55 protein-coding genes and 2 tRNA genes (1 of these 57 running past the window's edge) are annotated in these 57671 nt (G+C 31.6%); 16 read left to right on the forward strand and 41 right to left on the reverse strand.

Features of this window, described 5'->3' with window-relative positions:
* Positions 1 to 31 precede the first annotated feature (31 nt).
* Positions 32 to 259 carry a YHS domain-containing protein gene (locus N5D90_RS11210; RefSeq protein WP_038334051.1) on the forward strand — a complete coding sequence of 76 codons (228 nt, stop codon included), beginning with the start codon at positions 32 to 34 and terminating at the stop codon, positions 257 to 259.
* A 71-nt stretch (positions 260 to 330) separates the two neighbouring features.
* Here N5D90_RS11210 and N5D90_RS11215 read toward each other — a convergent pair whose 3' ends face one another.
* The 7 genes from N5D90_RS11215 to N5D90_RS11245 all read right to left on the reverse strand — a co-directional run bounded on the left by N5D90_RS11215 (position 331) and on the right by N5D90_RS11245 (position 5154).
* On the reverse strand, positions 331 to 630 hold the full coding sequence (locus N5D90_RS11215) for a co-chaperone YbbN (RefSeq protein ID WP_280062496.1): 300 nt from the start codon (positions 628 to 630) through the stop codon (positions 331 to 333).
* A gap of 33 nt (positions 631 to 663) precedes the next feature.
* Positions 664 to 933: a rhodanese-like domain-containing protein gene (locus N5D90_RS11220; protein ID WP_280062497.1), complete on the reverse strand. Its 270-nt coding sequence runs from the start codon at positions 931 to 933 to the stop codon at positions 664 to 666.
* Between the two features lie 25 nt (positions 934 to 958).
* On the reverse strand, positions 959 to 2353 hold the full coding sequence (locus tag N5D90_RS11225; protein ID WP_280062498.1) for a rhodanese-like domain-containing protein: 1395 nt from the start codon (positions 2351 to 2353) through the stop codon (positions 959 to 961).
* Positions 2354 to 2467: 114 nt separating this feature from the next.
* Positions 2468 to 3385, reverse strand: coding sequence for a YeiH family protein (locus tag N5D90_RS11230; protein WP_280062499.1), 918 nt, complete (start codon positions 3383 to 3385; stop codon positions 2468 to 2470).
* Positions 3386 to 3555: 170 nt separating this feature from the next.
* Entirely contained in the window at positions 3556 to 4185 is a 630-nt protein-coding gene (locus N5D90_RS11235; protein ID WP_038334031.1) for a Crp/Fnr family transcriptional regulator, read from the reverse strand.
* Between the two features lie 2 nt (positions 4186 to 4187).
* Positions 4188 to 4601, reverse strand: a complete 414-nt coding sequence (locus N5D90_RS11240) for a YeeE/YedE family protein (protein ID WP_038334026.1) — start codon at positions 4599 to 4601, stop codon at positions 4188 to 4190.
* Between the two features lie 4 nt (positions 4602 to 4605).
* Entirely contained in the window at positions 4606 to 5154 is a 549-nt protein-coding gene (locus tag N5D90_RS11245) for a YeeE/YedE family protein (RefSeq protein WP_038334022.1), read from the reverse strand.
* A gap of 128 nt (positions 5155 to 5282) precedes the next feature.
* Between N5D90_RS11245 and N5D90_RS11250 the strand changes: the two genes are divergently transcribed.
* Both N5D90_RS11250 and lysA read left to right on the forward strand, forming a co-directional pair.
* Positions 5283 to 6416 carry an MBL fold metallo-hydrolase gene (locus N5D90_RS11250; protein WP_280062500.1) on the forward strand — a complete coding sequence of 378 codons (1134 nt, stop codon included), beginning with the start codon at positions 5283 to 5285 and terminating at the stop codon, positions 6414 to 6416.
* Positions 6417 to 6578: 162 nt separating this feature from the next.
* Complete coding sequence (lysA, locus tag N5D90_RS11255) at positions 6579 to 7790, forward strand: diaminopimelate decarboxylase (protein ID WP_125350173.1); 1212 nt, start codon at positions 6579 to 6581, stop codon at positions 7788 to 7790.
* Positions 7791 to 7828: 38 nt separating this feature from the next.
* Here lysA and N5D90_RS11260 read toward each other — a convergent pair whose 3' ends face one another.
* Positions 7829 to 8134, reverse strand: coding sequence for a hypothetical protein (locus tag N5D90_RS11260; protein ID WP_114999306.1), 306 nt, complete (start codon positions 8132 to 8134; stop codon positions 7829 to 7831).
* A gap of 253 nt (positions 8135 to 8387) precedes the next feature.
* Here N5D90_RS11260 and N5D90_RS11265 point away from each other — a divergent pair, with 253 nt between their 5' ends.
* Complete coding sequence (locus tag N5D90_RS11265) at positions 8388 to 8768, forward strand: hypothetical protein (RefSeq protein WP_114999305.1); 381 nt, start codon at positions 8388 to 8390, stop codon at positions 8766 to 8768.
* Here N5D90_RS11265 and N5D90_RS11270 read toward each other — a convergent pair.
* The 4 genes from N5D90_RS11270 to N5D90_RS11285 form a co-directional block, all read right to left on the reverse strand.
* A complete protein-coding gene (locus tag N5D90_RS11270; RefSeq protein WP_038334000.1) occupies positions 8755 to 9450 on the reverse strand; it encodes a TrkA family potassium uptake protein in 696 nt (231 codons plus the stop codon). The genes N5D90_RS11265 and N5D90_RS11270 overlap by 14 nt on opposite strands.
* A 9-nt stretch (positions 9451 to 9459) precedes the next feature.
* The gene (locus N5D90_RS11275; RefSeq protein ID WP_185096034.1) at positions 9460 to 11196 is read right to left on the reverse strand and encodes a TrkH family potassium uptake protein; all 1737 of its coding nucleotides are present in this window, start codon (positions 11194 to 11196) and stop codon (positions 9460 to 9462) included.
* 70 nt (positions 11197 to 11266) lie between these two features.
* Positions 11267 to 12436: an MFS transporter gene (locus tag N5D90_RS11280; RefSeq protein WP_280062501.1), complete on the reverse strand. Its 1170-nt coding sequence runs from the start codon at positions 12434 to 12436 to the stop codon at positions 11267 to 11269.
* Positions 12437 to 12477: 41 nt separating this feature from the next.
* Positions 12478 to 12900, reverse strand: a complete 423-nt coding sequence (locus N5D90_RS11285; protein WP_114999301.1) for a GNAT family N-acetyltransferase — start codon at positions 12898 to 12900, stop codon at positions 12478 to 12480.
* A 177-nt stretch (positions 12901 to 13077) separates the two neighbouring features.
* Between N5D90_RS11285 and N5D90_RS11290 the strand changes: the two genes are divergently transcribed.
* A tRNA-Ser gene (locus N5D90_RS11290) sits at positions 13078 to 13162 on the forward strand.
* Between the two features lie 48 nt (positions 13163 to 13210).
* Here the strand turns inward: N5D90_RS11290 and N5D90_RS11295 are convergent.
* Together N5D90_RS11295 and N5D90_RS11300 are read right to left on the reverse strand one after the other, a co-directional pair.
* A complete protein-coding gene (locus N5D90_RS11295) occupies positions 13211 to 13723 on the reverse strand; it encodes a hypothetical protein (protein WP_260392415.1) in 513 nt (170 codons plus the stop codon).
* Between the two features lie 9 nt (positions 13724 to 13732).
* A complete protein-coding gene (locus tag N5D90_RS11300; protein WP_280062502.1) occupies positions 13733 to 15148 on the reverse strand; it encodes a hypothetical protein in 1416 nt (471 codons plus the stop codon).
* Between the two features lie 200 nt (positions 15149 to 15348).
* Between N5D90_RS11300 and N5D90_RS11305 the strand changes: the two genes are divergently transcribed.
* Positions 15349 to 16617 carry a DUF3748 domain-containing protein gene (locus N5D90_RS11305; RefSeq protein WP_280062503.1) on the forward strand — a complete coding sequence of 423 codons (1269 nt, stop codon included), beginning with the start codon at positions 15349 to 15351 and terminating at the stop codon, positions 16615 to 16617.
* A 199-nt stretch (positions 16618 to 16816) separates the two neighbouring features.
* On the opposite strand, the gene N5D90_RS11310 is transcribed toward N5D90_RS11305, so the two are convergent.
* The gene (locus N5D90_RS11310) at positions 16817 to 18328 is read right to left on the reverse strand and encodes a bifunctional GNAT family N-acetyltransferase/carbon-nitrogen hydrolase family protein (protein WP_280062504.1); all 1512 of its coding nucleotides are present in this window, start codon (positions 18326 to 18328) and stop codon (positions 16817 to 16819) included.
* Positions 18329 to 18432: 104 nt separating this feature from the next.
* On the opposite strand from N5D90_RS11310, the gene N5D90_RS11315 reads away from it, so the two are divergent.
* A complete protein-coding gene (locus N5D90_RS11315) occupies positions 18433 to 19470 on the forward strand; it encodes a hypothetical protein (RefSeq protein WP_280062505.1) in 1038 nt (345 codons plus the stop codon).
* A 52-nt stretch (positions 19471 to 19522) separates the two neighbouring features.
* Here N5D90_RS11315 and N5D90_RS11320 read toward each other — a convergent pair whose 3' ends face one another.
* The 3 genes from N5D90_RS11320 to N5D90_RS11330 all read right to left on the reverse strand — a co-directional run bounded on the left by N5D90_RS11320 (position 19523) and on the right by N5D90_RS11330 (position 23635).
* Positions 19523 to 19771 (reverse strand): hypothetical protein, encoded by a 249-nt coding sequence (locus N5D90_RS11320; protein ID WP_280062506.1) that lies wholly within the window; start codon positions 19769 to 19771, stop codon positions 19523 to 19525.
* Between the two features lie 7 nt (positions 19772 to 19778).
* A complete protein-coding gene (locus tag N5D90_RS11325; protein ID WP_280062507.1) occupies positions 19779 to 22013 on the reverse strand; it encodes a hypothetical protein in 2235 nt (744 codons plus the stop codon).
* Positions 22014 to 22195: 182 nt separating this feature from the next.
* A complete protein-coding gene (locus tag N5D90_RS11330) occupies positions 22196 to 23635 on the reverse strand; it encodes a glyceraldehyde-3-phosphate dehydrogenase (protein ID WP_280062508.1) in 1440 nt (479 codons plus the stop codon).
* Positions 23636 to 23977: 342 nt separating this feature from the next.
* Between N5D90_RS11330 and N5D90_RS11335 the strand changes: the two genes are divergently transcribed.
* Positions 23978 to 24062, forward strand: a tRNA-Ser gene (locus N5D90_RS11335).
* A gap of 57 nt (positions 24063 to 24119) precedes the next feature.
* On the opposite strand, the gene N5D90_RS11340 is transcribed toward N5D90_RS11335, so the two are convergent.
* The 11 genes from N5D90_RS11340 to fabV all read right to left on the reverse strand — a co-directional run bounded on the left by N5D90_RS11340 (position 24120) and on the right by fabV (position 37511).
* Positions 24120 to 25844 (reverse strand): ATP-binding protein, encoded by a 1725-nt coding sequence (locus tag N5D90_RS11340; RefSeq protein WP_280062509.1) that lies wholly within the window; start codon positions 25842 to 25844, stop codon positions 24120 to 24122.
* The gene (locus tag N5D90_RS11345; RefSeq protein WP_280050094.1) at positions 25841 to 26971 is read right to left on the reverse strand and encodes a sensor protein KdpD; all 1131 of its coding nucleotides are present in this window, start codon (positions 26969 to 26971) and stop codon (positions 25841 to 25843) included. The genes N5D90_RS11340 and N5D90_RS11345 overlap by 4 nt, the downstream gene beginning before the upstream one ends.
* Positions 26972 to 28045 carry a porin gene (locus tag N5D90_RS11350; protein WP_280050093.1) on the reverse strand — a complete coding sequence of 358 codons (1074 nt, stop codon included), beginning with the start codon at positions 28043 to 28045 and terminating at the stop codon, positions 26972 to 26974.
* Positions 28045 to 28611 (reverse strand): potassium-transporting ATPase subunit C, encoded by a 567-nt coding sequence (locus N5D90_RS11355; RefSeq protein ID WP_280035958.1) that lies wholly within the window; start codon positions 28609 to 28611, stop codon positions 28045 to 28047. Before N5D90_RS11355 ends, N5D90_RS11350 begins: the two co-directional genes overlap by 1 nt.
* A 79-nt stretch (positions 28612 to 28690) precedes the next feature.
* Positions 28691 to 30706: a potassium-transporting ATPase subunit KdpB gene (kdpB, locus tag N5D90_RS11360; protein ID WP_280062510.1), complete on the reverse strand. Its 2016-nt coding sequence runs from the start codon at positions 30704 to 30706 to the stop codon at positions 28691 to 28693.
* A gap of 3 nt (positions 30707 to 30709) precedes the next feature.
* Positions 30710 to 32404: a potassium-transporting ATPase subunit KdpA gene (gene kdpA, locus N5D90_RS11365; protein WP_114999277.1), complete on the reverse strand. Its 1695-nt coding sequence runs from the start codon at positions 32402 to 32404 to the stop codon at positions 30710 to 30712.
* An 18-nt stretch (positions 32405 to 32422) separates the two neighbouring features.
* On the reverse strand, positions 32423 to 32500 hold the full coding sequence (gene kdpF / locus N5D90_RS17130) for a K(+)-transporting ATPase subunit F (RefSeq protein ID WP_369012327.1): 78 nt from the start codon (positions 32498 to 32500) through the stop codon (positions 32423 to 32425).
* 90 nt (positions 32501 to 32590) lie between these two features.
* Complete coding sequence (locus N5D90_RS11370) at positions 32591 to 32881, reverse strand: hypothetical protein (RefSeq protein ID WP_114999274.1); 291 nt, start codon at positions 32879 to 32881, stop codon at positions 32591 to 32593.
* 167 nt (positions 32882 to 33048) lie between these two features.
* Positions 33049 to 34383 (reverse strand): sigma-54 dependent transcriptional regulator, encoded by a 1335-nt coding sequence (locus N5D90_RS11375; RefSeq protein ID WP_114999272.1) that lies wholly within the window; start codon positions 34381 to 34383, stop codon positions 33049 to 33051.
* Positions 34384 to 34587: 204 nt separating this feature from the next.
* Positions 34588 to 35997 (reverse strand): amino acid permease, encoded by a 1410-nt coding sequence (locus tag N5D90_RS11380; protein ID WP_038333935.1) that lies wholly within the window; start codon positions 35995 to 35997, stop codon positions 34588 to 34590.
* 311 nt (positions 35998 to 36308) lie between these two features.
* Positions 36309 to 37511 carry an enoyl-ACP reductase FabV gene (fabV, locus tag N5D90_RS11385; RefSeq protein ID WP_280062511.1) on the reverse strand — a complete coding sequence of 401 codons (1203 nt, stop codon included), beginning with the start codon at positions 37509 to 37511 and terminating at the stop codon, positions 36309 to 36311.
* Positions 37512 to 37661: 150 nt separating this feature from the next.
* Here fabV and N5D90_RS11390 point away from each other — a divergent pair, with 150 nt between their 5' ends.
* Together N5D90_RS11390 and N5D90_RS11395 are read left to right on the forward strand one after the other, a co-directional pair.
* Complete coding sequence (locus N5D90_RS11390; protein WP_280062512.1) at positions 37662 to 38090, forward strand: transposase; 429 nt, start codon at positions 37662 to 37664, stop codon at positions 38088 to 38090.
* A 12-nt stretch (positions 38091 to 38102) separates the two neighbouring features.
* Positions 38103 to 38408, forward strand: a complete 306-nt coding sequence (locus N5D90_RS11395) for a hypothetical protein (RefSeq protein WP_038333921.1) — start codon at positions 38103 to 38105, stop codon at positions 38406 to 38408.
* Between the two features lie 34 nt (positions 38409 to 38442).
* On the opposite strand, the gene N5D90_RS11400 is transcribed toward N5D90_RS11395, so the two are convergent.
* Positions 38443 to 38754 (reverse strand): DUF3817 domain-containing protein, encoded by a 312-nt coding sequence (locus N5D90_RS11400; protein WP_038333915.1) that lies wholly within the window; start codon positions 38752 to 38754, stop codon positions 38443 to 38445.
* Positions 38755 to 38950: 196 nt separating this feature from the next.
* Between N5D90_RS11400 and N5D90_RS11405 the strand changes: the two genes are divergently transcribed.
* Positions 38951 to 40069: a calcium:proton antiporter gene (locus N5D90_RS11405; RefSeq protein WP_038333912.1), complete on the forward strand. Its 1119-nt coding sequence runs from the start codon at positions 38951 to 38953 to the stop codon at positions 40067 to 40069.
* A 60-nt stretch (positions 40070 to 40129) separates the two neighbouring features.
* Here the strand turns inward: N5D90_RS11405 and N5D90_RS11410 are convergent, their stop codons facing one another.
* The 4 genes from N5D90_RS11410 to truA form a co-directional block, all read right to left on the reverse strand.
* Entirely contained in the window at positions 40130 to 41080 is a 951-nt protein-coding gene (locus N5D90_RS11410; protein ID WP_038333906.1) for a LysR substrate-binding domain-containing protein, read from the reverse strand.
* Between the two features lie 135 nt (positions 41081 to 41215).
* On the reverse strand, positions 41216 to 41632 hold the full coding sequence (locus N5D90_RS11415; protein WP_280062513.1) for a hypothetical protein: 417 nt from the start codon (positions 41630 to 41632) through the stop codon (positions 41216 to 41218).
* A 77-nt stretch (positions 41633 to 41709) separates the two neighbouring features.
* Entirely contained in the window at positions 41710 to 43470 is a 1761-nt protein-coding gene (locus tag N5D90_RS11420) for an ABC transporter ATP-binding protein (RefSeq protein WP_260392414.1), read from the reverse strand.
* Positions 43457 to 44212: a tRNA pseudouridine(38-40) synthase TruA gene (gene truA, locus N5D90_RS11425; protein ID WP_115001980.1), complete on the reverse strand. Its 756-nt coding sequence runs from the start codon at positions 44210 to 44212 to the stop codon at positions 43457 to 43459. The genes N5D90_RS11420 and truA overlap by 14 nt, the downstream gene beginning before the upstream one ends.
* Before the next feature lie 34 nt (positions 44213 to 44246).
* Here truA and N5D90_RS11430 point away from each other — a divergent pair, with 34 nt between their 5' ends.
* Complete coding sequence (locus N5D90_RS11430; protein ID WP_115001978.1) at positions 44247 to 44738, forward strand: metallophosphoesterase; 492 nt, start codon at positions 44247 to 44249, stop codon at positions 44736 to 44738.
* 57 nt (positions 44739 to 44795) lie between these two features.
* On the opposite strand, the gene N5D90_RS11435 is transcribed toward N5D90_RS11430, so the two are convergent.
* Positions 44796 to 45830 carry an alpha/beta hydrolase gene (locus tag N5D90_RS11435; protein ID WP_114999264.1) on the reverse strand — a complete coding sequence of 345 codons (1035 nt, stop codon included), beginning with the start codon at positions 45828 to 45830 and terminating at the stop codon, positions 44796 to 44798.
* Positions 45831 to 45920: 90 nt separating this feature from the next.
* Between N5D90_RS11435 and N5D90_RS11440 the strand changes: the two genes are divergently transcribed.
* Positions 45921 to 46643: a YqjF family protein gene (locus N5D90_RS11440; RefSeq protein WP_114999263.1), complete on the forward strand. Its 723-nt coding sequence runs from the start codon at positions 45921 to 45923 to the stop codon at positions 46641 to 46643.
* Positions 46644 to 46646: 3 nt separating this feature from the next.
* Here the strand turns inward: N5D90_RS11440 and N5D90_RS11445 are convergent, their stop codons facing one another.
* A complete protein-coding gene (locus N5D90_RS11445; protein ID WP_114999261.1) occupies positions 46647 to 47126 on the reverse strand; it encodes a GNAT family N-acetyltransferase in 480 nt (159 codons plus the stop codon).
* A 163-nt stretch (positions 47127 to 47289) separates the two neighbouring features.
* Between N5D90_RS11445 and N5D90_RS11450 the strand changes: the two genes are divergently transcribed.
* Positions 47290 to 48060 carry a CDGSH iron-sulfur domain-containing protein gene (locus N5D90_RS11450; RefSeq protein ID WP_114999259.1) on the forward strand — a complete coding sequence of 257 codons (771 nt, stop codon included), beginning with the start codon at positions 47290 to 47292 and terminating at the stop codon, positions 48058 to 48060.
* Positions 48061 to 48130: 70 nt separating this feature from the next.
* On the opposite strand, the gene mnmA is transcribed toward N5D90_RS11450, so the two are convergent.
* From mnmA to N5D90_RS11465, 3 genes are all read right to left on the reverse strand, one after another.
* On the reverse strand, positions 48131 to 49324 hold the full coding sequence (gene mnmA, locus N5D90_RS11455; RefSeq protein WP_114999257.1) for a tRNA 2-thiouridine(34) synthase MnmA: 1194 nt from the start codon (positions 49322 to 49324) through the stop codon (positions 48131 to 48133).
* A 64-nt stretch (positions 49325 to 49388) separates the two neighbouring features.
* On the reverse strand, positions 49389 to 50705 hold the full coding sequence (locus tag N5D90_RS11460; protein ID WP_114999255.1) for a Na+/H+ antiporter NhaC family protein: 1317 nt from the start codon (positions 50703 to 50705) through the stop codon (positions 49389 to 49391).
* Between the two features lie 165 nt (positions 50706 to 50870).
* Entirely contained in the window at positions 50871 to 51737 is an 867-nt protein-coding gene (locus N5D90_RS11465) for a cupin-like domain-containing protein (protein ID WP_114999253.1), read from the reverse strand.
* A 289-nt stretch (positions 51738 to 52026) separates the two neighbouring features.
* On the opposite strand from N5D90_RS11465, the gene N5D90_RS11470 reads away from it, so the two are divergent.
* The gene (locus N5D90_RS11470; RefSeq protein WP_280062514.1) at positions 52027 to 54180 is read left to right on the forward strand and encodes an OmpA family protein; all 2154 of its coding nucleotides are present in this window, start codon (positions 52027 to 52029) and stop codon (positions 54178 to 54180) included.
* A 63-nt stretch (positions 54181 to 54243) separates the two neighbouring features.
* On the opposite strand, the gene N5D90_RS11475 is transcribed toward N5D90_RS11470, so the two are convergent.
* Both N5D90_RS11475 and N5D90_RS11480 read right to left on the reverse strand, forming a co-directional pair.
* Complete coding sequence (locus tag N5D90_RS11475) at positions 54244 to 55449, reverse strand: RsmB/NOP family class I SAM-dependent RNA methyltransferase (protein ID WP_280062515.1); 1206 nt, start codon at positions 55447 to 55449, stop codon at positions 54244 to 54246.
* A gap of 54 nt (positions 55450 to 55503) precedes the next feature.
* Positions 55504 to 55947, reverse strand: a complete 444-nt coding sequence (locus tag N5D90_RS11480) for a thioesterase family protein (protein ID WP_280062516.1) — start codon at positions 55945 to 55947, stop codon at positions 55504 to 55506.
* A 341-nt stretch (positions 55948 to 56288) separates the two neighbouring features.
* On the opposite strand from N5D90_RS11480, the gene N5D90_RS11485 reads away from it, so the two are divergent.
* Positions 56289 to 57671, forward strand: partial view of a Tex family protein gene (locus tag N5D90_RS11485; protein WP_280062517.1) — the 5' portion only. The gene runs 750 nt beyond the window's last position; only the first 1383 of its 2133 coding nucleotides appear in the window; the start codon lies at positions 56289 to 56291; its stop codon lies off the right edge, out of view.

Here is a 57671-nt window from a genome sequence, read left to right on the forward strand (position 1 = left end):
ACAATTTATTTCAATCTAAAAATCAATAACAATGAAAAAAATATTAACATTAACATTCTTCATCATCTCTTTTTCAATTTTTGCTCAACAAAAACTAAAAGTAAAAGTTGTAAACGAGAAAGATCCTATTTGTGGAATGAATACCGCACAATTCTTAACAGATACCGCAATTTATCAAAAGAAAATTTATGGTTTTTGTAGTAAAAGCTGTAAAGTTGAATTCAAGAAAAATCCAAAAAAATACGTGAAGAAAAAGTAAGAATAAGAAAATAATTTGACAGTAGTTGCACTTGATTCTAAGAAGAATCATTAAGCAGCTACTGTCTTTTTTTATATCAAAAATTGTTTTACAATTTCCTGTAAATCATCTTCAAACTTTACTCCATAATGTTTCCAAAGTAGCTTTCCTTGATGAAAAAGCATCAAAGTTGGTACACCATTTACTTGATACATTGCATCAAATTGAATAGTACTTACTTTCTCTTTATCTACATCTATTTTTATAATTTCTACATTATCAGAAAATTTTTCTTTCAAATTTTCTAAAAACTGAAGTTGTAACTGACATGGAGCACACCAATTTGCATAAAAATCAATCAAATAAAAATTATTTCCTTGTATTTTATCCAATAAATCCATTTTAAAATTTAGATATTATTACACTTATTTTATTGTTTGCCAAGGACCGCCGTTTATTGCTTCAAATCCATTTTTATTTAAAATTGTTGCTGCTTGCGCACTACGAGCTCCACTTCTACAAACTGTTACAATTTTTTTGCTTGGTAATTCCTTTAATCTTACTTCTAATTCTTGCAACGGAATATTCACCGCACCTGCATGATGTCCCGCCAAAAACTCCGCTTTTGTACGAACATCCAACAATAAAGCACCTTCTTGTAGATAGTTCTCTACATTCGAATTTGATGTCAACATTTTTAAAATCCTTTTGAAAAACATATTATTTAACTAATGGTTTTTGATTCAATTTCCAGTCAGCAATTCCTCCACTATAATTTTCAACTTCAAAACCTTTCGATTCCAAAAAACTTTGTGCAATCGTTGCTCGATCTCCAGCTTGACAATGCAAAGCAATTTTTTTAATTGGATCTAATTCATTGTATCTTTTTGGTAAATAACCAACAAAAATATGCTTCGCTCCTTCAATATGACCTTCTTTAAATTCTGCTTCTCCTCTAACATCTAAAATCTGAACCTCATCATTTCCAATGTAATTTTCCATTGTATCTGCATCGATTAAAATAGAAGATTGTAAAGAACTAAAATTACTCAATATATCAGTTGGAGTAATATAACCATAGACATTATCCAAACCAATTCGCATCAATTTCCGTGTCATTTCTTCTACTTCATCCTCTTCTACAATCAATACAATTGGCTCTTGATAATTTACCATCCAACCCATCCATGTATTGAATGTTTTATTGTTTTGAATATTTAATGTTCCTGGTAAATGGAATTGAGAAAAATCTGTTTTGATACGCGCATCAATCACTTTCATTCCAAAATCTTTCGCTTTTTCAAATTCGATGTATGTTAATTTAGCCCATTTCGGAACTTCAATCAATAAAGGACGTTTTGTTTTATTCAGCTTTTTCATCATTGCAAAATAAGCTGGCGCTTCGGGTTGATCTGCCAACAAATAATCAACAAATCCTTTTTCATTCGAATCAAATTGCAACGCCCAATTTCTGATTTTCTCATAACCAACCGTTGTACTAGCTACAGCTCCCAAAGCTTTTCCGCAAGCAGAACCTGCTCCATGTGCTGGCCAAACTTGTAAATAATCTGGTAATGCTTGAAATTTTTTCAACGATTCAAACATCTGCTTCGCTCCTACTTCTTTAGTACCAATTAATCCTGCTGCTTCTTCTAATAAATCTGGACGACCAATATCTCCTACAAAAACAAAATCTCCAGTAAAAATCATAACTGGTTCTTTCGTCGCAGGCGTATCTGTCAACAAAAAACTAATACTTTCTGGCGTGTGACCTGGAGTATGCATCACCTCAAAAATTAGATTTCCAACTTCTATTTTATCGCCATTTTTTAATCCGACATGTTCAAAATCGTATTGCCAATCCTCTCCGCCTTCATCAGACAAATACATCTTCGCTCCTGTTACATAAGCCAACTCTTGGCTACCAGAAAGATAATCAGCATGAATATGTGTTTCGGCAATATGCGTAATTTTCAGCTTATTTTCTTCTGCTATTTTTAAGTATGTATCAATATCTCTTTTTGGATCGATTACAATTGCTTCTCCTTTTGCTTGACAACCTACAAGGTAACTTGAATGTGCCAATGACTTTTCAAAAATGTGTTGAAAAAACATATGATAATATTTTTATGGTTTAACCTTTTTCTAATTTGTTAAGCAAAGTTAAGTTGCTAAAAAACAATCGACAGTAACCAATGTTACAGACTTAAAATAGAGAGAATAAAGATTTTAAAAATAATTTAAAACCAAAACCAAAGATAAAATGGAGATAAAAATCCAAAGTAAAATTCCGTATGATAAGGTTTTAAAACCTGCTTGTTTGATGGATTGTAAGTTAATCAACGAGCCAATCATAAATAAAGCAACAATCATTAATTGTTTCGAAATTCCTTGTAAAATATGATAAACTTTTTCGCCTTGAGGAAAATAAGTAGCGATAAGCATTGTTGCTATAAAACCAATTATAAAATAAGGAAATTTGTAAGAAGAGTTCTCTTTTTTGTTGAAATAACCAATTAATAAAGCCAATGGAAAAATCCATAATGTTCGGCTCAATTTTACAGTTGTTGCAACTTCCAAAGCTTGCTCACCGTATTGTTTAGCAGCACCGACAACAGAACTTGTATCGTGAATTGCAATTGCAGACCACAAACCAAATTGGTATTGCGATAACTTAAAATAATGTCCAATAAATGGAAAAATCATTAATGCAATCGCATTCAACACAAACACAACTGCCATGGCAATGGTAATTTGATTGGCTTTTGGTTGTAAAACCGAAGAAATTGTAGCAATAGCACTTCCTCCACAAATAGCAGTTCCCGAAGTAATCAGCAGCGATGTATTCTTGTTGATTTTTAATAATCGGTAGAATACAAATCCTAATGTAAAAACACTTAATACAGAAATAAAAGTGAGAAAAAATCCATCTTTACTTACCGAAATAGCCTCGTGAAGATTCAAACCTAATCCTAAACCAATGATTGCTATATTCAATAATTTCTTTGAATATCGCTTTGAAATTTCCCCAAATTCATTCTGAAAAATTAAACCATAACCAATCCCTAAAAGTAACGCCACAGACGACTCTACAAAAGGAAAAAAAGTAAATAGCAACAATCCAAAATAAACTATACGGGCAATCATTTGTTTTATGAAATACAAAAACAAAAGTAATTGACCGTATCAAAATAGATTGTAACATTTGTTACAAATGAGATTATTTTTAGAAAAATTTTCTACTATAAGTTGTTTCAAATAAAAAAAGGAAGCTCAAAAACTGAGCTTCCTTTGTATATATTTTTTTAAATAATTTCTTACTTAATCGTGATTTCGTTTCGGTTTAGTTGAAGAAAACCTTCTTTTTCTAACGCTTTCAACAAACGAGAAATAACAACACGAGAAGTATTGAGCTCGTAAGCGATTTCTTGATGCGTTTTTACCACAACTTTGCCTTTGTTGATACTTGCGACATCCAACAGATATTTTTTCAAACGTTCGTTCATATCATTGAAAGCTAAATTGTCAATTGCTACCAACATTTCCTCCATTCTATTATTGTAACTATCAAAAATGAAACGTCTCCACGATGGATATTTTGCCAACCATTCGTCCATTTTTACAATCGGAATCATCACCAATTCTCCATCAGTTTCAGCAACAGCGCGTATTTTACTTTGTTTATCACCCAAACAACACGCCATCGTCATCGCACATGTATCACCTTTTTCGAGAAAATACAACAATAGTTCTCCTTCATCAAAATCTTCGCGCATAATCTTGATTGCACCACTCAAAAGAATTGGCATTCCCTTGATAAATTGGTTCAAATCAATCATTACATCATTCGCTTTAAATTCTATCAAAGATCCTAATTCATCAATTTCATTCAATAATTCGTCTTCAAATTGATATGGATAAGTTGCTTCTATTTTCTCTTTTATCATGTTTAATGTGGGATTTTGTTTCTAATTTTTCCGTAAAGAAATGTACCGACTAATGCACCTACAATTGTAATTAAAATTGGATAAACTCCTGCGCCTAACAGCACAAATATTGGTCCAGGACAAGCGCCAACCAACGCCCAACCTAATCCGAAGAAAATTCCTCCGATCAAATAACGAGCAATTGATTTTGTTTTGGGTTGAATCACAATTTTTTCACCATCGATATCTTTTGCTTCTTTCTTTTTCATCCATTGTATTCCAATCAAACCAACAACCAAAGCCGAACCGATAAATCCGTACATGTGGAAAGATTGAAAATTGAACATTTCGAAAATACGAAACCAAGAGGCTGTTTCTGCCTTGTACATGGTTACACCAAAGATAACACCTAATATGATATAAACTAAACTTCTCATGAGATTAAAAAATTAAAGGAAACAAAACGTGAACCATCAAAAGTCCACCGATAAAAAAGCCGATAACAGCAATTAATGAAGGTAACTGCAAATCACTTAAACCCGAAATCGCATGCCCAGATGTACAACCTCCTGCGTAGCGCGTTCCAAAACCAATTAATAATCCGCCAACAAATAATAACGCAATATTTTTAACAGACATCGTTTCGAAAATTTCGGTTGGAGAATAGGCTTTTCCTGCACTTTCGAATCCCATTGTATTCAATTTTGCAATTGTAGCATCTGAAATTTCAGGAATTTGATTATCTGATAAGAAATGTACCGAAACAAAACCTCCGATTACTGCGCCAACTAAAAATAATAAATTCCATTTTTGAGCTTTCCAATCAAACGAGAAAAAATCACATGATTTTCCTCCTCCCAAAGCAGAACAAATCGTTCTGAAATTTGATGAAAATCCAAAACTTTTTCCGAAATAAATCAATAAAAGCATTACAATCGCAATTATTGGTCCGCCAATATACCATGGCCAAGGTTGTAAGATAAATTCCATTTTGTATTTTTTCTAAAACGTGTACAAAGTTGGTAAATCTAAATTAAAATGAAAGTTACAAATGTTACAGTTTACTTAAGATATATTATTTCAAAATCAATCCAATAATTTTATAATTTTGACCATCAATGAAAAAAATCAATAAACGAAAAATTTTTAAACGAATGCTTTACTTCCTATTAGGCTTGATTGTAATTCTTGTAATTGCAACTTTTGCTATTCTACAAATGGATACTTTTGGTGCTGATGCAACTGGAAAACGATTGGAACGAATGAAACAATCGAAGTTGTACAAAGACGGACAATTTCAAAATACACATCATACGCCAGCTATGGCAGAAGGTTATAGTATGCAAAAAGAAATGATTTCGTTTTTATTTGGTGCGAAAAATCCAAAACTTAATCCAAAAGATTCTATTCCTCATATTCAAACAGATATCAAATCAATCGACAAAACCGAAAATGTGTTTATTTGGTTGGGACATTCGTCTTATTATATTCAATTGGATGGTGTTAATTTCCTAATCGATCCTGTTTTTAGTGATTACGGTTCGCCTTTACCAATTTTCAATAAAGCGTTTAAAGGAGCAAATACGTATCATGCAAAAGATTTTCCAAAGATTGATTATTTGGTTATTTCACACGATCATTACGATCATTTGGATTATGAAACAGTGAAAGAATTACGTTCAAAAGTGGATAAAGTGATTCTTCCGCTTGGCGTTGGTGCGCATTTTGAGAAGTGGAATTATTCACCCGATCAATTAATCGAAGAAGAATGGAACACGAGTGTAGCTTTAAAAAATAACTTAAAAATAACTTTTACACCAGCTCGTCATTTTTCTGGTCGAAAATTTAAACGAAACACTACACTTTGGACTTCTTATGTATTGGAAACACCTACGCAAAAAATATTTTTGGGTGGTGACAGCGGTTATGATACGCATTTCAAAGAAATTGGAGAAAAATATGGTCCGTTTGATTTTGCGATTCTCGAAAATGGTCAATACAACGAAGCATGGAAATATATTCACGCTTTACCTACAGATTTGCCTGCAATTATCAATGATTTGAAAGCAAAACATATTATTCCTGTTCATGCTGCAAAATTTGCTTTGGCAAAACATGCTTGGGACGAACCTTTGGAGAAAATTATGACGAATGGTAAGCAAAATAAGCTCGATATTTTGACACCAATGATCGGTGAACCACTAAATTTGAACGATTCTGTCTTTCACTTCAAAGAATGGTGGAGGGATTAAAACATTTATTCCCGAATAATATTCGAAATATTTTTCAAACTTTTAAATAATATTCGAAATTATTGATTTATAATAAGTTTATTCTGAATTTTCTTCAGAAAACCATTTGTATTCCGTAATTTTGGCAACTGAAATTTAACTTTAAACAAAAAAATAAACAAAATGGAACTGAATAGAGAACGTCTATTGGAATTGGTGCAAAAATATGGTGCGCCGCTGTATGTGTATGATGCGAACAAAATTAGATCGCAATATGAAAAGATGACAAATGCATTTTCTACAGTCAAACGTTTAAAGTTAAATTATGCATGTAAGGCGAACACGAATCTTAATATTTTAAAGTATTTCAAATCACTTGGTTCAGGATTGGATACGGTTTCTATTCAAGAAGTAGAATTGGGATTAATGGCTGGTTTCAAACCAAAAGAAATCATTTATACGCCAAATGGTGTTTCGTATGCAGAAATTAAAAAAGCAATTGATTTAGGTGTTCGTATCAACATCGATAACCTTTCGGTTTTAGAAACTTTTGGTCAAGATTTCCCTAAATATCCAGTTTGTGTGCGTATTAATCCACATATTATGGCTGGTGGAAATGCAAATATTTCGGTTGGGCATATTGATTCAAAATTTGGAATTTCTATTCACCAATTGCCTCATATCAAACGTGTTGTAGAAAATACTGGTTTACATTTGGACGGTGTTCACATGCACACAGGTTCTGACATTTTGGATATTGATGTTTTCTTGCAAGGAGCTGAAATTTTATTTGAAGTTGCAGCAGAATTCAAGAATTTATCTTACATCGATTTTGGATCAGGATTTAAAGTTCCTTATTATCCAGGAGCAGACGAAACGGATATTGAATATTTAGGAGAGCGTTTATCAGCTCGTTTCAATGAGTTCGAAAAAGCGTACGGAAAGCCTTTGACATTAATGTTCGAGCCAGGAAAATATATGGTTTCGGAAGCAGGATCTTTCTTAGCGACTGTAAATGTTGTGAAACAAACAACTTCTACTGTTTTTGCTGGAATTGATACAGGTTTCAACCATTTGATTCGTCCAATGTTTTATAGTGCTCATCACGAAATAGAAAATATTTCGAATCCAGAAGGTCGTAGCCGTTATTACACAGTTGTGGGATATATTTGTGAAACAGATACGTTTGGATCGAATCGTAAAATAAATGAAATTAGCGAAGGAGACGTGTTGTGTTTCCACAATGCGGGAGCATATTGTTTCTCGATGGCTTCGAACTACAATTCGCGTTTCAAACCTGCAGAAGTTTTGTTAATTGACGATAAAGATTATTTAATTCGTCGTCGTGAAACAATTCAAGATTTAATAGCAACAACAGAGGATATAAAATTCTAAGCTCAGAATTTTTATATATTTTTATAGTATTTTAAAGCTCAGTCTTCGGACAGAGCTTTTTTATTTAATATATTATTCAAAATAGATCCAACCACATTATAAGCGGAGCTTTTATTAAAATCCCATTTATAACCATAATCTTCTTGGCGTTGACCATTACGAATTTTAATTCCTAAACTTTTAAATTCATTATCTAATTGTGTAAATCTTTGTTCTTCTTTAACAATAGAATTCATTTGATAATAACTTCTTAGAAGAGAAGATTTGACATCAGCATTTACTGAATCTGACTTAATTTGCGCAAAAAGAGCAATTGGAAAAATAAAGAATAAAAGTGGTTTCATTATCAATCATTTACTTTTTTAAAGTTATGAAAATATTTTCAAGATATAATCTATCCAATTTTAAAAACTTTACAATGACATTCGTCTTATGCAATTCGAAATGAATTAAATACTTTTGCCTCAAAGTTAGCATATGGAAGAAAAAAAAGACAAACGAAGTACCTCTCAAAAATTAATAGACGATGCTTTCTTCCTATTTTTGATGATTCTTGGAGCTTTTTGTGTGTTAATAATTCTTGTTGTAGTCTAATAGATGAAACTATTTGATACTTATTTTAGTTTCTATATTCTGAGTTGGATTTTTATCAAACTTACACGAATTTATTCCATAGAAATTGAGTATCTCAATCATTATCTGACAGATATTTTTGCCGTTCCTGCAATGACACATTTGGGAAGTTATATCATTTCGAAAGTAAAATACAACAATCAATTATATATTTACCCTACAAGTTATTTAGTCATTACGGCGTTTGTTCTCAGTTTTTTGTTAGAATATCTTATGCCAAAATTTTCTTCAAATTACACAGCAGATGTATTGGATGTTGTCTGCTATTTTATCGGAATTATTTTTTATTTAAAATTCCATAAGCCTTATCTCTTAAAAAATGAGCATAAGATTATTGAATATTAAATTTCTTCAAAAACTTATAAATCTCTTGATTTGCACCATAAATCACCAACACATCATCTTTGGTAATTACCGTATTAGATGACGGAAAACCTTGTACTTCTGGCACAATTTTATATTGTCCCAAGAAACTTGCTTCTTCTTTATTTTTAATAATCGTCATCACCAAAATATTATGTTGCTTTTTGAATTGTATTTCATCAAACGTCTTTCCAACCAATTCATTTGGCGTCACTACCTCTATAATACTGTATTCTTTGTTCAATTCAAAAGAATCTACAACACCTTTTACATTTAGTTTTTTGGTCCAACGCTCCGCAGATTCAGCTTCGGGACGAATAATTTCTGACACTCCAATTGCTTGCAATACATTTTCGTGCAACGAATTTATGGAACGACTAATCAAACGTTTTACATTTTTATTTTTAAAAATAGCCGTCGCCATAATATTTGCGCCTTCATTTTCGCCAATACTCACAATTACGATATCGGTATTATTAAGCGGTAACTTGTTTATAGACAATTCGTCTGTGGCATCTAAACAAATGGTATAAGACAATTTATCTTTCAGAGCTTCAACACGTTGTATATTATTATCAACACCAATAATTTCGTGCCCAAGTTTCACCATTTTCTTTCCAAGCGCTGCTCCAAAATTTCCTAAACCTATAATTATTACTTTCATAATTTTCTTTTAAATTAAAATATCATCTGATGGATAACGATAATTTGACGAAACCGTTTTCTTGAAAAAAGCCATCAAAATTGTAATCATCGAAACACGACCAATAAACATCATTGTAATGACAACAATTTTACTTGGATCGGATAATGTTGGTGTTAAATTTAAAGATAAACCAACTGTTGAATATGCCGAAAAAGCTTCGAATGCAACATCAATGAGATGCAAATGATTATCAAATTTAGTAATCAAAAATATTCCTGTTCCAATCACTAAAAAAGATAATGTCATCGTTGCAAAAGCTTTCTGTACATTAATCGGGTTTAATTCTCTTTTATAAATTTCAATCTTATTTTTTCCGCGTGCAATATTAATAAAATTAAGAATTGCAATGGCAAAAGTACTCGTTTTGATTCCTCCTCCTGTCGAAGCTGGCGAAGCTCCAATCCACATCAATAAAATAACTAAAAGGATAGATGAGAACTGTAAATGAGAAAAATCGATATTATTAAAACCTGCTGTACGAGGCGTCATTGCAACAAATAAAGCCGAAATAAATTTACCAAAACCATGATGTTGACCTAATGTCAAATAATATTCTTCGAAGAATAAAATGATCGTAGAAATAATTAATATGACTAATGAAGTTATTAAATTTACTTTAGAACTTAACGAAAACACCCAATTTTTACGATTATTCTTGTTGTGAATAATTTTTGAGATTAATTTTCGAATTAAATAATCCACATAACGCAAAATATTAATCAAAATAGGAAAACCTATTCCTCCTAAAAAAATCAAAGTGATTAGAACTGACTGAAAACCATAATTATGTACAAATCCTTTGTTCATCAAACCGTTGGGCAAAGTCGAAAAACCAGCGTTACAAAAAGCCGAAACAGAATGAAAAATACTGAAAAATAATTTGTCTACAATACTAATATTATATGGTGCAATCGAAATATAAATTAAAGCTGCACCCACCAATTCGATTCCAAAAGTTAAATAAATAATCTTTTTTACAAACGAAAAAACTTCACTCAAAGAGTCATTATTCGCAATACTTCCCAAGGCAATTTGATTCTCATAAGAGCTGTTTCCTTTGAAAAAATAAGCAATATATCCGGCAAAAGTCAAAATTCCTAAACCTCCTGCTTGAATGAGTAACATCAAAATAAAATGACCAACTGGCGTGTACGTGACATAGGTATCAACAGACGTTAAACCCGTTACACAAACGGCACTTGTAGACGTGAACAATGCATCTAAAAAAGAAATAGGATGATAAGTTGCTTTTGGTAACATCAATAAACACGCTCCGCCAAAAACTAAAATGAAAAAACTGAAAATAAATAGTTGCGGCGGCGTAATAACTGATCGTTTGAATGTAAAATTAGGCGTAGCAATTTCTCGAATTAATTTTAGTACAATCGCAAATTGCAAATATTTACTAACAAAAAACCAACTATAATCGGTGACTTGAATTTTAATACAATAAAGAATAAACAGAATACTTAAAATATCAAAAATGATAACTCGCGGAATAATTTTTTCTTTAAAGTAGATATATTTGAGAATAGTTCTCAGAATTCCGATTGACAAAAGTATTATAAAAAATATATTGATATAAAGTTTATAAACAACCGGAAATCCAAATCCAAACATCACTAACAACGCAATAATTGCGAGGATGTAAGAAATTGAAAGTAGTACATTAAAAAACTTGTTATTGACTAAAAATCGAAACATAGTTTTACTTCATTTAATAAAAAACAAATTTATAATTATGTTTACTTTTTACAAGTTTTTCATTATTTTTTTACTCTGCTTTAAAAATTTTCATTCTGCCAACCATAAAAACCATAATCAATCCAAAGCAAGCAAATAAGGCATAAGAGTATCTCAAATCAAAAGCTTCTGCAATATATCCGATCAATGGAGGTCCCATCAAAAATCCTAAAAAAGATATACTCGAAACCATTGCCAATGCAACACCTGGGTTAACATTTTTGTTTTTTCCTGCTACACTATAAACCGTTGGCACATTACACGCAACGCCCAATCCAACCATCATAAATGCAATTGTACACACAATAAATTGAGGAAAAAATACCGAAAGCATCAAACCAGAAAACATCAAAATTCCACTAATTTGCATGATGCGTTGTTTTCCGTATTTGCTGATAAAATAATCTCCAACAAAACGTCCTGTTGCCATCATCACCATAAACGATGCGTAACCAACGACAACCAAATTTTGCGGTGCTTTTACAATATCTTGGAAATAAACACCACTCCAATCGAACATAGCTCCTTCTGTTGCCATGCTCAAAAATCCAATAATTCCCAATTGAACCAAAACTGTATCTGGTTTAGAGAAAATAGATTTCTTTTCCTTTGCTGGAGCTGGCGTAGAATCGACTAAATATTTTTTATTAATGAACCAACTCAAAATGATTAGGCCATAAATAATCACAAAATGATAAAATGTATTCACATGCAAATTCATCATCAATAATCCAATCAAAGCACCAGTAAAACCCGCAATACTCCACGCTCCATGAAAAGATGACATAATCGATTTTCCATATATTTTCTCAACCTCAACGCCTTGCGTATTCACCGAAATATTGCACATGTTTCCGATTACTCCAAAGAAAAATAAGACAGCACCTAATTGATAAAAATTTTGAGCCAAACCAATACAACAAAGGATCAAAGGATAAATTAAAACAACTATTCGTAAGACATTTTTGCTTCCAAATTTCGCTACTAATTTTCCGGAAAGTGCCATTGTACACAATTGACCAATCGGCATTATCAACAACAAAGTTCCTAATTGTCCTTCTGAAATTCCTAAATCTGATTTGATTGTCGGAATACGACTTGCCCATGAAGAAAAGGCTAAACCTTGCGAAAAAAAGAAAAGCGAAACAGCTAAACGAATGCGATTTTTTTGAGTTGATGATAATTCTGTTGATGAATGCATGGCTAAAAAATGATTTGCAAAGTTAAGCTACTCTCCCGAAATTATAAACTCAAATGCAAAATAGGATAAGCTTTTCCTTCACCATCTTTTTCAGAACGAGAAATAACCTTAAAACCTTGACTTAAATAAAAATCAATTGCTTGCTGATTTTGTTCATTCACATCGACAGATTTTACATGCAATTCTTGAATAGAAAAATCCAACAACGCCTTCCCTACTCCTTTTCGTCGAAAATCATTGTGAATAAATAACATTTCGAGATTTTGTTCTGCGACACCGACAAATCCTACCAATTGATTTTCTATCTCGTAACCAAACAAAGTTACATGCGGAAAATAATTTGGTAAATTTTCTTTATAATATTCGAAATCTTCTTTTGCTAAAAAATCGTGTGTGTTTAGTACTGCACTTTCCCAAATCTCTCTCAATCTCGGAAAATCAACTTCTTCAATTCTTCTAATCATGACTATAATTAATTTAGACAAAGATATAAATGACTCTTTTAAAAAAAAATAATAAAAAATATTCTATTGAGAATCATTTTGTTAAAAATTATTTTAAAAATAATTGTTTTCAGAGTTTGGAAAAACGAAAAAGCGTTCTATATTTGCACTCGCAATACCGCAATAAACTGCGTTATTGGAGAGTTGGCAGAGTGGTCGAATGCGGCAGTCTTGAAAACTGTTGAGGGTCACACCTCCGGGGGTTCGAATCCCTCACTCTCCGCAAAAAGCTTGAACATTTGTTCAAGCTTTTTTTTGTTTGAGTTAAATTCTACTTCCAAAAATTCCAAACTTTACCATCAAAAAAGGCAATTGTTTTGGATGTGATATCGTAACACATTAGTCCTGGATAAGGAGAAATAATATCATTGACAACGTCGTTTACACGAGGTAAAACCATTGCTTTATCCGTTGATTCTAAAACTAAAATTCCTTTTGCATCAGTTTTTTCAGAACCAACTATTACACCCTCGCCATTATCAGCAGATGAATTCGTAATGATTGAAGATTTATCTCCGGTATCTGATAAATCAATCCAACTATTGTTTTCGTACATTTTTACTTTAGCATCTGTTTGATCAAACATAAAAGTACCATTTGTAACTTCGGTAGGTGTTGTTGTGTTTGCAGGTAAAATTATTCCTTTAGAATTATTGTCTTCGAATTGTAAAAGTGTTGATTCTGTAGTGTTTACACTTTTTTCATCCGTTGCTATAATTAACTGAGCTTTCGCTTCATTCATTGCAAGTGCAACAAATAAAGATAGATATATTAAAAATTTCATGTTTATTGTTTAATTATTACAAGATTTTTTGATGCAGCTCCAAGCAGAGCCATTATAAAGTTTGACACATTTATCTGTAGTATCGTAAATAATCATTCCTTCAAGAGGTTTTAAAATCTGAGAAGAAGTTGTACGACTTATCACCAATCCTTTGTTACTCGATTGCAAAGCAAGAAATCCATTTGCAATATTAGAAGGAAAATTATCATTTTGACTATAAGAAGAAATTCCAACATTTGTATATCCTTTTGGAGTTCCAATTATAGGATTTTGAGTACATGTTGTCGTATCAAAAGAGAATTTCAACGTTATAAGCGCTGTCGAACACACACCTAAAGTATTACATACTTGATAACGCAAAGGTTCTGTGGGAATAGTTGCTCCTTCTGCTACTGTAATTTCTCCAGTTTCTGGATTTAACGTAATTCCTTCAGGCCAGTTATCAATTGTTGCAATTGTTGTGTTTTTATTAGTTCCAGATAATATTATTTTGTCTAATTCTTCATTATAAGTGTCATTAGAAATAATATTAAACGTACGATTTGTAGAAGTTACAATAAAAGAATCGTCATTCGCTTTTATAACAGCATCGATTTCTGGGCTATCCGAACAATCAATTACATTTGCCTCATCAGTTGTTTCTTCAAGTACAATATCATCTACGTAAAAATCGTTTCCTCCATCTGCTATTACATTATTACGCAACGCAATTGCAATCGTAGAACAGGTTTTACTATCAGGTACTTTAAAACTCCAAGATTTTTGTTCCCATTTATTTGCGTTTGTTAATCTCATCACATTATTAGAATCATCATAGAAATTAGTTATGCCTAAATCTTTGTTTGAAGATCCTAAAATTTCTTCTGTTGTAATATTCTGCGCTTCAAAATTTACACCAACATTATTTCTTCCAGAACCATAAAACCAAGCTGAAATTTTATACGTTTTTCCTGGTTCTAAAACCACAACACGTCTATAATATTGATTCAAAACTTTACCTCCATTTACGACTAAGACTGCGCCATCATCAGAAGAGTCGGTATGATTTTGAATTTTCTGCCACCAACTACCTTTCCAGAAATTATTTCCATCAGGAGCATTAGTTGTAAAATCGTAAATATTTTTTGGCGCAATTACAGCGTAATATCCGTTATCAATATTCCAAATATCTTGGTTTGATGTAGCTCGACTTGTTTTACTTGGATTGGGCGCTACTTGAAAATATTGATCTGCCAAATGATAAAAACTAGATCCGTGACTATCAAATTTCTCTAAATTATTATCGTTTCCAGATTGTGGTACATATTGCGAACCAATTCTTGTAGTAGATTTTCCAAAATCTTCATTAAATATTACATTTATAGTTTGACTGTAAAGCATACCAACGCTCAGTACAAATCCTAAAAGGAAGTATATCTTCTTCATATTCTCTCTTCATTTTTATACAGAAAAAATTATCTTTACGAGAACAAAATTATGTTTGTAAAAAATAAATAATCTGTAATTTATCTAAACCGGTGAAAATTAATTTACATAATTTCAATAAATACTATACAAAGTGTTAAAATTCAATAAGTTTAACATTTTGTAAAATATTTATCGATTAAAAACGTTTAAATCATTTTATGAAACTAAATTATCCAATTCAACTTACTTATGATGATTTTGGACATACGCTTCATCATAATCAAATTCAATCGGTTGATGGCAATTATCTTGTTTTTGATACACGTAATGATGATACAAAAATAGGAGAGACTTCTTCCATCTGTTTACTTCACACGAAAACTTACGAATCCGAAATTATCTATACCACAAATAGTCAAACAGAATTTGGTCCTGGTGTAGGTGCAGCCTCGTTTTCGCAAATTGAGAATAAAGTTATTTTTATACATGGTATTCGAAATGCAAATCAAGCAAATCCATATTCACCAACAAGAAGAACAGGTGTTGCAATTGATTTAGAATTTCCAAATCAACCTATTTTTATGGATGCCCGAAATATAAATTTTCCCTTTACAAATGGTGCTTTGCGTGGAGGAACACATTCACATTCTTGGAAAAAAGAAAAGAATTGGATTAGTTTTACCTACAACGATTATGTCTTGGAACAAGAATCTAAACAAAATTCTACCATAAAAGATCAGCGAGTAGTTGGAATGATGTTTCCAAAAAAGGTTGAGGTTGAGTTGGATGAAACATTAGAAAATAATTCTGGTGAAATGTTCTCAATTATCGTTTCGAAAGTAGTGACAAATCCTAAAAATGGAAGTGATGAAATCGAAAAAGCTTTTGATGAATGTTGGATTAACTCAACAAACAATATTGCATTTCAGGGACATATGCGTGATGAAAAAGGTAATTTGAAAACAGAAATTTTTGTTGCTGAAATTCCAGATGAAATAACGATTAATGAAAATGATGATTTAAAAGGAACTTTAACGACTTTGCCAGATGTGCCAAGCTGTATTTCGCAAAAACGAATCACTTTTACTCAAAATGGAATTAGCAATTTTAGACATTGGTTACGTTCTTCACCAGACGGAAAAATCATCTATTTTTTGATGGAAGATGAATTCGATAAAACGCAATTATTTGGTGTAAATTTAGTTTCGAATGAAATTATTCAATATTCTTTTTTAGAAAATTCGATTACCTCTCCATTCAATCTTTCACCAAACGGAAAATGTGCTATTTACTTTGTTGATGACAAAATATATCTAAATGATTTAACCGAAAAAAAATCTAAACAACTATATCAAGTTCAAAAAATCAATAATGAATTGACAGGAATTCCTAATTTTTCTATTGATGGAAAAAAAATCTATTTAAATCAATTTGTTCCAAATAATTTCAATGAAAAGTTTATTCAAATCTTCGAATTAGATTTATAAAAGACATTTGAAATATGTTAAAGTTCATGTTATTGTAAAAAAATATTTGTTCTTAATAAAAAAATATTCTAAATTTAGTACAGATACTTAACCGAACCTAAGGTCTATGCTTTAAAAAAAAGTTAGATTGCATGCTCTTATTCGAGTCTAACCAACGAGAATAAGACCTAAAACAAAACCTCCAAATTGGAGGTTTTTTTTATAATTTTATTAGTTTTACTTCATACAAATCCTTGCGTCTGTCTTTCATCGTTTTTACAGTTCCATACTCATGTAACTCTTTTAGAAGATAAAGATCAACATCTGAAATCAGTACCATTTCTGTATTTGGAGTTGCTTCTGCTTTGACTCCATTGTTTGGAAAAGAAAAGTCTGAAGGTGTGAAAACTGCCGATTGCGAATATTGAATATCCATATTATTTACGCGTGGTAAATTCCCTACAGAGCCCGCAATGGCCACATAACACTCATTTTCAATTGCACGAGCTTGCGCGCAACTACGTACTCGCGTATAACCATTTTGCGTATCAGTCATAAACGGAACAAATAAAATTTCCATACCTTGATCGGCTAAAATTCGGCTCAATTCAGGGAATTCGACATCATAACAAATCAGTAAACCTACTTTTCCGCAATCAGTATCAAAAACTTTTATTTCGTCGCCTCCATTCAATGCGTAATATTTGAACTCGTTTGGCGTAATATGTATTTTACTATACGAATCTAATTTCCCAGAACGATGACATAAAAATGATGTATTATATAGTTTTCCTTCCTTTAGATGCGGCATAGAACCTGATATAATATTGACATTATATGTAATTGCAAATTCTTGAATTTTCTTTACAATATCATCCGTCATTGTTGCTAATTGATGCATCGCCTCAATCTCTTTCAAGTGATTATACGGACTCATCAATGGCGAATTGAAAAACTCTGGAAACATGATAAAGTCAGAGCCATAGTCGCTCACCGCACTTACGAAAAACTCAATTTGATCGTAAAAATCTTGCAAACCATTAAACAAACGCATCTGCCATTGTACCAAACCAAGACGAATAGTACGTTTTGTTGGTGAATTAGATTTCAATTCAGGTTCGTAATAGATATTATTCCATTCTAATAAAGTGGCATATTCTAAGGATTCTTTATCGTCTTTCAGATAATTTTTCAAGATTTTTTTGACATTAAAATCATTCGAAATCTGAAAAGCTAAAGTTGAATCATAAATTTCTTTACTTTTTACTTTTTCTATATATTGTCTAGGAGATAATTCTTGCGAATATTTATGATAATTTGGAATACGACCTCCTGCAACAATTGATTTTAAATTCATTTCTTCGCAAAGGGCTTTACGTTCGTCGTACAAACGTCTTCCCAAGCGCAATTGACGATAATTTGGATGAACAAAAACTTCAATTCCATACATTACATCACCTTCTGGATCATGTTTTAAAAATTTACCATTAGATGTTATCGTATCATAATTCGATTCGATATTCGTTTTTTTCGAATTAACCACAATACTCAATGCCGAAGCAACAACTTTTCCATCCACTTCAACACAGAGTTGACCTTGCGGAAAAATAGCTAATAATTCTTTAATTTCGTCGACAGTCCAAGTTCCAAGCTGATTGTGATAGGCTTCTTTTGTAGATTCAGTCAAATCACTATAATCTTCAAGAGTCAAATTTCTGACCTGAATATTCATTTTATTTAGATTTAGATTATGCTTGAATTTAGCAAATATTAATCCAATAAACAATTTTAAAAAATAAATTTAGACCTATCTTCGTATAGACTAATAAGCATGAAATGAAAGATGTAAAAATAGAGTTTAGAAAGCCTATTTATCCTGTGAGTGACGAATTGAATCATTATTTAGAGAAATATCATCGCACAACAAAAGCGAGTATAGAATATGATGATTTGATGCGTTTTTCGGGTTGTGTAGCGTTGGAAGATAAGGAAGGGAATGACACGCATTGGTTGGGTGTTTATTATACAGACTCGGAACATCAGGAAATACAAGATAGCCTAAACAGAATTTATACTTACTTACATTCAGACGGAGATGAGGAGTCTTTGCCTTATCTTGTTGTTGATTCTATTGATTATTGTACATTCGGAAATTCGAAACCTTTTCGTATTCGGGTTCGTAATATTTTGAATGATAATTATACCAATTTTTACATTAAAAAAGCAGATGCTTCGCGTATTTATGGTTTAGAATTAGAAGATATTTTATCGCCTCACCGAATCAATTTTTTGGTCTACAAAAATACATTGATTGAAGAGCATATTTTAGGAATTCCAGGTGATGTTTTTATCAAAAATTATTTGGATAAATGTAATGATTTAGAGAAAAATCAGATTGCAAAAGAGTTTGTAAAGTTCAATGAACGTTGTTTTATAGGTCTTTTGGGGGATATGAGATCCTATAATTATGTGGTGATTCCAATTCACGATTTTGATCAAGTTATTTATAGAATTCGACCAATAGATTTTGATCAACAATGCTATGAAGGAAATTTAAAAATTTATCGACCACAGTATTTTAAGGAAAATAAAATTATGGTTGATTTGGTGAATAATCGTTTGAAACCAAATTCTGTCGATCAATATAGAAAAGAAGTAAAATCCTTGATTTCGAAAAGAATTTCGAATAGTTCGAAACGTTTTCGTGATTTAATGAAAATTATGAAAAATGATCATATTTCTAAACCAGAAAATATTGCACAATTACGAACTGGTTTTGCAAAGTTTTATAAAGATCAATCTTACGAAAATTGTGAAAGAATGGGGGAAGTCTTGTATAAAGCAATTGCGAATAGTTTGGAACAGATAAAATAAAGAAAAGCTTCTCAAAAATTGAGAAGCTTTCTTTTTTGATATAATTTAGAAATTAGTTTTTTAATAACTGTTTTCTGTAACGTAAAGCAACTAAACCTGCTCCAATTACCAATAAAGGAAAATAATCATTTATTGGAGTTGGATCTGGATCTGTACTAGGACCATTTGGATCATCTGTATTATCAGCTTTTTGAGTAGTGTTATTACTTTCAAAAAAACGAATTCCACCTTCTTCAGTATTTGCAAAAGTCACAGTAGACATCAAACAAAATAATAAAGTTATTTTTTTTATATTTTTCATACGTTAATTATTTTAAAATTACTTTTCTAGATTCAATTGTACCATTTGTATTCTCTACAACAACTACAACAACTTGAGGATTTACATTCAAATTGATTACATAATTTTTTGTATTTATGTTTTGAATATTTTGTAACTGTCTTCCTGAAATATCAACTAATTTTATTGATTTAATTGATTCTTTAGATGAAATTGTAATTTGTTTATTTTGAGCATAAACTACCAATCCTTTTTTAGATAAATCATTCGTAGATAATGTTTTATTTTGATAATTTATAGAGAAACGATCATTAATTTCACCTGCTTCTGTATCAAAAGAATAAGATTTTAATTCGTTTAAATTAAATACTTTATCTAATTTTTTGTCTACCAAATAGATATTTTGATTTTCGAAAACACCTTCAAATTGTTCTAAATTAATTTGATAAGTTCCTGCTTTTTTAACATTGAAAGTTAAATCAAAAGAATCTTCGTTATTAAAATCTCCACGTCCTTGAATTACAAATAAATCATTGTTCAAAACAGAATATAATCCTTCAGATTTATTATCAAATGGTTTAGCATCAAAATTTTGATCAAATTTATTTGTCGATCCATTTACATACCCTATTAAAGAAGAATTTATTTTACCTTGATTATTTGATAAACTTAACCAATATCTATCTTTTTGTTCTTTGTAATAAACTGGACCATTAGCTGAGGTACGCATCGCATTATTAAGTACTAAATTACCAGCGTTTGCTACTTTTACTATAAATCCTTGTGCAATATCAATATTTTGAGAAGTTACACTATTATCATTCCATCCTGTTCCATTATAAATAGCCCAGTTAGAACCTTGATATGCTCCATCTACAATTGGTTTAGAATGCGTCCAAACATAAACAGAGTTTATCCCTACTGATGTATTAGCAGCAATTAAAGCATCTAAACTAAGTGGTGATGCATAAGGGTTTCCTACTGCATTATTTCCTTTAGAAGCTTTAGTTACAGGAATCATTACTTCTCCATTAAATAATTGACCTCTAAATGAACTATCAAATACCTGAGCTTCACCTTCTCCATAATTATTATAATTATTAGGAGCTCTAAAAGAAATTAATTCTCCTACTTTAAAATTATCTGCAGCTGTTACATTCTCTGTCCAATCATTTGTTGATTCTAAAAATCTTGCAAAACGATTTGTTAAAGTATTTGGAGAAATTTCGAAAATATTTTGATTAATAACTGGTGAAGACCACATTAAATTTTCTAAACGGTAAATAGGTGTTGATGATCTATCAAACATTGCAGGACCTTCATTTACTGCGCTATTATTATTTTGAATCAAATAAGCACCGTGTCTGAATCTAAATGTTACATCATTTTTATTGACAACTTCATTTTCTACAGTAATTGTAATTCCTGCAGGAATAATCATATCTCTCTCAACTGTTAATTTCTTCGCAGAAAAACTTTCTGTTGGAGTTGCATGTAAAATAACTTCTTTTGTTAGATCTGGTGTTCCGTTAGACCATGCAGTTCCGTCCCATGTTGTAGAGTTAGAAGAAGCTTCATCCCACGTTAAGTTGAAATCATCAATAGCTGTTGATGCTCTATTATTTTTACCAGAAGCGTCTCCAGTAGTTGTTATTCTTATCCAAACATTTCCAGATTGGTTATCAATATCAGCAGGTAATGTAACGTCAACCGATTGATTTGTAAATTTTGAATCACCTGTTGTTAATGTAGCTGGTAAAGTTTGTAAAGCAACAAAGTTTAATGTATTTCCAACACTATATTCCACTTTCCAAGTCGTTATTCTTGGAGATGAACTATCTAAAGATTGTAATTTAAAATTTAATTTAAAATTAGATTTATTTTCAGTATTTGCTATCTGAAAAACAAATGAAGTTCCGTTTGTAGTTCCAAATGACCCTGTTTGCCTAACTCCTAAACTTCTATCTGTACTTGCATTTTGTACATTTGTTGAAGCACTAGCTGTTAAACCATTCGCTGATGCGAAATTTTTGAAAGCACCATTTGTATTGTTCCAAACAATTTTTTCTTTATTAAATATTACGTTTACCCCATTAGAAGTATTTGAAGTACCTGTATTAACAGTCCAACCATTAGGTAAATCAGTTTCAATTAAATCAAAGTTTTCTGTATAACTACCTCCCGAAGGTAAAGTTACTTGCCCAAAAGCAAATCCTGATAACAATAAAGTTAGCAAGGATGATCTAAAGTAAAATTTTTTCATAAATAAAATGTTTTTTTTAGTTGTTCAAAAATAGTGTTAATTTTTATAATCAACATTAATATAATATTAACAAAAATAAAACAATTAATTTATTTAGCTATTTTTAAACGAATAGGTTACAAAAAAAATCCACTAACTAAAAAAGCTAGTGGATTAATTTTAAATAAAGGGAAAAAATACTATTAATAGTATGTATATCTTCTAACACCTGCAATATGTTTCGCTAAACGCATTACTTGGTGGCTATATCCATATTCGTTATCGTACCAAACGTACATCACAACATTTTTACCATCTGCAGAAACAATTGTTGCATTACTATCAAAAATAGAAGGAGCAGTAGTTCCAACGATATCCGAAGAAACTAATTCGTTGTTCAACGAATATTTAATCTGTTCTACCAATTCTCCATTTAAAGCTGCACTTTTCATAATGTTATTTACATCCTCTACAGAAGTATTTTTATCAACTTCCAAATTTAACACAACTAATGATCCATTTGGAACAGGTACGCGAATTGCATTAGATGTTAATTTACCTCCTAAACTAGGTAAAGCTTTCGCTACAGCACTACCGGCACCAGTTTCTGTAATAACCATATTTAACGCAGCAGCACGTCCACGACGGTATTTTTTGTGCATATTATCAACCAAATTTTGATCGTTTGTATACGCATGTATTGTTTCTAAATGTCCTTTTACAACACCTAAATTATCTTCAACAACTTTTAAAATTGGTGTAATTGCATTTGTTGTACAAGAAGCAGCTGAGAAAATATTTACATTTTCTGGGCTATATTCTTCATGATTAACACCGTAAACAATATTCGGAACACCTTTTCCTGGTGCTGTTAATAAAACTTTGTCTGCACCAACAGATTTCAAATGACGAGATAAAGCCTCTTCATCTTTAAAAACACCTGTGTTATCAATAATCAAAGCATTATTAATTCCGTAAGTAGTATAATCAATATCTTCTGGCTGCGCTGCAGAAATCATGTAAACAGAAACTCCGTTGATGATTAACGCATTATTGTCGTGATCAGCTACAACGTTTCCATCAAAATCACCATGAACAGAATCATGACGTAACAAAGAAGCTCTTTTTTCTAACAAAACAGGATCGTTTTTATCACGTGTTACAACAGCGCGTAATCTTAATTGTTGACCTTTTCCCATTTGAGAAGCCAACTCACGAGCTAATAAACGTCCGATACGACCAAAACCGTATAAAACAACGTCTTTTGGTTCAACACTTTTTACATTTTTGCTTGCACCTAATTTCTCTTCAACGAAAGCTTCTGCCGAAGCGTAATTCCCAGAAATATATTCTTTAGCTAATTTTCCAACATCAAGTCTAGAAGCTGGTAATTTAGCTTCAGAAATAGCTTTAGCAATCGCTAATGTATCGTCGATAGCAATCTTTTTTTCTACAAATTCCTCAGCATACTGATGTAGATTTACGATGTCACTAACGTTTTTATCAACTAATTGATTACGGAAAATTACCAATTCAACAGATTGATCATACCATAAATCTGAAACAATTTTAATGAATTCTACAACCTTTTTGCTCATTTCATTGAAAGATGCGAGTTGCTGATCATAAGAAGAGTGGTTCATTTTAGAAAATGTTTATTTGTGTTTTTTTACTTAATTCTTGGCAAAAGTAAACAATTATAACGATTTCGTACATTTTTTTTACAAAAACTAATTATTGTCATAAAAAAGTAACTATTCCTACGAATAATACTAAAATATAGAAAAAAAATAAATTTTTAGTGAGAAATTTTAAATTTTAAGAACACTAATAAATAACTATTAACCATAATTTTATTGTTTTATTTGAATTGAATTTCATCTTACGAAAACGTTTTCGTAAAATAATTGTTAAAAAGTTTTATTTGCAAATTCGAAAAAGCGTTCTATATTTGCACTCGCAATACCGCAATAAACTGCGTTATTGGAGAGTTGGCAGAGTGGTCGAATGCGGCAGTCTTGAAAACTGTTGAGGGTCACACCTCCGGGGGTTCGAATCCCTCACTCTCCGCGAAAAGCTTGAACACTGGTTCAAGCTTTTTTGTTTTTATAACTCAAAGAATAGATTTTATGAATATTCTTTTTGTGATAACCTCATCACGAATTCGCTTCCAACGCCATATTCGCTAAATACATCTAGTGTTCCTTTTTGAGCTTCGATAAATTCTTTGCTAATAGCCAAGCCCAAACCTGTACCTTCTTTGTGAGTGCCTGGTACACGAAAATAGCGGTCGAAAACTTTGGGTAAAAATTCAGTTGGAATCCCAATTCCTTCGTCTTTAACTTTGAAGGATGTTTCGGTTGTTGTTTGTTCAATAGTAATCCAAATTTGAGCATTTTCGTGAGAATAATGTATTGCATTTGAGATTAGATTTGATAAAACCCAAGCCGTTTTTTCAAGATCAACTTTTATAGATTCTAAATGATTTGGAATATTCGTTTCTATGATTAAATGCTTTTGTTCAGCTAAAGTTTGGTTGGCTTTAACTGCATTTTCTACAATTTCGATTGGGAAAACTTCTGTTTTATTCATTTGAATTGTACCACTTTCTATCTGTGTTAAGTTAAGAAGTTCTTTTGTTATTCGCAATAAACGATGTACATCATCGTCAATACTAGTCACCAAATCATTTTGTTCTTCGTTTAATGTTCCTATTTGCTTATTTCGAAGCAATTGCAAACTCATTTCCATAGATGAAATAGGCGTTTTAAATTCATGCGAAACTGTAGCAATAAATCGTGTTTTGGCTGCATCTAGTTCTTTAAATTCGGTAATGTTTCTAAGAATGATCACATGCCCAACAACTTGTTTTATCGTTTCTCCTGTTGGAATTATTTCGATATGAAAAATTTCTTTGGTAAAAAATTGTTCTTTTTCATCCACTACAATTTGCAAAGGTTTTTCGTCTTTTATAATTTCTGTTTCGATATTTTGCAATAACAATCGAATCAAATCATTGTGCAAAGCCAAATCTTTACCTGCCTTATTTACCATTTGTTTAGCAGATAATCCTGTTACTTTTACAGCTTCATTATTCGCGAAAATTACTTGCATTTGTTCATCCAAACCAATTACAACATCGTGCATATTATTAATCAGCGTTTCCATTCTTGTTTTTTGTTTAAGAATAGTTGCTAAATGACTTTCGTTGTATTCTTCTAATTTAGAAGCCATGGTGTTAAAAGATTGCGCTAAATCGCCAAACTCATCTTTTTTGTCTAAATAGACACGCTCTTTGTAATTATTTGAAGCAATTTCCTTGATACTATTCGTTAATTTCTGAATAGGATTTGCAATATTAGACGGAATTTTAATCAAAGAATTAAAGGCTATAAAAATACATGCGATACCTGTGAAAATGATTAATAAAATGGCTTGATTAGCGGTCTTTTCAGCAAATTCACTTTTAATTTCTATGGCTTGCATATTCATTTCCATCATTTCTAAAAGCGAAATTCTAACATCTTTTAATAGTTCTGGAGAATGATTTCCTTCTTTATAAGCATCAAATTTATCTCGAATCTGTTGATTCAATTCTTTTTCACCTTGTTCTGTTGCGTTTAATTCTTGATTTGCTAATTGCTTTTCAAACGATTTGGAATTAAAGTTTTCCGCATCATTTAAATTTCGCATCATACTTTTTGCATAAATCAACGAGTTGTAATTATCATGCAAAATATTTTGTGTATCATTTTTCAATGAATAAATAGACCTAGTTGCTACAGCTGCCAATAATACAATCAATAAAAACAGCAAGCCTAATCCTAAGCGAAGTTTAGTTTTAATTCTCATTTTGATAAAATAATCACATCAACATGTAACGAAGATAGTTTTTTTAGTAATTGATTAAATACATTCGTAGCCAAAATAATCTGGATTAAATTTAACTTTGGTTTTCCCAAGCAAACAGTGGTAATATTACGCAATTCAATTTGTTGAATGATAGCTGTAGAAACTCGTTGATTCTTTACTTTAATAATTTCAGCACCTAATTCTGTAGCTAATTTTAAATTATTGATGAGATGTCGTTGTTTGTCCAAAGCAATTTTATTAGGATGTTCTTTTGGCGTTTCTACGTACAATACAAACCAACGTGAATTATAATATCCAGCCAAACGAGCGGTTTTTCGAATAACAGTTTTGGCATTTTTATCATTGCTACTAATGCATGCCAAAAAACGCGACGGTTTTGCATAAACAGATGATACATATTCGGTTTCAACCTTTTTTTCTACATGTGAAGCAACTTCTTTTAAAGCTAATTCACGCAATTGTAAAATATTTGAAGGAATAAAAAAGTTGTTTAAAGCCGTTTGAATTTTATCTTTCGGGTAAATTTTTCCTGTTTTTAATCGTTCAATTAAATCATCTGCGGTTAAATCTATATTTACAATTTCATCTGCTTGTTCCAAAATTATATCAGGAATTCTTTCCGAAACGTCAATTGTTGTAATTTCAGAAATACTATTATTCAAACTTTCTAAATGTTGAATATTTACAGCAGAAATAACATTGATACCAGCATCTAAAATTTCAATAACATCTTGCCAACGTTTTGCATGTTTGCTTCCAAAAACATTAGAATGTGCCAATTCATCCACAATAACAATTTCGGGTCTTTGTCTTAAAATTTCTTCCAAATCCATTTCTTCGACAGATTTACCTTTGTAGTAAATTATTTTTCGTGGAATTATCGTTAATCCTATAACAAGATTTTCTGTTTCGACACGTTTATGGGTTTCGATATATCCAATTTTTACATCGATCTTATTTTTTTGCAATTCGTGTGCTTCTTGCAACATACGATACGATTTTCCAACGCCAGCGCACATTCCAATATATACCTTAAACTTGCCTCGTTTCGATTTCCGAATCAAGGCAAGAAAGTCTTCTGCTGTATGTTGTGTTTCTTTCTCCATTTATAATTTTAATGCTAAGGAAGTTGTGAAAAATGTTTCATTTGATACATTTTTATCATTTCGAAAATAGATATCATCTTTACTCGAAAAATTTCTAATTTCTGTTCTCCACATCAAATTATTTGTAAAATAATGATCTAAATTCAAAGAAAAGCCAACTGTTTTGAAACCATTCTGTGAATCAGTTGAGATTATTACACCTTTCTCATCAGCATAATATTCGGCACGTGCAGTTGCAGACCATTTTTCATTGAATGTATATTGCCCAACTAAAATAGGACTGTACCAAATATTATAACTGTCTGATCCTTTCGATTTTTGTTGTGCACCAATATCAAAACCTGCGGTTATTGAAAGCTTTTTAATAGGTTTAAAAACAGCATAAAGATGATGAAAATAACGCATTTGACGCAAAGAATCAGGAGTATCGCTACCAATAAACGAGCTGCTGTTGATCGAAAATTTTTCATTTGGTGTGTAAGTAATTTGATGTCCAAAAGCTGGTGTAGAATTACCATCAAGACGCTTGATACGTTGCCAACCATTTAAATAATGCAAACTCATTGCCCATTTGTTATTTGGCGAAATATAACTCAGCTTAACACCAGTTGAAAAATACGGTGAATTCTCTGCCTGAATACTTCGTGTAAGTGTTGCAACATTAGCACCAATCGCACTTTCAAATCCAATGTGAGAAGGCATAATACCTGCATCTATCCACAAGTTTTTATTCTTTGAAAGTTTGACACCGATATTTGCTTCGTAAATATTTCTTAAACCATCAGGTTCTGCAGCAAGATTTGATTGCGTATAAGTTCCTGCCATTAAAGCAAGATTTCCTCGAACTCGTTCATCAGTGTATTGCAATTGAATTGTTCCGAAGTTTAAATTCGCCTCATTGTGTCGATTAAACGAATACAAATAATTAGGAAGCTGATTGTTTTTTGGTTGATTAAAATCGTAGGTATAATAAACTTCTGCATAACCAGAAAGTTTTAATTTCTGAATAGAATCGTTTTGAGCTTGAATATTTAAACCCAAAATAAAAGAACCAAAAGCAAGTATTTTTTTCATTATTTCGATAATTTATCCAATTCGATATTCAGTTTTAAGACATTGATTTTATCAGGACCTAAACTTCCTAATAAAGGTTTTTCAATTTGGTTATCAATCAATTCTTTTACTTTTTCGGGATCTAAACCTCGTGCTTTTGTAATTCGATCAACTTGCACAATTGCTCCTTGAACTGAAATATTAGGATCTAAACCACTTCCACTAGCCGTAATTAAATCTACAGGAACGTCTTCTTTTTTTGCCGTTGGATTTTTTTGAAGAAAATCATTTAAGCGTTTTTCAACTTCTTGCAAATATTCTTCATTATTTGATCCTTTGTTACTTGCGCCAGAACCTGCTGCATTGTAATCTACAGCAGATGGTCGCCCCCAGAAATAATGATCTTTTGAAAACGATTGTCCAATATTTTCGTAATAGTGCTGATTGTTTTTATCGGCAACTAAAAAACTTTTTCCTTGATTTGGAGAAAGTTGGGCAATTCCCCACATAGCTAACGGATATAATACCATTAAAAGGAGCATTAAGCTAAATGTTAGTAAAATTGCTTTTATACTATTTTGTTTCATTTTGTATTAGTTTTAAAAATTGCTGTTTTGAATTTATTAATAGAATATTGAACTCCTTCAAAACAGCTCATTACATTAATTAAAAAAATATGGAAATAAAGATGTCGATTAGTTTTATCCCGATAAATGGAACGATGATTCCTCCAATTCCATAAATCAGTAAATTTCTTCTCAAAAGTGCACTTGCTCCAATTGGTTTGTATGGAACACCTTTTAAAGCTAAAGGAATCAAGAAAGGAATAATAATGGCATTGAAAATAACAGCCGATAAAATAGCGGTTTCGGGACTATGTAAATTCATGATATTCAATCCTTGTAAGGCTGGAATTGCGGTAATGAACAAAGCAGGTATGATGGCAAAATATTTTGCGACATCATTTGCAATACTAAAGGTTGTTAAAGTTCCGCGTGTCATTAATAATTGTTTTCCAATTTCAACAACTTCAATTAATTTGGTTGGATCATTATCTAAATCTACCATATTTCCGGCTTCTTTTGCTGCTTGCGTACCGCTATTCATGGCTACACCAACATTAGCTTGCGCTAGAGCAGGAGCGTCATTTGTACCATCGCCCATCATAGCAACCAAACGACCTTCGGTTTGTTCTTTTTTGATGTAATTCATTTTATCTTCCGGCTTTGCTTCCGCAATAAAATCATCTACACCTGCTTTTTCTGCTATAAATTTTGCAGTCATAGGATTATCACCTGTTACCATAACCGTTTTGATTCCCATTTTACTTAACCGAGCAAAGCGTTCTTGAATTCCAGGTTTGATAATGTCTTGTAATTCGATAACTCCTAAAACTTGTTCATTTTGAGAAACAACTAAAGGTGTTCCTCCATTTTGAGCAATTTCATTGGCTCTCATTTGAATTTCGTTTGGAAAAGCATTTCCAGCATTTTCAACCAATTTTTTGATAGCATCTAGAGCTCCTTTTCGAATACGAATTTGATCAAAATCAATTCCTGAACAACGTGTTTCTGCGCTAAAATTGATAAAAATAGGATGTTGAATTGCGTATTTTAATGGATCTATTTGAACTAATTCTATAATTGATTTTCCTTCTGGTGTTTCATCACTCATCGAACTAAGTACTACTGCTTTTTCTAAAGTTTCCATTTCTATTCCAATTGCAGGATATAAAGCTGTTGCTTTACGATTCCCTATTGTAATGGTTCCTGTTTTATCCAATAATAAAACATCTATATCGCCTGCTGTTTCTACTGCTTTTCCACTTTTTGTAATGACATTTGCGTGTAAAGCTCTATCCATTCCAGCAATTCCGATTGCGGATAATAAACCTCCAATAGTGGTTGGAATTAAACATACAAATAATGAGATTAAAGCGCCAATGGTAATGGGAACATTTGCATAATCAGCGAAAGGTTTTAGGGTAACCATAACAATGACAAATACTAATGTAAAAGCAGCTAATAAAATGGTTAAAGCAATTTCATTTGGAGATTTCTGACGATTTGCACCTTCAACTAATGCAATCATTTTATCTAAAAAACTTTCTCCTGGTTGTGTCGTAACTTTGACTTTAATTCGATCCGAAAGAACTTTTGTTCCTCCAGTAACCGAACTTTTATCGCCTCCAGCTTCACGAATTACAGGTGCACTTTCTCCTGTAATAGCACTTTCGTCGATCGTTGCTAAACCTTCTATAATTTCACCATCGGTTGGAATTATATCTCCAGCTTCACAGATAAAAATCATATCTTTGATTAGAGCAGAAGACGAAATGATTTCACCATTTTCTAATTTAGCAGGCGTTTCTTCTCGCGTTTTACGTAAACTATCAGCTTGAGCTTTTCCTCTTGCTTCAGCAATTGCTTCAGCAAAATTGGCAAATAATAATGTAAAAAGAAGTAAGATGAAAATTGAAAAATTATACCCAAAACTACCTTGAGATGTTTCACCTAAAAGAATCCAAAAGCAAACTCCTAACATAATTGCAGTACCAATTTCTACAGCAAACATGACAGGGTTTTTATATAAAGTTGCTGGATTTAGTTTGATGAAAGCTTCTTTGAAGGCTGTTTGTACCAATGTTTTTTCAAATAAATTGGTTTTATTTTCTCGTGTCATTTTCTAAAATTTTGGAGTTGAAAAATAATCAGCAATGGGACCTAAGGTTAAAGCTGGAAAAAATGCTAAGGCTGCAACAATTAAGATGATGGCAAAAACAATACTTCCAAAAGTTGCTGTATCGGTTGCTAAAGTTCCTGAACCTTCTGGAACAAAATGTTTTTTTGCTAATAATCCAGCAATTGCAACAGGACCAATTATAGGTAAGAATCGTCCTAAAATTAATACAAAACCAGTTGCAATATTCCAAAATGGAGTGTTGTCTCCTAATCCTTCAAAACCAGAACCGTTGTTTGCAGCAGATGAAGTAAATTCATATAACATTTCACTAAATCCATGATACGAGGAGTTGTTTAAGGTTGATAGTGTTTCACTTGGTATTCCAGCAGCCAAAGCTGTTCCTACTAAAATCAAGAATGGATGTAAAAGGGTAATCATCATGGCGATTTTCATTTCTTTGGCTTCTATTTTTTTTCCAAAAATTTCAGGTGTTCTACCAACCATCAATCCACTAATAAATACCGCTAAAATTACAAATACAAAGAAGTTTAAAATACCAACTCCTACACCTCCATAAACACTGTTGATCATCATAGCTAACAGTTCATTCATCCCAGATAATGGCATTGTACTATCGTGCATAGAATTGACTGAACCTGTAGAAATAACGGTTGTTGCGATGCTCCAAAATCCTGAAGCGGCAGAACCAATTCGAACTTCTTTACCTTCCATTGCACCTAATGAATTATCAATACCGAGTCTTTCAATCATTGGATTTCCTTGCGATTCCATGTAAACATTCGGAATCGTTAAACATAGAAAGCCAACAGTCATGACACCAAACATCATCCAAGCAAATTTTCTGCGATTAGTATAAACGCCAAATGCAAATAACATCGCCAACGGAATCAGCATTTGTGCAATCATTTCCGTCATATTACTTATATATGTTGGATTTTCGAATGGGTGTGCAGAGTTGGTACCAAAGAATCCTCCGCCATTTGTTCCTAAATGTTTTATGGCTATAAAAGCTGCTGCAGGTCCTCGAGAAACTTCCACTTTATTTCCTTCTAAAGTCATCATTTCATCTTTTCCTTCAAATGTCATTGGAGTTCCTTGAAAAATTAAGATTGATGATACAATTACACATAATGGCAATAAAATACGCGTAATCGATTTGATGAAATAAGTATAAAAATTACCTAAAGTTGTCGTTGTTTTTTGTCGAAAGGCTTCAAATAATGTAACTGCTGCTGCCATACCGGTTGCTGCACTCACAAATTGTAAAAACATCAGCCATAATTGCGCTAAATAACTTACGCCTGTTTCTCCTGAATAGTGTTGTAAATTACAATTCACTACAAACGAAATAATCGTATTGAAAGCCAAATCAGGACTCATACTTGGATTTTTATCTGGATTAAAAGGCAACAGACCTTGTGTCATTAATAGGATAAATCCAATGATAAACCAAATCAAGTTAATCGTTAATAATGCACTTAAATGTTGTTTCCAATTCATCTGTTCCTCCGAATTGATACCTGATATTTTGAATAACAACTTTTCTATTGGGGAAATTAATCGGTCTAAAAAAGTTGGTTTATTGAGATAAACACGTGCAATATAATTTCCTAACGGAATGGAAAGAGCGATCGCAACTAAAAATTGTACGATAACGCCAAATATTTCTGAATTCATTTTTACGAATAATTAAGTTTAAAATTTTTCGGGTTTTAATAGCACATATACCAAGTATACAAACAAGGCAATGGCGATGATTAATAAGAAAATCATAATGAATGGATTAGATATTATCAAAAAAGTCAATGGATTTGAAGAATACTCCAAAACATAAAATCCCAGCTAATAGTAATACAATTGTTATCATATTCCTGAATGATAAATTTGTTTAACATATTCTGATTTCAAATTCATTGGAAACAAATTCAAAAATTGTTTTCGGTTTTTGAAATCCGCTTCAATCATCAAAGTAACGGGTAGTATAAACAGATTATTGATGTATGTTTTACCCAAATCATTTGTTTTTGAAAACAATTTTCCTACACTATAACATAGCTGTTTTACACGTGCTGGATTATTATCTAAAATGTTTTGCAGTACTTTACTTTTAAGTTCTTTGACTTCATCTAATGAAATCGTTTGTTTCATTTTCATTTTGTAGATTTTTAAATTTCTCTACATAAGCCAATCAAAATGCCAAAGCAATTAGAATTAATTAGACAAAACAAAATCAATACGTTATGTTTTTATAGATTTTTACTCAAATAAAAAACCCTTCCAAAATGGAAGGGTTTATTTTCATTATGATAAAGTATTTTATTTTAATTCAGTTCATATTCGGCTATTTTTCGATAAAGCGTTGTTAGGCCAATACCTAATAATTCTGCCGTTTTTGTTTTGTTACCTTTTGTAAATTTTAAAACTTTCTGAATATGTTTTTTTTCCATTAAAGCTAATTCTAATGAATTTTCGTTCTGATCAATTTCGCTTGTTTGAATAAATGAAGGAAAATCATTTGTAGAAAGTTCTTCATTTTCCGACAAAATAATAGCACGTTCGATCGTATTTTTTAATTCACGAATATTTCCCGGCCACGAATATTTTTTAAGAAAAAGTAAAGCTTCTTGATTAATAGATTTTATATTTTTTTGATAATATTGATTGAAGTGTTTTATAAACTGATTCACGATTAGTTCGATATCCGAAACGCGTTCACGTAAAGAAGGTAACTCGATATGAAACACAGAAATTCGATAAAATAAATCTTCTCGAAATGTTCCGTTTGCAATTTCCTTTTCCAAATTTCGGTTAGTGGCTGCAATAATTCGTACATCAACTTTTGTAGGTTTTGTTTCGCCGATTTTAATAAACTCACCTGATTCTAAAACTCGCAACAATTTTGCTTGTAAATCCAAGGCCATTTCGCCAATTTCATCTAAAAAAATAGTTCCTAAATGTGCTTCTTCAAACAAACCTTTCTGATCTTTCATTGCGCCTGTAAATGCACCTGCTTTATGACCAAATAATTCACTTTCTAATAAGTCTTTACTAAAAGCCGAACAATTAATTGCAACAAAATTTTGGTTTTTTCTCAAACTTGATTGATGTATAGCTGTTGCAAAAACTTCTTTTCCAGTTCCTGTTTCTCCAGTTAAAAGAACGGTAGCATTCGTTGGTGCAACTTTTTGAGCTAATTGTAAAGCTTGTTCAAAAATTGGAGATTTACCCAATAATAAATTACTGTCTAATTTTGTTGATGTTGTTTCTTGAGAAATTTCATTCTCTTTATTATATTTCACACGATCCAAAGCTCTATACAACAAAGGTAAAATACGATTGTTATCATCCCCTTTTGTAATATAATCAAATGCTCCGTTTTTAATGGCTTGAACGCCGTCAGGAATATTTCCGTAAGCTGTAAGCAGAATAATTTCTATCAAAGGAAATTTTTCTTTGACTTCTTTTGCAAACTCAACACCATTACCATCAGGTAATTTTACATCACATAAAACAACCTCAGGAGAAAGTGTTTTAATTTTCTTAAGGCCTGATTTTAAATCTTCAGCTTGATGTATTTCAAAACCTTCTAATTCGAGAATTCGAGCTAGGAGAGTTCTGATTTTTGTTTCATCGTCTATGATTAAAATTGAATGCATTCTTATTACTTGTGAACAACGAAGGTATTGTTTTTATGCATATAGATTTGAAATAATTATTTAGTTAATTTTAATAATAAGCATGTTTTTCTAGTATGTAATAAAATTTCAAACCATCTCTAGAGTTTTTATATTTATCAATTGTAAAAAAATCCTTCGTCTAAAAAGACAAAGGATTTCTAAAAAACTCAAAATGATGATTTTCTAACCATCAACCTTACTATGTTGTTTTCCGTAGAAAAAGTAAATACAAATTCCGATTACTAACCAAATCAAAAGTCGCCACCAACTTTCCATTGTTAATGAAGTCATTAAATAAACACAAACAATAATTCCCAAAATTGGAACAAATGGAACAAATGGAACTTTAAATTTACGTTCGGCATTTGGCATTTTTTTACGCATCACAATAATTCCAATACAAACTAAAGTAAAGGCAAATAAAGTTCCGATACTTACCATATGACCTAAATCTTTGATTGGTACAAAACCAGCAAAAATGCTCACAAAGACTAAAAAGAATACATTGGTTTTCCAAGGTGTACGAAACTTTTTGTGTACATCTGAAAAGAAAGAAGGTAACAATCCGTCATTACTCATGCTATAAAATACGCGACTTTGTCCTAATAACATCACTAATATAACCGATGTATAGCCTGCGATAATTGCTAAAATCAATACACTTTGTAAAAATGTATAACCTGTTACTGCAAATGCTGTCGCTGCTGGTGACGCATCCCCCTTAAAGGTTTCGTATGGTACCAAACCTGTCATTACCCACGAAAATAATACGTACAAAATGGTACAAATAACCAACGATCCCAAAATACCAATCGGCATTCCTTTCTGTGGATTTTTAGCTTCTTGTGCCGCAGTAGAAACCGCATCAAATCCAACAAAAGCAAAGAAAACAACTGCTGCTCCTGCTGCAATTCCTGGCATTCCTCCGAATTGAGTTCCTGGAATATTTTTAGGAATAAATGGAATATGATTTTCTGGATTGATATGACTCCAACCCAAAATGATAAAAACAATTACGACACTTACTTTTAAAATTACAAGAATATTGTTGATAATTGCAGATTCTTTTGTACCTCTCATTAACACTAAAGAAAGTAGACATACAATAAAGATTGCAGGTAAATTAACCATTCCGCCATCGGCTGGAGCGTGCAACAATTCTTGAGGTAAATGAATATTAATTCCTTGCAAAAATTTATCGACGTAAGCCGACCAACTCACACTTACAGTTGCCGCTGCCAAAGCATATTCTAACACCAAATCCCAACCGATAATCCAAGCAATAAACTCTCCCATTGTTGCGTAAGAATACGTATAAGCACTTCCAGCAACTGGAATCATTGAAGCAAATTCGGCATAGCAAAGTCCTGCAAAAGCACAACCAACTGCGGCTAAAACAAACGATAAAGTGACTGCGGGACCTGCATGATCTGCCGCTGCAATACCTGTTAAACTAAATAATCCAGCACCGATGATAGCGCCAATACCCAAAGCAACTAAGGCTCCCGAAGAGAGAGATCTTTTTAAACCACCTTCCGTTTCTTGCGAATCTTCTATTAACTTCGCTAATGGTTTAATTTTCCAAATTGACATAAAAATACATGTATTAAAACTTGACGAAATGTAAAGTGTTTCAGATATATTTTTAAAATTCGAAAAATAAATTTTATTTTTTTTGGATATATTTCTATAGAAAAACTTAATATTTACGAATAATATAATTAGAAATTAATATTAAAACGCAACTTTAAATTATTCATAAAAATTAAATCATATTTTAATAAAACTAAATCCAATAAATTAAATAAATACGAATAAAATTATTTTTTACTTATTTTATTGAGACAAAAAAAACCTCGAAAATTATTTTCGAGGTTTTGTATTATTTTATTGAAATGATCTTCTTATTCTGCAATACTTGGAACTGAAACCAATTCGTTTGTATCAGCATCATAATCGATTTCATCAAAACTAAATCCAAACAATTGTAAGAATTCATCATGATAACCTTTGATATCAGAAATTTCTTTGATGTTCTCAGAAGTTACAATTTTCCATAAATCATCTACTTCTTTTTGTACATCTTCGCGCATTTCTAAATCATCGATACGGATACGTCCATTTTCGTCCAAAGGAACTTCTCCGTTTGCAGTATACAAGCGCTCTGCAAACAAACGTTGCATTTGCTCGATTGTACCTTCATGAATTCCTTTTGCTTTCATTACTTTGTACAATAACGAAATATATAATGGCACAACTGGAATAGCAGAACTAGACTGTGTTACCAAAGCTTTGTTTACAGAAACGTAAGAAACACCATTCAAATCTGCTAATAATTCGTTGATAACTGGAACCGTTTTTTCTAAATCGTTTTTAGCCATACCAATCGATCCATCTTTATAAATTCTATGAGTCAATTCTGGCCCGATGTAAGAATAAGCAACAGTTTTTACACCTTCAGCTAAAACACCAGCAGCTTTCAAATCTTCCATCCAAAATTTCCAATCTTCACCTCCCATTACAGCAATTGTATTATCAATTTCTTCTTGAGATTCAATCGGATCAATTGTAATATCTGTTACTTCTGCTGTATGAAAATCTACTGTTTTATTTGTAAATGGTTCTCCAATTGGTTTAAGAACTGATGAATACGCAACACCTGTTTTTGGGTGTGTACGACGTGGCGAAGCTAAACTGTAAACCACTAAATCTACTTGACCTAAATCTTGTTTGATTAAATCAATCGTTTGTTGTTTAATCTCATCAGAAAAAGCATCTCCATTAATACTTTTTGCATACAAACCAGCTTCGTGTGCTTCTTTTTCAAAAGCAGCTGTGTTGTACCAACCCGCAGTTCCCGGTTTTCTTGGTGCAGCAGGTTTTTCGAAAAAAACACCTATTGTTGCAGCATTATATCCAAAAGCAGCTGTAATACGAGATGACAGACCAAAACCTGTCGAAGCTCCAATTACCAATACTTTTTTTGGTCCTTCGGCTGAAATATTTTTTGATTTTACGTACTCAATTTGATTGTGAACATTTTTTGCAGTTCCCTCAGGATGAGTCGTAATGCAAATAAAACCTCTTGTTCTTGGTTGAATAATCATTATACTTAATTTAGTCGCATAAATTTATAAAATAAATTCTATATAACGAAACGATCTTTTTGTACATAAAATCATTCTATTTTTAATAAAATTAATAGGAATACTGATTTCGATTTACTATATTTACAATTACTCAAAACCTACTTACCTATGAAAGATATTCACATAGGCTCTTTAATCAAAAAAAGAGTCGACGAACTTGGAATTGATATATCCCGTATCAAAAGTTTCTTCAAAACTTATTCTGAAAAAGAAATTAATGCTCAATATTTAAGTAAAAGTATACAAACAGACGATTTATTAAAATGGTCGAAGTTATTGGAATATGATTTTTTTAGAATTTATACACAACACATTATTTTATTTGCTCCTGTTGGAAAAAACGCTTCAACTTCAACATCCCCTAAAAGCTCTGTTTTACCAAATTATCGCAAAAGTGTGTATACAAAAGAGATTATAGATTTTGTATTGAATTTATACACTGAAGAAAAAAAGAAAATTCAAGAAATTTCGAATGAATACAATATCCCTAAAAATACCATTCATAATTGGATAAAAAAATACCTACCACAAAATTAAATCTTACTCACTATGGAAAAACCAAACTACCAAAAAATCTATCAAGACATTATTAAACGTAATTTCCCTGAAAAAATAGAACAGACAAAAAAATTGTTAAAAAAGAATATGAATGTTTTGGATATCATGAAAGTATCAGAAATACTGAATGCAAACAAAACAGCCGAAAATCAAAAGCATAAATCCTACGATTTGAATTCTGTTTTAGAGATTTTAAAAATTCAGCAAAAAAATAATTACACCAATACTTTTACTGCTGATAAGTTTAAAATCAGTCGAAATACTGTAGCTAAATGGCGTAAAATATATGGGTATTAAAAAACGGTTTCAAAAAGAAACCGTTTTTTTTTATTTATCTATTATTTTTATCCTCTTTTATTACTTTATGTACCGCTAAAGTTGCAAACGGAATAAATGCGTACATCACATAAATGATAAAGTCTTCGTCATCCCATTTATATATTCTTCTGACTCTAAAAAGTAAAATCAAGTAAGCTGTAAACCAAAAACCGTGAAAACAACCGGCAAATGGCATTGGCAACACATAATCGAATTGATATTTAATTGGCATTGCGACCAAAAATAAGAGCGTACAACTTATCGTTTCCCACACACATGATGTGCTAAACCATTTTTTTAACTTTTCGTCAGATACGTTTAACATTTTGCAAATTTAATCGTTTATTGATAGTAGAGGTATGATAATCATTAGTTAAAAAGGTTATTTTTACTCAATTATTGAAATAACTATTAATATTTATGATAATTAAATGTTATAATTATTATTATTTATGATAATTATACATAATAATTATCAATATTATTTATTAAATTTGTAAAAATCCAAAACCTCATAATTAATGCACGTAGATAATTTTCTTTCAAAAAAATTCAATTTAGCTTTACCCTACTGGACAATTATCTGTCCCATTCTTGCCATATTTTCACTAACTATAGCCGAAGGATTTAAAGATCAGATGTGGTTTTCTGGAGTCTTAGGAATCATTTTAATTTCAGCCGTTTTATCAGCTGTACATCACGCAGAAGTTGTAGCGCATAAAGTTGGAGAACCTTTCGGAACCATTATTTTGGCCTTAGCCATTACAGTTATCGAAGTTTCGTTAATTGTTTCATTAATGATGTCCGAACCTACCGGCTTTCCTTCAGTTTTGGCTAGAGATACCGTTTTTGCTGCTGTAATGATCATTCTTACCGGAATTATCGGAATCTGTTTATTGGCTGGAGGAGTTCGCTATAGAGAACAAAATTTTATCAAACAAGGTGTTTCAACTGCTTTAATTACTTTAGTTGCAATATCTATATTAACCTTAGTTTTACCTAATTTTTTAACTTCAGAAAAAGGAGGAGAATTTTCGACAAGTCAATTAATTTTTGTAGCAATTATTTCGTTGATTTTATATGGCGGATTTATTTCCGTCCAAACCATTCGTCACCGTGATTATTTCTTACCACAAAGTAGCAAAGATAATGTAACATCAGAATTGCATGTCGAAAAACCAAATTTACTTACAACGATTTCGAGTTTGGTTTTATTATTAGTTGCTTTGTGTGCAGTTGTTTTGTTATCAAAAAAATTATCGCCAACCATCGAAACAATTGTGATGGATTTAGGCGCTCCAAAATCATTGGTGGGAATTATAATTGCCGGAGTTATCTTATTACCAGAAGGTTTAGCTGCATATAAAGCAGCAAAACAAGACCGTTTACAAACAAGTCTTAACTTGGCTTTAGGTTCTGCATTAGCTTCAATTGGATTAACAATTCCTGCAGTAGCAATTGTTTGTTATTTCACAGGATTGGAAGTTACATTAGGAATAGATGCAAAATCATCTATCTTATTAGTATTATCCTTGTTCACTGTTTATTTATCATTAAATTCTGGTCGAACAAATATTCAGCAAGGAATTGTTTTATTAACACTTTTTGCCACGTATTTATTTACTACAATAGTTCCATAAAGGAAATTAAAAGACATAAAAAAAACGACTCAAAATTAAATTTTGAGTCGTTTTTTGTTTTTATTTTTTTGGTAAAGAAACCATATTCGAATCTAATTTTTGATCTTTTTCTAAGAATATTTTTCCTCTCAAAATACTTTGAATTGTATTGATTAACTCTTTTTCGAAAGAATCTCTTAATTGAGATTGATGAAAAATCAACGAAACTTCTCGCGTTGGAACTGGCGACTCAAAGTTTTTGACAAATTTCTTATATTCTTGTGGCAAATCATCTGCAACCAAAGCAGGCAACAAAGTCATTCCGTATCCATCGTTTGCTAATTTAACTAAAGCTTCAAAACTTCCTGAATCTAACTTAATCGGACGATTTTTTAGATTTGAAGTATCACATAAAGCCAACACATTATTTCTGAAACAATGTCCTTCTTGCAAGATTAATAAATCAGAAGTGTTTAGATCATCTTCATTGATTTTATCTTTGTCAGATAAGCGATGCCCGTTTGGCACATAAGCCACCAATGGTTCATAATAAAGAGGTTTTTCGATAATTTGATCTTCGAAAAGTGGCGAAACCACAATACCAAAATCCAACGAACCATCTTTTATTCCTTTTATAATTTTATCCGTTTGCAATTCTTTGATAATAAGATTTGATTTCGGATTATTTTTCTGAAATGTTTTATAAAATAAAGGTACCAAAGAAGGTAAAACAGTAGGAATAACACCAATAATGAAATCACCTTCTAATAAACCTTTTTCTTCGTTTACCAAGTGTTTCATTCGGTTAGCTTCCATTAAAATTGTTTTTGCTTGCGCAACAATTTTCTCTCCAATTTGAGTGATTTTGATTGGATGCGATGTTCTATCGAAAATATCAATATTCAATTCTTTTTCCAATTTCTGAATCTGCATACTCAATGTTGGTTGAGTTACAAAGGATTTATCAGCAGCAATTGTAAAGTTCTTATGCTCAGCCACTGCCAGCACATATTGTAATTGTACTAATGTCATATATAAAAATTGATATCTATAAATTTTTGTGATAAAGATATACATTATTATATTATCAATCTATATCATAAATCATAATTTAATCCATAAAAAAAGCTCGAATAAATTCGAGCTTATCATTAAATATAAATTTAATTATTTGTTTAATTGTTTCTGAATTTCAGCTGTCCAATCTTGTAATTTTTTAGCATCTTCTGGTTTCAAAGTTTGAGTAAAACCTTGTAATTCTTTTTGAAAATCTACTGATTGTTTTGTCAATTCAGCTAATTTATTTGCATCACCAGCAGTTGCAGCTAATTTCATATCAGCAGCCCATTTGTTGTATTTCCCAACAAATTCAGTAATTTTTGGATCAGAGAAAGTTGGTAAATCTTTTGCTACATCAGCAACTTTATCCATTGTCTCTTTTCCAGCTTCTACTTGCTCTTCTACTGTATTTGCTACATTTTCTTGCGTATTTTCTACTTTTGCATCTACTTTTTCTTTTTCAGATTTACAAGAAGATAAAGAAACTACACCTAATACTGCAGCAGCTAAAAATAATTTTTTCATTTTTAATTAGAGTTTTAAAGTTAATATTATTGATTGTTCAAGTTAAACAAATCTAACGATTTATTTCTGTTAAATTTTTAATTTTCTTTCGAGAATTGGACTTCATATAAATTGGCATAATAACCTTTCTGAGCTAACAATTCGTTATGTGTACCTTGCTCAACAATCATTCCATTATCCATCACAATAATTTTATCTGCATTTTGAATCGTCGCTAAACGATGCGCAATGATGATAGAAGTTCTGCCTTGCGTTAGCTTATCAGTAGCTTTTTGTATCAATTCTTCCGACTCTGTATCAATAGAAGACGTTGCCTCGTCCAACACCAAAATCTCTGGATTATAAATATATGCTCTCAAAAACGAAATCAATTGACGCTGACCTACAGAAAGTGTCGAACCACGCTCGCTTACCTCACTGTAATAACCTTTTGGTAGTGACATGATAAAATTATCAATTCCAATAATTTTCGCAGCATTTTGGACTTCTTCCAACGAAATATCTTTATTACCTAAAACAATATTGTCATAAATCGTTGTATTAAACAAGAAAACATCCTGCAAAACAACTGCAACGTGTTGACGTAAATTCTTCAATTCCATATCATGAATATTTACATCATCTATTCTAATTGTTCCAGAATCGATGTCATAAAAACGACTCAATAAATTAATTATAGTAGATTTTCCTGCACCTGTGGCACCTACAATTGCAATTTTTTCACCTGGTTTTGTCGAAAAAGAAATTCCTTTCAAAACCAAATTATTCGGAACATAAGAAAATTTCACATTTTCAAAATCGATTTTACCTTTTACATGATCCAATTTTATTGTTCCATTATCTGGCAACGTTTGATCATCATCAATAATTTTGAACACACGATCCGCTCCTACCAAACCACGCTGAATAGTATTGAAACGCTCTGCTATTGCACGCATTGGAGCAGTTAACAACGTAACATATTGTGTAAAAGCAATCAAATCTCCGACAGAAACATCTCCATAAACAGCTGTTCTAAGTCCTCCAAACCAAATCAAACTTCCCGTTGCTAAAGCCGAAATAATATCGACAACAGGAAACATTAAAGAAAAATAGAAAACTGTTTTTAGATAGTTTTTCTTTAAATCATTATTAATCGAAACGAATTTGTCATATTCTGCTTGCTGACGATTAAAAACCTGAATAATATTCATTCCTGTTAATCGTTCTTGCACAAACGTATTCAACTTCGCCACAATTGTACGTTCTTCTTGGTAAACATTTTTCAATGCTTTTTGGAATAATCGTGTAATAATCATCATCAACGGAAGAATCACAATCACAACTGTTGCCAAAACCCAGTTCATCCAATACATCACAAAAACGATGAAAACGATTTTCAATACATCGCCTAACATCACTAAAATTCCATCATTGAAAACCTCTGCAATCGTTTCGATATCAGAAACTGAACGCGTTACCAAAACTCCATTTGGCGTTTTATCGAAATACCCAAGTTTGAATTTGATTAAATGATTATACAAACGAACGCGCAACAAACGGATAACTCGCTGTGCAACAACATTCGCTAAATAAACCATAAAAAAAGACAAAATTCCTTCGAAAACTAATACCAAAGATAGTTTCACGATTTGCATTTGAAGCCCTGGTAAATCTTTTGTCTGAATATAATCATCGATGATATTTCCCGTTAAATAGGGACGATAAACAGAAAAACACGCACTAAAAACCGCTACAAAAACCACCGACCAAAACATCACTTTGCTTTGCGCCCCGATTTGTAAAACACGTTTTAATCCATTAAAATCAAACGATGTATTTTCGTTATTTGAACTCATTTTTAAATAATTCTTTTGGATATTGAACATCTACCAAATACAAACCCTGCGCTGGCGCCGAAGCTCCTGCCGAAGAACGTTGTTTTTGTTCAATAATTTCTTCAAAATCGTGGATAGAAATTCTTCCTAACCCAACCTCAACTAATGTTCCAACAATTGCACGCACCATATTTCGCAAAAAACGATCAGCAGTGATTTGAAAAATCAATTGTCCGTTTTCATTTTTGCGCCAAAACGCTTCTCTTACATCGCAAATATTTGTTTTCACATCGGTATGTAATTTAGCAAAACTTCCGAAATCTCCTTGCTTAATTAACAATTTTGCTGCTTCATTCATTTTTTCAATATCCAATTCTCGGTTAAAAATCCAAGCGCTATCAAACGCAAAAGGATCTTTGAAAGGTGAAATAAAATAATTGTACGAACGCGAAGTCGCATCAAAACGCGCATGCGCTTCATCATCCATCAAAAATAAACGATAAGCAGCGATGTCTTTTGGTAAAAAAGAATTTAATTTTTTGATTAAATCAACCGATAATTCATCTTCATAATCAAAATGAATAAACATCTTTTTCGCATGAACACCAGAATCTGTACGCCCTGCTCCGACAATCGAAATTTCTTTTCTTAATATTTTAGACAATCTATCTTCAATAACTTCTTGAACCGAAATTTGATTGGGTTGAATTTGATAACCAAAATAATTTTTTCCGTTGTATGCTAATTCTAAAAAATATCGCAATTGTTGTAAATTTGAGCAACAAAAATACAACCTTTTGAAGAAAATTCTTTTACTTTCGGACACGCATTCTTATATCGACGATAGAATTTTGGAATATGCGCAACAAGCGGACGAAATTTGGCATGCTGGAGATATTGGCGATATTTCTGTAACCGATAAATTGGCTGAAATAAAACCTTTGCGAGCTGTCTATGGAAATATTGATGATAATAAAGCTCGCGCAGAATTCCCGCTCAACAACAGGTTTACGTTAGAAGGTGTTGATGTTTGGATTACGCATATTGGTGGTTATCCAGGAAAATATAATCCTGCAATTCGAAAAGAAATCACAGAAAATCCTCCGAAATTATTTATTTGTGGACATTCACATATACTAAAAGTGATGCCTGATAAACAATTGGGTTTAATTCATATGAATCCAGGCGCTGTTGGTAAACACGGTTTTCAGAAAGTTCGTACGATGTTACGTTTTGAATTAAATAAAGGAAGAATCGAGAATTTAGAAGTGATTGAGTTTAAGAAATGATTTGCGAGATTCGTAGCTCGAGTTTCGAGATTCGTATTTCGCACATCTAACCTCGCTTTATTTCGCCAACTTAAATTCTTTCAGAATAGTAATAAACTTCGGATTAGTGATATATTCTCTAAATTCGTGCGAATCTTGTCCAGAAAAATCCGTTTCTTCTAAGAATGTATAATTTTTAGAAAGTTCATCAAACAAATCTTTTTTGTAACCAAAATCTGTCGCAATCAAACTTCGAGATAAAAACCCAATCTTTCCTTTCCCTAATACATAATCCGTATCATTTATCGTGATATGCATGCGTTTTAACTGAGGTGTAAACGTTTTTAATTGATTATTATCCAACGTAAAATCAACTTTTCCAATTGCAGGCGCCAACATAATACTGTAAATTTTATTATTATTTTCTAACAACGTTTCTGCATTCGTAAAATCGACATGATGCGCATTTTCAGCACGTTTTATCTCACTTTCGCGCAACGAAGGATTCACCAACGAACTCAAAACAACCGATGCGCCACGACTATGCGAAATCAAATAAACATCTTTGTTATGAATGACATTCAAAATTCTACGAAGTCCAAAAACGCCCGCCATTTGGCTATTTGTCGTTGCACTTACCCAAACTTTTGCTGCTCCAAAAAGACTTTCGTTCACCAATCCATCCCAATAAAAATTAATTACCTCATCATTCGAAGAATTAATATTCATATAAGTTTTGGCTTTGTTGTAATTTTTTAGGCTAAACAAATAATCATTGTCAATTCCATGCACAAAAATGATGACACGGTTCTTATTTTTAACTCTTTTTTCAATATTTTTCAAACGCAAACTTTCATAAGAAGTTAATTGATTTTGAAAGTTACTTTCAGTCGCAATTTTCATCAACGAATAATCTCTACGACTTGCATTTTTAGGAGGTTTACCATACGATTTCAACCAATTATCTGGGTAAAAATTTCCGTTTTGATCCACAAAAGAACTTGTTGTATTCGGTTGAATAAAATTATTTGGATTCTGAGAAGTTGGCACATTATGTATTGCTGCACATGACGTTAAAAAACTAATCACGAAGATATAAAACAAGTTTTTCATATGATAAAAATTGGTATGCGAAGTAACTACAATTTTATTTATTTCGCAATAGATTTTGTACCTTCAACCATAAGTTTAACAAGGTTTTAAGTGAAATATACAATCAAACAAATTTTAGCCGAAACAAATCATCGTGCTTGGCAATATCCTTCAAAATCGTGGAAATATTATCAAGAGTGGAACAAAGCGCTATTTTTTCATTACAAAATTGACAAAGAAATTTTGAGAGAATTAGTTCCAAAAGATTTAGAAATTGATGAAATAAATGATTCTGCTTGGGTCTCGCTTGTCGCATTTACAATGGAAAAAATTCGACCTCGCTTTTTGCCTGCATTCTCTCCTATTTCTGATTTTGATGAAATTAATTTAAGAACTTATGTAACGAAAAATGGAAAACCTGGTGTTTATTTTTTATCTATTGAAGCTGAAAAATTATTTTCTGCAATTTTAGCAAAATCATTGTCAGGTTTGCCTTACGAAAAATCGAACATCAATAGAACCGAAAATTCTTATCAAGCCAATCATCCCAAACGAAATTTCTCTTTATTAGCGGATTTCCATGTTGGAATGCAAGTAAAACACAAAAGTGAATTGGATTTATTTTTGACTGAACGATATTGTTTGTATTTAGAAGATAACGATCAATTGTTTCGTTATGAAATCCAGCATTTACCATGGAAAATCAATCAACTTGAATTAGAATTTTTAACGATTGATTATCAGCTTCAAAACTTAAATATCGATTCGAGACCAGATTTAGTGCATTATTCAGAAGGTGTGCAAGTTGTCGCTTGGGAGAAGGAAAAAGTTTAACAATTAAATTTTCTTTCTCAACAAATGTTGCATTTCATTAAACCATTCTCGTTGAGAACCATCATCTATATAACCAACTTTTAGATACAAATCATATGCTGATTTATTTTTGAAATTAACCGCTAAAACCAATTCATCAATTGTAGGAAAATTATCTTTTACAAAATCATCCATCAAACTCATAGAAATTTTTCCGTAACCTTTTCCTTGAAATTCAGGATTTATCGATAGAGAGCGCAACAACAACGAATTCGTATTATTCGTCATCTCCAATTTATCGTCACCATAATCTAACACAAAAAAACCAATTGGTTCTTCATCTAACAAAATTGTAATTGGTTTTGCATGTCCATCTGTGCGTAATTTCAAACGCTCAAAAGTCTCGCTAGGCAAGGCTGTAAAAGGAATTTGGTCTTCTGGCAAATTATATAACAAAGCATCGTAATGTTTGGTTTCTGTATGTTTGAGTTGAATTATTGACATGGATGATTATTTTCAAATAAAAGTAATTAAAACATTCTAAATCCTATATAAAAACAACAAGGTTTATCTATTAAATTTTAATGAATTATCAATAAAAATTTAAAATCATTCTAACTAAAATACTTTTTAAATTGTAGATAATTTCAATCTAAAATCTACAATTATGGATAATCAAAATAAGTTAAATATTCAAATCGGGACAACTCAAAACTCTGATGGTATCTATATAGAAGTCACAGAAAATGGACCTTATTTACTGCACGGAAAACCTAAAGTTGTGCAGCAATTTATCGTTCCAAATCAGCAAGGAACTTCTGTCAATTACCAAGAAGGTGAAGAATTTGAAGCAAAGGATGCAACTTATCTTTGTCGTTGTGGATTATCTCAGCACAAACCTTATTGTGATGGTTCGCATAAAAAAGCAGCAGAAAATGGTGTGGATTTAACTGAAAGAGCAACTTTTAATCCCGAATTATTAACTGCAGAAGTTATAGAAGGACCTGTTGTTTCGCTTAGTGATGATGAAAAATTATGTGCTTTTGCTCGATTTTGTGATAATGGAAAACGCATTTGGAATCAAGTTGAAGATTCTACACAAAACTCTGTTGATTTGAGTGTTGAAATGGCGCATCATTGTCCTTCTGGACGATTGATTGTTTGGGATGAGAATAATCAACCAATCGAAGACGATAACACCTCAGCTTCTGTTGGAATTATTGAAGATGTTGCGAATGATTTGAGCGGTCCTTATGCGTTATGGGGAGGAATTCCGCTAAAAAGTGCGAATGGCGAATATTACGAGTTGCGAAATCGACAAACAATTTGCCGTTGTGGACAATCTTCTAATAAGCCTTTTTGTGATGGAACACATGCTTCGATGAGATTTCAAGATGGCTTATCAAAACAACCAAAAGCAGACGGAAAAGTTTTTTAATAAAATGATATTAACATAAAAACGCTCAAGATTTTCTTGAGCGTTTTGTATAATAATGATGTTTATATTTTTAGTTATTAATTACACCAGAACCTAAAAGTTCGTCATCAACATACCAAGCACAGAATTGACCTTCTGTAATCGCAGATTGAGGATTTTCAAACTCGACATACATTCCGTTTTCAGCTTTGTGTAAAATTGCTTTTTGCAAAGGTTGACGGTAACGAATACGTGCCATCACTTCCATTGTATCGTCTGTTTTTAAAGTTAAATCTTCTCGAACCCAATGTACTTCTTCCTCTTTTATAAACAATGCTTTCTTCAATAAACCTGAATGATCAGCACCTTGACCTGTGTAAATAACATTTGTCTCTACATCTGTATCAATAATAAACAAAGGTTCTACTTTTCCTCCAACTCCCAATCCTTTTCGTTGACCGCGAGTGAAATAATGCGCACCTTGATGTTTACCTACAATTTCTCCATCTTCTTGTTTATATGAGAAACCTTTTGCTTCGAAATCTAATGCTTCATATTTATTTGCAAAAGTTGGAATTTCTCTTTTATATCCGTTCCAATCTTTGGCTATTTCTACAATTACACCTTCTTTTGGTTTTAATTGTTGTTGCAAAAATTCGGGTAAACTAACTTTTCCAATAAAACATAAACCTTGCGAATCTTTCTTATTCGCTGTAACCAAGCCTTGCTCTTGCGCAATTCTTCTTACTTCTGGTTTTTCTATATCTCCAATTGGGAATAATGCTTTGCTTAATTGATCTTGCGACAATTGACACAAGAAATACGATTGATCTTTATTGTTATCATTACCTTTTAACAATTGAAAAATCTCTTTTCCATTTTCATCAATTGTAGAAGTTTTTCGTGCATAATGTCCTGTTGCAACGTAATCTGCTCCAAGTTCTAAAGCTGTTTTCAAAAACAAATCGAACTTAATTTCTCGGTTACATAACACATCAGGATTTGGTGTTCTTCCTTGCTCGTATTCATTGAACATATAATCTACAATACGTTCTTTGTACGAATCAGACATATCAATGACCTGAAAAGGAATATCTAATTTTTTAGCTACCAACAAAGCGTCTGCACTATCTTCTATCCATGGGCATTCATCTTCCAACGTTACCGATGCATCGTTCCAATTACGCATAAATAATCCGATCACATCATAACCTTGCTCTTTTAGCAAATAGGCTGTAACACTTGAATCTACTCCTCCAGAAAGTCCTACGACAACTCTTTTCATCTTAAAAAATTTCAGTCTACAAAGTTATAAAATAATATTCGACGAATGATTATCCTACATCAATCTATTTTTTGAATGATTTTGGTTGAAAAAATAAGATAAAAATAAGGGTACAAATTCCAGTTAAAAACGGATAATATAAATTAGATAAAACATCTACAGAAGAAACTTTTGTCACTTTAGATACTGCATTTGCAGCAGCAACAGCCGCTAAAACTTGCGCACCATAAGGTAAGATTCCTTGTACAAAACACGAAACCGTATCCAAAATACTTGCCACACGTTTTCCTTCCAAATCATGATGATCAGAAATATCTTTTGCTATTTTACCGCAAATCAAAATTGTAATCGTGTTGTTTGCTAAACAAGCATTTGCCAAAGCTGTAAGCGACGCAATACTCATCTCGGCTTGACGTTTTGTTTTGATATTTTTGGTCAAATGATAAATAATAAAATCTAATCCACCATTTAGACGAATAATTCCAACAATTCCGCCAATGATTAAACAAATAATACTCAACTCAAACATTCCTTTGAAACCTTCATTAATAGAAGAAACTAAGTCTAGTAAAGGAACACCTGAATAGAACAAACCAATTCCAAGAAACGATAGAATTCCTACAATTAAAGCCCAAATCACATTAATTCCAGACATTGCAAGTCCAAAAACTAATAGATAAGGTAAAACTAAAATCAAGTCAAAATCTAACTGTTTTCCTTGGAAATTGGTTGTGTCAAAATGTTGAGAAAGTGAAAAATATATAATCGTCGAAACAATAGCTGCTGGAACTACTATTCTAAAATTAGTTTTAAATTTAGATTTCATGCTCACTTCTTGCGTACGTGTTGCAGCAATCGTTGTATCAGAAATAAACGATAAATTATCGCCAAACATCGCTCCACCAACCACTGCGCCTAACAAAATTGGCATAGAACCTGGAATCATTTTATCCATTTGTACTGCAATTGGCGCAACAGTTACAATTGTTCCAACCGATGTTCCCAAAGCTGTCGCAATAAAGCAAGACAACAAGAAAAAACCTGCTACAATAAAGGAAGAAGGAAGATAATTCAAGAATAAATTTACTGTTGATTCTACCGCTCCAATTGTAGACCCTAAACTTCCAAAAGCTCCAGCGAGAAGAAAAATTAAAATCATTAACATTATCGTTTCCTCTCCTGCATTCTTACAAAAAGCTTCTGCTTTTGTATGAAATGAAACCTTAGGGAACTGAACAAATGCAATTACGAGTGCCAACATGAAAACAACCAATGCTGGAACAGAGTAAAAATCGTTCAGATAAATAGATGCCGAAAAATAGACAAGTATGAAAATGATTAAAGGCAATAAAGCCCAAAAATTTCCTTTTTTTATGATCATATTACTAAAAATTCAGAAAAATATTCTGCAAATATCTATCGAAATTTTAAAATATGAAAATCAAATATTTATTGATTTATAAGTTTTTAGGACAGTAGAATAAAAAAAGGAACATCTTTCGATAGACATTCCTTCATTTAGAAAAATTTTCTAAAAATTGTATTTTTATTTCGCAATTAATTTATTTGTTTGCGTAATTGCACGTTCATTTTTTTCAAGAATCCAAGCCTGACCTTTTATTTTTCGCATAATATTATCATACGTACGCATCAAAAAAACATTATAAATAGCTTCTGATAAATGCTTTGGTTTATGTGCTAACGAACGCAAACTCATCGAAAAACCTGGCGTCAAATATTTCATGTAATGCCACCAACCTTCTGGCATATATAGCATTTCTCCGTGTTTTAGGTCTGCAACCATCGGATTAATATGTTTCAACGCTGGCCATTTATCAAAATCAGGATTATCAAAATCAATATCTTCTCGACAAATTACCGAATGTGGAATTTTGTACATATACTTCGAATCCTCCGGCGGAACAATAATACAACGTTTTTTTCCTGCAAAATGAAAATGCAAAATATTCGCTAAATCGATATCATAATGCATAAAAACATTCGATCCTTCACCTCCAAAAAATAACATTGGCATCGATTTGAAAAGATTCAAACCCAAATCTGGCATTTTATAATCTTGTTGTAATTGCGGAACTTGACTCATCAAATTGTACAAAAATATACGCAAATCTGTCGGCTCACTTTGCAGCAAATCCACATATTCAGACATTTTCATCTTTGCAACTGGCTCATTTACTTTCTTCGTATAATCAACCGGATCATTATTATATAAAGGAACAACCTTGTCGCCTGCAACTTGTTTTATATACTCAAAATTCCACTTTTCGTACGCAGGCCAATCCTCTGTAATTCGCTCTACTACAACTGGTTTTTGAGGTTTAACGTAATATTTCTGAAAATCTTTTGCAGAAATACTTTCTACTCTTTCAACTTCTGTGAAATTAAAATTCATCTTTTATGTAAAATAAAGTGCAAATTTACTTAACTTTTTTATTAAATCTGAATGATGCAATTATTAAACCAATCTTTTTTAGATATGATTGAATAATTATTTCTGATTTGATAATTTATTAAATATACATTAAACTTTACAATAACTTATGATAGAAAACACATCAATTCTTTCATTATCTTTACATTGAATTTTTAAAATTGATTCGTTGAACGCAAAAAATCTATTTTTTTCCATTTTTTTTATTCTACTGAATACATTTTGTTGTGCACAGCAAATTTTTCCGTATTTGGAACTTAAAAATGAGGAAGATTTTGAAAAAATAGATGCAATTTCTCTCGAAAATAACTACAATTTTCATCATTTATTGGGAAATTTGAGTCATACTTTTACTTTTCTGAACAATTCTTCGGAAGATATTTCGGCTAAATTTATTTATCCTTATCAGCCTTCGCAAAATGTGTACGAATTAAAAGCTTTTGTAAATGATAAAATTTTCGAAATTCAATCCAAATCGATCGTAGATATTCGAAAAGAGTTAAAAAATATTGATGCTTCAACTATTTTTAAAAATCAACACAACAATCAAGTTTTACAATTAGATTTAGGAAAAATTCCTGCGAATACTATACTAAAAATTCAGCTAAAAGTTTCGAAAATTGTTGAAGAAAATAGTTTTAATTATCAAGTTTCGTTTCCAGAATTTATCGTCAAACGAACAGAATCTTTTACGCAAATTCATCGTTGGAACAATCAATTGAATGGTTTTCCGAAAAACATAAATTCAAATATTCATCTTTCTGGAAATTTCCCGATTTCAAAAATTGTTTCTGATTTAAAGTTTTCAAAGGAAAATGATCGAAATTATGTTTCAAAAAATTCGGATAAAAAGATTCCAACTCTTCAATATGCTTATACAAAAAATGAACTACAAACCGGAATTGAAACATTTACCGAAAATGGTTGCGATTATATTTTAGGATCAATTGAACCAGCAAATAATCCTTCTAAATATAAAGCTTCGCGAGAATTTTTATTTGTTTTAGATACTTCTGGATCAATGATGAATCAACCAATTGAAACTGTTAAAAAGTTGATGAATCAAATTTTACCAAATTTAACCGAAACAGATAAATTTAATGTGTTGGTTTATTCCACAAAAAATGAATTAATTTTTAATTCTTCTCAATTTCCAACCAAAGAAAATATCAATTTAGCTTTAGAAAAAATTAATTCTTTGAATGGAACTGGCGAAAAATTATTGGACGAAGCAATAGAGCAAATTCAGAAAAATCCTTTTGATAAAAACTATAAACGAATCATTACAATTATATCGGATGGAGCAATGAATTTGAATGAAACTGTTTACAATTCACTTCGAAATTATGCAAAAGACACACAATTTATAACTTTAGGAATTGGAAAAGAATTGGATTATCGAGCGATGAATTTCATAAGTTTGGCAACAGGAACGCTTCCGATTACGATCAATGAACCAAAGGAATTGAATCAAAAAACAACTCAATTTCAGCAAGCTGTTTTAAATTCTTCTATTTATCATCTTAAAGTTCAATCCTCGCAAATCAACCTCAACGAAACGTTTCCGAAGAATTTCAATACATATTTAGCTCAAAATTCGGTCAATTTTGTTTCGCGCGATTGTAATCTTCGTTATCCAAAAAAAATAGAAATTATTGGTAATCAATCCAACCAAAATTTCACTCAAAACTTTGAGATTAAACAACCAAATCCAAGTGAATTTACAGAAGCAATTAAGTTTTATTGGGCAAAACAAAAGATCGATTATCTCTTAAAAGATGAAGGACGTTGCGGTGAAATGTGCAAAAAAGATGGACGATATCGAAAAGAAATTGAAAAAATTGGAACTGAATTTAACATTTCAACACCTTATAATTTATTGATTCAAGAAGGAAATGTAGAAAATTACAACAATGATTATGATACAGATGGCGATGGCGTGATGGATATCGAAGACGAATGTCCTTATATAAAAGGAAATCGTTTTGGAAATGGTTGTCCTGAAAGTAATTTGAGTGATAAAAAGATTGGAAATTATGTTCAAGATTATTCCAATTATTTAATGGAAACAGTCGAATTTGATTTTGATAAAGCTGAAATCAGAGCGATTGATTATCCAAAATTGAATGAAGTTGTTGCAATTATGAAACGAAATACATCGCTTCATTTTATCATCGAAGGTCACACAGACGCAGTTGGAACAGAATCTTACAATTTCGATTTATCACAACGAAGAGCAAATGCTGTATTGAATTATTTGGTAGAAAAAGGTCTGAATAAAAATCTATTTTCAATTTCTGCCAAAGGTTTTTCGGATTTGAAATACAAAGAATGTAATCCTGCCACAAATTGTATTGATTGGAAAAATTTTGAGAATAGACGAGTTAGATTTAGGATAAAATAATTATTGTAACAAAAAAAGACCAAGCTTTCACTTAGTCTTCTGTATCTTATAATAATTAACAGCTTAAGAAATTCTTTCAATCAAAGCCATGTAAAATCCATCATAATTAGTTTGAGATGGATAATGCATTTTATCTGAAACCATTTTATAATTTGGATTATTCTTTAAGAATTTTTCTACTTGCTGCTCATTTTCTTGTGGTAAAATAGAACAAGTTGCATAAACCATCATTCCACCAACTTTAATAATTTTAGAATAATCAGCTAAGATTTTTTCTTGCGTTGCTAAAATTTCGTCAATAAATTCTGGTCTCAATTTCCATTTCGCGTCAGGATTACGTTTCAAAACTCCCATTCCAGAACAAGGCGCATCTATCAACAAGCGATCAGCAGAGTTCTCCATACGCTTGATTGTTTTTGCCTCAATCACCTTTGTTTGTACATTTTGTACATTGTTACGTTTTGCACGACGTTTCAATTCTTTCAATTTCCAATCGTACAAATCCATTGCAATAATTTGCCCTTTGTTTTCCATCAAAGCAGCTAAATGCAATGTTTTTCCTCCTGCACCAGCACAAGCATCTACCACACGCATTCCTGGTTGAACACGTAAATATGGCGCGATTAATTGCGACCCTGCATCTTGAACTTCGAACCAACCATTCTGAAATTCATCTGTACGAAAAATATTTGTTTTCTCTTCAAGCTCTAAAGCATCTTGATATTTCGATAAAACTTTCGTTTTTATTCTACGCTCTTTCAACGCTTTTTGCAATGTTTTACGATCTGTTTTCAATGAATTTACACGTAAAACTGTTGGCGCTTGCGAGTTCATTGCATGCACTTCATCTAACCAACGATTTCCCAAAGACTTCTCTCCTAACTCGAACATCCAATCAGGATACGATTCTGCAACCGCAACATTTTTAGACGAGTTGTGATGTCTTTTCAAGACTTCTTTTGGATAGATTTTTTGAAATTCTTCCCATTTTGGTAACGTTTGTTCTGGATCTAAAGCAAACCAAGTTCCAACAAACTCCCAAATTGTATCAGGAGAAAGCGGACGACTCATTGCACCTTCAACCAAACGTTTCCAACGAACTAAATCGTAAACCGTTTCGGCAATAAAAGCACGATCACGCGCTCCCCATTGCTTGTTCGATTTCAATGTTCGCTCAACTTCTTTATCTGCATATTTTCCTTCGAAGAAAATTTGTTGCAATGTGTCGGTAATTCCGACAAATAAATTTTTATATGGTAAAATCTTCATAACTCGGTGCAAATTTACAAAGACTTAAATGATTAGCGTAATTAATTTATAAGATTATACAACTTCAAAAAGATCTTTTATCTTTTGAGGAACCTCAACCACTTTATTTTGCTGATAATCGAAGGTAACCATTCCTGTTTTCGCTTTTGCAATTAATTTATCTTTTGTAGAAATTTTATAGATTACATCAAAACTAACACGCGAAAAATCTTGCACACCAATCTCAATCAACAATTCATCACCATAAAAAGCTTGATTTTTATACTCAATCGCAACATCACCCATAATCACACTTACACCTCCAAAATCTAATTCCGAATAGCCATAATGTTGAAAAAACTGAATTCGCGATTCATGTATAATGGACAATACTTTATCGTTTGCCAAATGATTTCCATAATTGAGATCAGTTATGCGTACTGGTATTATTGTTGAAAATAAAAATTTGTCTGAAAAATCTAATTTTATACGAGCCATTTTGTAGATATATTTGCTCAAAGATAAGAAAGTTGTATAAAAAAAAACGGGTTTAAGCTCCTCAGCTTAAACCCAATTGATTTTAAAAAAAACTTACACTGGTAAGTATAAATTTAACATTAAAAAAAATCAATCTTACTCTCTACTACCTGAGGTCAAATTTAGAAATAATTTAATAAACACCAAAACTTTTTAGAAAATTTTTATTATTCTTTTTTATTTAAAATAAGACTGATATTAAAAACTCTAAATATTAGATTATTATATAAAAAAAGCACTCTATTAAATACGACCTATATAAATAAAACATGCTATTTTTTATGTTTGTGAAAAATAGTAATTTGCAAGGCCAAACTTTTAACATGAATTTGATTCAATACATTCATCAACATCTTAATTCTATTTCAGAAAAATCAATCAACAATACCATAAATTGTTTGAATGAAGATAACACCATACCCTTTATTGCAAGATATAGAAAAGAGGTCACAGGAAATCTTGATGAAGTTCAAATTTCTGCTATAAAAAAACTGCAAAATCAATTCAATGAAATTGTTTCTCGAAAAGAATTTATTTTAAAAACATTAGAAGAACAAAATCAATTGAATAATGAATTACAACAACGTATTCAGAAAAGTTTTGATTTGGTCCAATTAGAGGATTTATATCTTCCTTATAAAAAGAAGAAAAAAACACGTGCGACAATTGCGAAAGAAAAAGGTTTAGAGCCTTTGGCGAAAATCATCATGAAACAAAATAATATTCCTGATTTAGATGATTTAGCAAAAAAATATCTGAATGAAGATGTGACAAGTATCGAAGATGCTTTTGCAGGTGTACAAGATATTATTGCGGAATGGATCAATGAAAATGAGTATGTGCGTCATCGATTACGAGATATTTTCAGAAAATCTGCTTTGATTGAAAGTAAATTAGTCAAATCTAAAATAGATGATGAAGATTCGGCTAAATATTCGAATTATTTTGAATACGAAGAACCATTGAAAAAAATTGCTTCTCATCGATTATTGGCTATTTTACGTGGCGAAAATGAAAATTTCTTGAAAGTAAATGTATCAATTGATAAAAAAGAAGCCTTCAAATTTTTGGAGTACACGTTGATCAAATCTATTCAACCAGAAGTTTCTTGGGTTATTGAAGAAGCTATAAAAGATGCGTACAAACGACTTTTGGCTCCTTCAATCTCAAATGAAGTGTTGAAAGAGGCAAAACAAAAAGCAGATGAAACATCGATTAATGTTTTTTCGAAAAACTTAAATCAATTGCTTTTAGCACCACCTTTGGGACAAAAACGAATTTTGGCAATAGATCCTGGTTACAAATCGGGGTGTAAAGTGGTTGTTTTAGATGAACAAGGTGATTTGTTGCACAACGAAAATATTTATCCACATGCGCCACAAAATGAAAAAATACAAGCTATCAAAAAACTAAAATCGCTTGTCAATGCTTATAATGTTGACGCAATTTCGATAGGAAATGGAACGGCTTCTCGCGAGACAGAAAATTTGGTACAGAACATTGCATTTGATCGTCCACTAAAAGTTTTTGTTGTGAATGAAGCTGGTGCTTCGGTTTATTCGGCTTCTAAAATTGCGCGCGACGAATTTCCAGATAAAGATGTTACTGTTCGTGGCGCTGTTTCTATAGGCCGTCGTTTACAAGACCCTTTGGCAGAGTTGGTAAAAATAGAGCCAAAATCGATTGGAGTTGGTCAGTATCAACAT

Origin of the sequence: Empedobacter sp. GD03797, from assembly GCF_029842105.1 — a bacterium.
Taxonomy (GTDB): domain Bacteria; phylum Bacteroidota; class Bacteroidia; order Flavobacteriales; family Weeksellaceae; genus Empedobacter; species Empedobacter falsenii_C.

Excerpts from the sequence above, each read along its gene's own strand:
- N5D90_RS11320 (WP_280062506.1), bottom strand. The coding sequence starts at position 19,771 with ATGAAAAATATAAAAAAAATAACTTTATTATTTTGTTTGATGTCTACT.
- N5D90_RS11310 (WP_280062504.1), bottom strand. The coding sequence starts at position 18,328 with ATGAATATTCAGGTCAGAAATTTGACTCTTGAAGATTATAGTGATTTG.
- N5D90_RS11460 (WP_114999255.1), bottom strand. The coding sequence starts at position 50,705 with ATGATCATAAAAAAAGGAAATTTTTGGGCTTTATTGCCTTTAATCATT.
- N5D90_RS11235 (WP_038334031.1), bottom strand. The coding sequence starts at position 4,185 with ATGATAAAAGAGAAAATAGAAGCAACTTATCCATATCAATTTGAAGAC.
- fabV (WP_280062511.1), bottom strand. The coding sequence starts at position 37,511 with ATGATTATTCAACCAAGAACAAGAGGTTTTATTTGCATTACGACTCAT.
- N5D90_RS11405 (WP_038333912.1), top strand. The coding sequence starts at position 38,951 with ATGCACGTAGATAATTTTCTTTCAAAAAAATTCAATTTAGCTTTACCC.
- kdpB (WP_280062510.1), bottom strand. The coding sequence starts at position 30,706 with ATGACACGAGAAAATAAAACCAATTTATTTGAAAAAACATTGGTACAA.
- N5D90_RS11240 (WP_038334026.1), bottom strand. The coding sequence starts at position 4,601 with ATGAGAAGTTTAGTTTATATCATATTAGGTGTTATCTTTGGTGTAACC.
- N5D90_RS11410 (WP_038333906.1), bottom strand. The coding sequence starts at position 41,080 with ATGACATTAGTACAATTACAATATGTGCTGGCAGTGGCTGAGCATAAG.
- N5D90_RS11395 (WP_038333921.1), top strand. The coding sequence starts at position 38,103 with ATGGAAAAACCAAACTACCAAAAAATCTATCAAGACATTATTAAACGT.
- N5D90_RS11340 (WP_280062509.1), bottom strand. The coding sequence starts at position 25,844 with ATGAGAATTAAAACTAAACTTCGCTTAGGATTAGGCTTGCTGTTTTTA.
- N5D90_RS11350 (WP_280050093.1), bottom strand. The coding sequence starts at position 28,045 with ATGAAAAAAATACTTGCTTTTGGTTCTTTTATTTTGGGTTTAAATATT.
- N5D90_RS11225 (WP_280062498.1), bottom strand. The coding sequence starts at position 2,353 with ATGTTTTTTCAACACATTTTTGAAAAGTCATTGGCACATTCAAGTTAC.
- N5D90_RS11230 (WP_280062499.1), bottom strand. The coding sequence starts at position 3,385 with ATGATTGCCCGTATAGTTTATTTTGGATTGTTGCTATTTACTTTTTTT.
- N5D90_RS11265 (WP_114999305.1), top strand. The coding sequence starts at position 8,388 with ATGAAACTATTTGATACTTATTTTAGTTTCTATATTCTGAGTTGGATT.
- N5D90_RS11300 (WP_280062502.1), bottom strand. The coding sequence starts at position 15,148 with ATGAAGAAGATATACTTCCTTTTAGGATTTGTACTGAGCGTTGGTATG.
- kdpF (WP_369012327.1), bottom strand. The coding sequence starts at position 32,500 with ATGATTTTCTTATTAATCATCGCCATTGCCTTGTTTGTATACTTGGTA.
- N5D90_RS11325 (WP_280062507.1), bottom strand. The coding sequence starts at position 22,013 with ATGAAAAAATTTTACTTTAGATCATCCTTGCTAACTTTATTGTTATCA.
- N5D90_RS11220 (WP_280062497.1), bottom strand. The coding sequence starts at position 933 with ATGTTGACATCAAATTCGAATGTAGAGAACTATCTACAAGAAGGTGCT.
- N5D90_RS11295 (WP_260392415.1), bottom strand. The coding sequence starts at position 13,723 with ATGAAATTTTTAATATATCTATCTTTATTTGTTGCACTTGCAATGAAT.
- N5D90_RS11270 (WP_038334000.1), bottom strand. The coding sequence starts at position 9,450 with ATGAAAGTAATAATTATAGGTTTAGGAAATTTTGGAGCAGCGCTTGGA.
- N5D90_RS11285 (WP_114999301.1), bottom strand. The coding sequence starts at position 12,900 with ATGATTAGAAGAATTGAAGAAGTTGATTTTCCGAGATTGAGAGAGATT.
- N5D90_RS11250 (WP_280062500.1), top strand. The coding sequence starts at position 5,283 with ATGAAAAAAATCAATAAACGAAAAATTTTTAAACGAATGCTTTACTTC.
- N5D90_RS11280 (WP_280062501.1), bottom strand. The coding sequence starts at position 12,436 with ATGCATTCATCAACAGAATTATCATCAACTCAAAAAAATCGCATTCGT.
- N5D90_RS11435 (WP_114999264.1), bottom strand. The coding sequence starts at position 45,830 with ATGAAAAACTTGTTTTATATCTTCGTGATTAGTTTTTTAACGTCATGT.
- N5D90_RS11355 (WP_280035958.1), bottom strand. The coding sequence starts at position 28,611 with ATGAAACAAAATAGTATAAAAGCAATTTTACTAACATTTAGCTTAATG.
- lysA (WP_125350173.1), top strand. The coding sequence starts at position 6,579 with ATGGAACTGAATAGAGAACGTCTATTGGAATTGGTGCAAAAATATGGT.
- N5D90_RS11245 (WP_038334022.1), bottom strand. The coding sequence starts at position 5,154 with ATGGAATTTATCTTACAACCTTGGCCATGGTATATTGGCGGACCAATA.
- N5D90_RS11400 (WP_038333915.1), bottom strand. The coding sequence starts at position 38,754 with ATGTTAAACGTATCTGACGAAAAGTTAAAAAAATGGTTTAGCACATCA.
- N5D90_RS11305 (WP_280062503.1), top strand. The coding sequence starts at position 15,349 with ATGAAACTAAATTATCCAATTCAACTTACTTATGATGATTTTGGACAT.
- N5D90_RS11380 (WP_038333935.1), bottom strand. The coding sequence starts at position 35,997 with ATGTCAATTTGGAAAATTAAACCATTAGCGAAGTTAATAGAAGATTCG.
- N5D90_RS11465 (WP_114999253.1), bottom strand. The coding sequence starts at position 51,737 with ATGAATTTTAATTTCACAGAAGTTGAAAGAGTAGAAAGTATTTCTGCA.
- N5D90_RS11475 (WP_280062515.1), bottom strand. The coding sequence starts at position 55,449 with ATGAAGATTTTACCATATAAAAATTTATTTGTCGGAATTACCGACACA.
- N5D90_RS11390 (WP_280062512.1), top strand. The coding sequence starts at position 37,662 with ATGAAAGATATTCACATAGGCTCTTTAATCAAAAAAAGAGTCGACGAA.
- N5D90_RS11445 (WP_114999261.1), bottom strand. The coding sequence starts at position 47,126 with ATGTCAATAATTCAACTCAAACATACAGAAACCAAACATTACGATGCT.
- N5D90_RS11370 (WP_114999274.1), bottom strand. The coding sequence starts at position 32,881 with ATGAAAATGAAACAAACGATTTCATTAGATGAAGTCAAAGAACTTAAA.
- N5D90_RS11330 (WP_280062508.1), bottom strand. The coding sequence starts at position 23,635 with ATGAACCACTCTTCTTATGATCAGCAACTCGCATCTTTCAATGAAATG.
- mnmA (WP_114999257.1), bottom strand. The coding sequence starts at position 49,324 with ATGAAAAGAGTTGTCGTAGGACTTTCTGGAGGAGTAGATTCAAGTGTT.
- kdpA (WP_114999277.1), bottom strand. The coding sequence starts at position 32,404 with ATGAATTCAGAAATATTTGGCGTTATCGTACAATTTTTAGTTGCGATC.
- N5D90_RS11275 (WP_185096034.1), bottom strand. The coding sequence starts at position 11,196 with ATGTTTCGATTTTTAGTCAATAACAAGTTTTTTAATGTACTACTTTCA.
- N5D90_RS11375 (WP_114999272.1), bottom strand. The coding sequence starts at position 34,383 with ATGCATTCAATTTTAATCATAGACGATGAAACAAAAATCAGAACTCTC.
- N5D90_RS11345 (WP_280050094.1), bottom strand. The coding sequence starts at position 26,971 with ATGGAGAAAGAAACACAACATACAGCAGAAGACTTTCTTGCCTTGATT.
- N5D90_RS11210 (WP_038334051.1), top strand. The coding sequence starts at position 32 with ATGAAAAAAATATTAACATTAACATTCTTCATCATCTCTTTTTCAATT.
- N5D90_RS11260 (WP_114999306.1), bottom strand. The coding sequence starts at position 8,134 with ATGAAACCACTTTTATTCTTTATTTTTCCAATTGCTCTTTTTGCGCAA.
- N5D90_RS11450 (WP_114999259.1), top strand. The coding sequence starts at position 47,290 with ATGGATAATCAAAATAAGTTAAATATTCAAATCGGGACAACTCAAAAC.
- N5D90_RS11315 (WP_280062505.1), top strand. The coding sequence starts at position 18,433 with ATGAAAGATGTAAAAATAGAGTTTAGAAAGCCTATTTATCCTGTGAGT.
- N5D90_RS11415 (WP_280062513.1), bottom strand. The coding sequence starts at position 41,632 with ATGAAAAAATTATTTTTAGCTGCTGCAGTATTAGGTGTAGTTTCTTTA.
- N5D90_RS11420 (WP_260392414.1), bottom strand. The coding sequence starts at position 43,470 with ATGAGTTCAAATAACGAAAATACATCGTTTGATTTTAATGGATTAAAA.